The 56495-nt window shown below is 62.9% G+C and carries 53 protein-coding genes and 1 pseudogene (2 of these 54 cut by a window edge); 23 read left to right on the top strand and 31 right to left on the bottom strand.

Annotated features, from left to right (window positions below; genetic code table 11):
- The 3 genes in view from ABID19_RS27630 to cysG are tightly spaced (at most 45 nt apart) and all read right to left on the bottom strand, a layout consistent with a single transcriptional unit that may run on beyond the window.
- Positions 1–1401, bottom strand: the 5' portion of a protein-coding gene (locus ABID19_RS27630) for a nitrite/sulfite reductase (RefSeq protein WP_354494069.1). The gene continues 270 nt to the left of window position 1, outside the view; 1401 of the gene's 1671 nt are visible here — the first part of the coding sequence; it begins with the start codon at positions 1399–1401; its stop codon lies beyond the left edge, outside the window.
- A 45-nt stretch (positions 1402–1446) separates the two neighbouring features.
- A complete protein-coding gene (locus ABID19_RS27625) occupies positions 1447–1752 on the bottom strand; it encodes a DUF2849 domain-containing protein (protein ID WP_354494068.1) in 306 nt (101 codons plus the stop codon).
- On the bottom strand, positions 1749–3200 hold the full coding sequence (gene cysG / locus ABID19_RS27620; RefSeq protein WP_354494067.1) for a siroheme synthase CysG: 1452 nt from the start codon (positions 3198–3200) through the stop codon (positions 1749–1751). The genes ABID19_RS27625 and cysG overlap by 4 nt, the downstream gene beginning before the upstream one ends.
- A gap of 393 nt (positions 3201–3593) precedes the next feature.
- On the opposite strand from cysG, the gene ABID19_RS27615 reads away from it, so the two are divergent.
- Positions 3594–4043 carry a host attachment family protein gene (locus ABID19_RS27615; protein WP_354494066.1) on the top strand — a complete coding sequence of 150 codons (450 nt, stop codon included), beginning with the start codon at positions 3594–3596 and terminating at the stop codon, positions 4041–4043.
- Between the two features lie 182 nt (positions 4044–4225).
- Entirely contained in the window at positions 4226–5992 is a 1767-nt protein-coding gene (ybaL, locus tag ABID19_RS27610) for a YbaL family putative K(+) efflux transporter (protein ID WP_354494065.1), read from the top strand.
- A 99-nt stretch (positions 5993–6091) separates the two neighbouring features.
- Here the strand turns inward: ybaL and ABID19_RS27605 are convergent, their stop codons facing one another.
- Positions 6092–6901 (bottom strand): AraC family transcriptional regulator, encoded by an 810-nt coding sequence (locus ABID19_RS27605; RefSeq protein ID WP_354494064.1) that lies wholly within the window; start codon positions 6899–6901, stop codon positions 6092–6094.
- Positions 6902–7067: 166 nt separating this feature from the next.
- On the opposite strand from ABID19_RS27605, the gene ABID19_RS27600 reads away from it, so the two are divergent.
- A complete protein-coding gene (locus ABID19_RS27600) occupies positions 7068–7988 on the top strand; it encodes a zinc-binding dehydrogenase (protein ID WP_354494063.1) in 921 nt (306 codons plus the stop codon).
- Between the two features lie 21 nt (positions 7989–8009).
- Here ABID19_RS27600 and ABID19_RS27595 read toward each other — a convergent pair whose 3' ends face one another.
- The 7 genes from ABID19_RS27595 to ABID19_RS27565 form a co-directional block, all read right to left on the bottom strand.
- Complete coding sequence (locus ABID19_RS27595) at positions 8010–8762, bottom strand: SDR family NAD(P)-dependent oxidoreductase (RefSeq protein WP_095496876.1); 753 nt, start codon at positions 8760–8762, stop codon at positions 8010–8012.
- 135 nt (positions 8763–8897) lie between these two features.
- A complete protein-coding gene (locus ABID19_RS27590; RefSeq protein ID WP_354494062.1) occupies positions 8898–11147 on the bottom strand; it encodes a transglycosylase domain-containing protein in 2250 nt (749 codons plus the stop codon).
- 372 nt (positions 11148–11519) lie between these two features.
- The gene (locus ABID19_RS27585; RefSeq protein WP_354494061.1) at positions 11520–11666 is read right to left on the bottom strand and encodes a hypothetical protein; all 147 of its coding nucleotides are present in this window, start codon (positions 11664–11666) and stop codon (positions 11520–11522) included.
- A gap of 27 nt (positions 11667–11693) precedes the next feature.
- Entirely contained in the window at positions 11694–11948 is a 255-nt protein-coding gene (locus ABID19_RS27580; protein WP_126034717.1) for a GlsB/YeaQ/YmgE family stress response membrane protein, read from the bottom strand.
- A gap of 105 nt (positions 11949–12053) precedes the next feature.
- On the bottom strand, positions 12054–12302 hold the full coding sequence (locus tag ABID19_RS27575; protein WP_354494060.1) for a hypothetical protein: 249 nt from the start codon (positions 12300–12302) through the stop codon (positions 12054–12056).
- 197 nt (positions 12303–12499) lie between these two features.
- On the bottom strand, positions 12500–13120 hold the full coding sequence (locus ABID19_RS27570; protein WP_354494059.1) for a ribonuclease D: 621 nt from the start codon (positions 13118–13120) through the stop codon (positions 12500–12502).
- Between the two features lie 119 nt (positions 13121–13239).
- On the bottom strand, positions 13240–14625 hold the full coding sequence (locus ABID19_RS27565; protein ID WP_354494058.1) for a M20/M25/M40 family metallo-hydrolase: 1386 nt from the start codon (positions 14623–14625) through the stop codon (positions 13240–13242).
- A 432-nt stretch (positions 14626–15057) separates the two neighbouring features.
- Here ABID19_RS27565 and polA point away from each other — a divergent pair, with 432 nt between their 5' ends.
- Positions 15058–18024 (top strand): DNA polymerase I, encoded by a 2967-nt coding sequence (gene polA, locus ABID19_RS27560; RefSeq protein ID WP_354494057.1) that lies wholly within the window; start codon positions 15058–15060, stop codon positions 18022–18024.
- A 141-nt stretch (positions 18025–18165) separates the two neighbouring features.
- Positions 18166–18396, top strand: a complete 231-nt coding sequence (locus ABID19_RS27555) for a hypothetical protein (RefSeq protein ID WP_354494056.1) — start codon at positions 18166–18168, stop codon at positions 18394–18396.
- 316 nt (positions 18397–18712) lie between these two features.
- Here ABID19_RS27555 and ABID19_RS27550 read toward each other — a convergent pair whose 3' ends face one another.
- From ABID19_RS27550 to ABID19_RS27510, 9 genes are all read right to left on the bottom strand, one after another.
- On the bottom strand, positions 18713–19117 hold the full coding sequence (locus tag ABID19_RS27550; protein WP_126034730.1) for a Fur family transcriptional regulator: 405 nt from the start codon (positions 19115–19117) through the stop codon (positions 18713–18715).
- A 221-nt stretch (positions 19118–19338) separates the two neighbouring features.
- The gene (gene mgrA / locus ABID19_RS27545) at positions 19339–20385 is read right to left on the bottom strand and encodes an L-glyceraldehyde 3-phosphate reductase (protein WP_354494055.1); all 1047 of its coding nucleotides are present in this window, start codon (positions 20383–20385) and stop codon (positions 19339–19341) included.
- A 149-nt stretch (positions 20386–20534) separates the two neighbouring features.
- The gene (locus ABID19_RS27540) at positions 20535–21677 is read right to left on the bottom strand and encodes a Gfo/Idh/MocA family protein (protein ID WP_354494054.1); all 1143 of its coding nucleotides are present in this window, start codon (positions 21675–21677) and stop codon (positions 20535–20537) included.
- A 12-nt stretch (positions 21678–21689) separates the two neighbouring features.
- Entirely contained in the window at positions 21690–22436 is a 747-nt protein-coding gene (locus ABID19_RS27535; RefSeq protein ID WP_354494053.1) for a sugar phosphate isomerase/epimerase family protein, read from the bottom strand.
- 68 nt (positions 22437–22504) lie between these two features.
- Positions 22505–23614, bottom strand: a complete 1110-nt coding sequence (locus ABID19_RS27530; protein WP_354494052.1) for an ABC transporter ATP-binding protein — start codon at positions 23612–23614, stop codon at positions 22505–22507.
- 2 nt (positions 23615–23616) lie between these two features.
- Positions 23617–24543: a carbohydrate ABC transporter permease gene (locus ABID19_RS27525; RefSeq protein ID WP_354494051.1), complete on the bottom strand. Its 927-nt coding sequence runs from the start codon at positions 24541–24543 to the stop codon at positions 23617–23619.
- On the bottom strand, positions 24536–25429 hold the full coding sequence (locus ABID19_RS27520) for a carbohydrate ABC transporter permease (RefSeq protein WP_354494050.1): 894 nt from the start codon (positions 25427–25429) through the stop codon (positions 24536–24538). The genes ABID19_RS27525 and ABID19_RS27520 overlap by 8 nt, the downstream gene beginning before the upstream one ends.
- Before the next feature lie 107 nt (positions 25430–25536).
- The gene (locus ABID19_RS27515) at positions 25537–26775 is read right to left on the bottom strand and encodes an ABC transporter substrate-binding protein (protein ID WP_354494049.1); all 1239 of its coding nucleotides are present in this window, start codon (positions 26773–26775) and stop codon (positions 25537–25539) included.
- A gap of 69 nt (positions 26776–26844) precedes the next feature.
- Entirely contained in the window at positions 26845–27072 is a 228-nt protein-coding gene (locus ABID19_RS27510; protein WP_354494048.1) for a hypothetical protein, read from the bottom strand.
- Between the two features lie 120 nt (positions 27073–27192).
- Between ABID19_RS27510 and ABID19_RS27505 the strand changes: the two genes are divergently transcribed.
- Positions 27193–28242 carry a LacI family transcriptional regulator gene (locus tag ABID19_RS27505; protein WP_354494047.1) on the top strand — a complete coding sequence of 350 codons (1050 nt, stop codon included), beginning with the start codon at positions 27193–27195 and terminating at the stop codon, positions 28240–28242.
- A gap of 171 nt (positions 28243–28413) precedes the next feature.
- Here the strand turns inward: ABID19_RS27505 and ABID19_RS27500 are convergent, their stop codons facing one another.
- The 8 genes from ABID19_RS27500 to ABID19_RS27465 all read right to left on the bottom strand — a co-directional run bounded on the left by ABID19_RS27500 (position 28414) and on the right by ABID19_RS27465 (position 35584).
- Positions 28414–28998 (bottom strand): GNAT family N-acetyltransferase, encoded by a 585-nt coding sequence (locus ABID19_RS27500; RefSeq protein WP_354494046.1) that lies wholly within the window; start codon positions 28996–28998, stop codon positions 28414–28416.
- Positions 28999–29270: 272 nt separating this feature from the next.
- Complete coding sequence (locus ABID19_RS27495; RefSeq protein WP_354494158.1) at positions 29271–29513, bottom strand: hypothetical protein; 243 nt, start codon at positions 29511–29513, stop codon at positions 29271–29273.
- A 178-nt stretch (positions 29514–29691) separates the two neighbouring features.
- The gene (gene gndA / locus ABID19_RS27490; protein WP_354494045.1) at positions 29692–31119 is read right to left on the bottom strand and encodes an NADP-dependent phosphogluconate dehydrogenase; all 1428 of its coding nucleotides are present in this window, start codon (positions 31117–31119) and stop codon (positions 29692–29694) included.
- Positions 31120–31291: 172 nt separating this feature from the next.
- A complete protein-coding gene (locus ABID19_RS27485; RefSeq protein WP_435528778.1) occupies positions 31292–32920 on the bottom strand; it encodes a copper resistance CopC/CopD family protein in 1629 nt (542 codons plus the stop codon).
- Between the two features lie 65 nt (positions 32921–32985).
- Entirely contained in the window at positions 32986–33504 is a 519-nt protein-coding gene (locus tag ABID19_RS27480) for a YcnI family copper-binding membrane protein (RefSeq protein WP_354494043.1), read from the bottom strand.
- A gap of 61 nt (positions 33505–33565) precedes the next feature.
- Entirely contained in the window at positions 33566–34105 is a 540-nt protein-coding gene (locus tag ABID19_RS27475) for a copper chaperone PCu(A)C (protein WP_354494042.1), read from the bottom strand.
- A 104-nt stretch (positions 34106–34209) separates the two neighbouring features.
- Positions 34210–34566, bottom strand: a complete 357-nt coding sequence (locus ABID19_RS27470) for a DUF2946 family protein (RefSeq protein ID WP_354494041.1) — start codon at positions 34564–34566, stop codon at positions 34210–34212.
- A 118-nt stretch (positions 34567–34684) separates the two neighbouring features.
- Positions 34685–35584: a GntR family transcriptional regulator gene (locus ABID19_RS27465; protein WP_354494040.1), complete on the bottom strand. Its 900-nt coding sequence runs from the start codon at positions 35582–35584 to the stop codon at positions 34685–34687.
- 270 nt (positions 35585–35854) lie between these two features.
- On the opposite strand from ABID19_RS27465, the gene ABID19_RS27460 reads away from it, so the two are divergent.
- The 5 genes from ABID19_RS27460 (at position 35855) to ABID19_RS27440 (ending at position 42486) form a co-directional block, all read left to right on the top strand.
- Entirely contained in the window at positions 35855–37360 is a 1506-nt protein-coding gene (locus ABID19_RS27460; RefSeq protein WP_354494039.1) for a UxaA family hydrolase, read from the top strand.
- Between the two features lie 436 nt (positions 37361–37796).
- A complete protein-coding gene (locus ABID19_RS27455) occupies positions 37797–38792 on the top strand; it encodes an ABC transporter substrate-binding protein (protein WP_354494038.1) in 996 nt (331 codons plus the stop codon).
- Between the two features lie 90 nt (positions 38793–38882).
- Positions 38883–40436, top strand: coding sequence for a sugar ABC transporter ATP-binding protein (locus tag ABID19_RS27450; RefSeq protein ID WP_354494037.1), 1554 nt, complete (start codon positions 38883–38885; stop codon positions 40434–40436).
- Positions 40433–41398, top strand: a complete 966-nt coding sequence (locus ABID19_RS27445; protein WP_354494036.1) for an ABC transporter permease — start codon at positions 40433–40435, stop codon at positions 41396–41398. Before ABID19_RS27450 ends, ABID19_RS27445 begins: the two co-directional genes overlap by 4 nt.
- A 68-nt stretch (positions 41399–41466) precedes the next feature.
- Entirely contained in the window at positions 41467–42486 is a 1020-nt protein-coding gene (locus tag ABID19_RS27440; RefSeq protein WP_354494035.1) for a zinc-binding alcohol dehydrogenase family protein, read from the top strand.
- Positions 42487–42797: 311 nt separating this feature from the next.
- Here the strand turns inward: ABID19_RS27440 and phnF are convergent, their stop codons facing one another.
- Entirely contained in the window at positions 42798–43547 is a 750-nt protein-coding gene (gene phnF / locus ABID19_RS27435; protein ID WP_354494034.1) for a phosphonate metabolism transcriptional regulator PhnF, read from the bottom strand.
- Between the two features lie 119 nt (positions 43548–43666).
- Here phnF and phnG point away from each other — a divergent pair, with 119 nt between their 5' ends.
- The 12 genes and pseudogenes from phnG (at position 43667) to phnE (ABID19_RS27375) (ending at position 54527) form a co-directional block, all read left to right on the top strand.
- Complete coding sequence (gene phnG, locus ABID19_RS27430; RefSeq protein WP_354494033.1) at positions 43667–44128, top strand: phosphonate C-P lyase system protein PhnG; 462 nt, start codon at positions 43667–43669, stop codon at positions 44126–44128.
- The gene (phnH, locus tag ABID19_RS27425; protein WP_354494032.1) at positions 44128–44739 is read left to right on the top strand and encodes a phosphonate C-P lyase system protein PhnH; all 612 of its coding nucleotides are present in this window, start codon (positions 44128–44130) and stop codon (positions 44737–44739) included. The genes phnG and phnH overlap by 1 nt, the downstream gene beginning before the upstream one ends.
- 1 nt (position 44740) lies before the next feature.
- Complete coding sequence (locus ABID19_RS27420) at positions 44741–45850, top strand: carbon-phosphorus lyase complex subunit (protein WP_354494031.1); 1110 nt, start codon at positions 44741–44743, stop codon at positions 45848–45850.
- Complete coding sequence (locus ABID19_RS27415) at positions 45847–46758, top strand: alpha-D-ribose 1-methylphosphonate 5-phosphate C-P-lyase PhnJ (protein ID WP_354494030.1); 912 nt, start codon at positions 45847–45849, stop codon at positions 46756–46758. The genes ABID19_RS27420 and ABID19_RS27415 overlap by 4 nt, the downstream gene beginning before the upstream one ends.
- The gene (gene phnK, locus ABID19_RS27410; protein ID WP_354494029.1) at positions 46755–47531 is read left to right on the top strand and encodes a phosphonate C-P lyase system protein PhnK; all 777 of its coding nucleotides are present in this window, start codon (positions 46755–46757) and stop codon (positions 47529–47531) included. Before ABID19_RS27415 ends, phnK begins: the two co-directional genes overlap by 4 nt.
- 208 nt (positions 47532–47739) lie before the next feature.
- Positions 47740–48447, top strand: a complete 708-nt coding sequence (gene phnL / locus ABID19_RS27405; RefSeq protein WP_354494028.1) for a phosphonate C-P lyase system protein PhnL — start codon at positions 47740–47742, stop codon at positions 48445–48447.
- Positions 48444–49058 carry a DapH/DapD/GlmU-related protein gene (locus ABID19_RS27400; protein WP_354494027.1) on the top strand — a complete coding sequence of 205 codons (615 nt, stop codon included), beginning with the start codon at positions 48444–48446 and terminating at the stop codon, positions 49056–49058. Before phnL ends, ABID19_RS27400 begins: the two co-directional genes overlap by 4 nt.
- Before the next feature lie 73 nt (positions 49059–49131).
- Positions 49132–49841, top strand: a pseudogene (locus ABID19_RS27395) (DUF1868 domain-containing protein).
- 165 nt (positions 49842–50006) lie between these two features.
- Positions 50007–50864, top strand: a complete 858-nt coding sequence (gene phnC / locus ABID19_RS27390; protein WP_354494026.1) for a phosphonate ABC transporter ATP-binding protein — start codon at positions 50007–50009, stop codon at positions 50862–50864.
- A 143-nt stretch (positions 50865–51007) separates the two neighbouring features.
- On the top strand, positions 51008–51916 hold the full coding sequence (phnD, locus tag ABID19_RS27385) for a phosphonate ABC transporter substrate-binding protein (protein WP_354494025.1): 909 nt from the start codon (positions 51008–51010) through the stop codon (positions 51914–51916).
- A 73-nt stretch (positions 51917–51989) separates the two neighbouring features.
- Positions 51990–52964 carry a phosphonate ABC transporter, permease protein PhnE gene (gene phnE / locus ABID19_RS27380; protein WP_354494024.1) on the top strand — a complete coding sequence of 325 codons (975 nt, stop codon included), beginning with the start codon at positions 51990–51992 and terminating at the stop codon, positions 52962–52964.
- A 3-nt stretch (positions 52965–52967) separates the two neighbouring features.
- On the top strand, positions 52968–54527 hold the full coding sequence (gene phnE / locus ABID19_RS27375) for a phosphonate ABC transporter, permease protein PhnE (protein ID WP_354494023.1): 1560 nt from the start codon (positions 52968–52970) through the stop codon (positions 54525–54527).
- Between the two features lie 20 nt (positions 54528–54547).
- Here the strand turns inward: phnE (ABID19_RS27375) and ABID19_RS27370 are convergent, their stop codons facing one another.
- Positions 54548–55402, bottom strand: a complete 855-nt coding sequence (locus tag ABID19_RS27370) for a sugar phosphate isomerase/epimerase family protein (protein ID WP_354494022.1) — start codon at positions 55400–55402, stop codon at positions 54548–54550.
- A 31-nt stretch (positions 55403–55433) separates the two neighbouring features.
- Positions 55434–56495, bottom strand: partial view of a Gfo/Idh/MocA family protein gene (locus ABID19_RS27365; RefSeq protein ID WP_354494021.1) — the 3' portion only. 126 nt of this gene lie beyond the right edge of the window; only the last 1062 of its 1188 coding nucleotides appear in the window; its start codon lies off the right edge, out of view; it ends in the stop codon at positions 55434–55436.

Genomic DNA, 56495 nt, shown 5'->3' with positions numbered 1-56495 from the left:
GACATGGTGATGGCCGCAGGCATTGATGCAACCGGAAATCTTCAGCTTCAACTCGCCGATCTCGCGCTGCCGTTCAAGCGAAGCGAAACGAAGCGAGATTTCCTGTGCCACCGGAATGGAGCGCGCTGTGGCCAGCGCGCAATAATCAAGGCCTGGGCAGGAGATGATGTCTGATATCAGGTTGGAATTAGCCGTCGCCAGCCCGATGCCGACCAAAGCGTCGTAGACCGCCTTGAGGTCGGCGCGCGCGACATGCGGCAGGATCAGGTTCTGCTCGTGGCTGACGCGCAGTTCGTCGAAGGCATATTTTTCGGCAAGGTCGGCGACCGCTTCCATCTGGCTGTCGGAGGCGTCGCCCGGCGCTTCGCCGATGCCCTTGAGCGAAATCGTCACGGCGGCATAATCGGGATGGCGGTGAGTGACCACGTTCTGGTCGAGCCATTCCGAGAAGCTCTTGGAATCGAGGCGGGCGAGCTTGACCGCCTCGTCGCCTTCCGGCCGGTCGGCCAGAGCCGGCGGCGCGAAATAAGCATCGATGGCGCGGATGTCGGCTTCCGGCAGCTTCAGATCCGCATCCTTCAGTTCCTGCCATTCGGCCTCGACCTGGCGGGTTATCTCCTCGACACCGGTCTCGTGGACGAGGATCTTGATGCGCGCCTTGTATTTGTTGTCGCGGCGGCCGTAGAGGTTGTAAACGCGCAGGATCGCCGTGCAGTAGGACAGAAGGTCGGCCTCGGGCAGGAAGTCGCGGATCTTCTTGGCGATCATCGGCGTACGGCCCTGGCCACCGCCGACATAGACCGCGAAACCGAGTTCGCCGGCGGCGTTCTTCTTCAAATGCAGGCCGATGTCATGCGTCTGGATGGCGGCACGGTCGCGCTCGGCGCCGGTCACCGCGATCTTGAATTTCCTCGGCAGGAACGAGAATTCCGGATGAACCGACGACCACTGGCGCAGGATTTCCGCATAGGGGCGCGGATCGGCGACTTCATCGGCGGCGGCACCGGCGAAATGGTCGGCGGTGACGTTGCGGATGCAGTTGCCGCTGGTCTGGATTGCGTGCATCTCGACGCTCGCCAAGTCGGCCAGGATCGCCGGAATGTCCGACAGCGCCGGCCAGTTGAATTGGATGTTCTGGCGGGTCGTGAAGTGGCCATAGCCCTTGTCGTATTTGCGGGCGATATGGCCGAGCATGCGCAGCTGCTTGCTGTTCAGCGTACCGTAGGGCACCGCGATGCGCAGCATATAGGCGTGCAATTGCAGGTAGACGCCGTTCATCAGCCTCAGCGGCCGGAACTGATCCTCGGAGATCTCGCCGGCAAGCCGCCGCGCGACCTGGTCGCTGAACTCGGCGACACGGGCCTGGACGAAATCGTGATCGAACTCATCGTAACGGTACATGTCTGGTCTTTCCGGGCGCGTCCGCCCGTTCATCAATGTGGTCGGTTACGCCGCGCGGGCGGCTTCCGGGCGGGCCTGCTTGCCCAAATCGTTGCGGTTGGTGGGCCCGGCGGCGCGGATCTTTTCGCGCAGCCGGACGGGCTCGACCACTCCGCTGACGACGGTCACGTCGATCAGATTGACGTCGACCACTTCATTGTTGGCATAGGCCGCAGCGCCGATCGCCTCCAGCCGGTCTTCAGCCGCCTTGTCGTCGGCGACGTCGGCATTGTCGATGGTCTCAGCCCAGCCGCCATTGGCGTACCAGACGGCTTCGCCATCGGCGAGGCGGTTTGCGGTCAGAACTTTCATCGTCCAGCTCCTTCGGCTGCTGTTTGGGCCGCGCCTTCATGCCTGTGTGCCGCAAGCGGCTCGGAACGTTCAAAGTTGGCGCCGGCGACTGCATCGCCGATAATCGTCATGACCGGCCCGGTAAGGTCGGCGCGAACCTCCAGCGACGGCAGGTCGGCGAGGGTGCCGTGGAAACGGCGGCGGTTGGCAAGGCTGGCATTCTCGACCACGGCGACCGCCGTATCCGGCGACAAGCCCGCTTCGATCAGCCGGCCGGCAACCTCGGCTGCGACCGAGCGGCCCATATAGACGGCGACCGTAGCGCCGGAAATGGCGAGCTTTGCCCAGTCGGGCAGCGAATTTCCCTTGAGATCGTGGCCGGTGGTGAACACCATCGACGACGACACGCCGCGCAGCGTCAGCGGCAACTCGAAATCGGCGGCGGCGGCGAAGGCCGCGGTGACGCCCGGAACCACCTCATAGGCAATACCGGCATCGCGCAGTGCTGCCATTTCCTCGCCCGCCCGGCCGAACACCAGCGGATCACCGGACTTCAGCCGCACCACGCGCTTGCCGTCGCGGCCGAGTTCGATCAGCAGCGCATTGATATCGGCCTGGCTCTTGGTGTGGCAGCCCTTGCGCTTGCCCACCGGCAGGCGCTCGGCGTCGCGGCGACCCATGGCGACGATCGCCTCCGGCACCAGCGCGTCATGGACGATGACATCGGCTTCCATCAGCAGGCGGTGGGCGCGCAGGGTCAGCAGGTCCTCGGCGCCCGGACCGGCACCCACCAGGGCGATGTGGCCCGACGACGGCGCATTCGAAAGCAACAGGTCGACGGCGGCATCATGCGCCTGTGACAGCTGTCCGGCCGCCATGGCGCGGGCCGGTGCGCCGCCGAAAAAGTCGCTCCAGAAGCGCCGACGGGCATTGCCTTTCGGCAGCAATCTCTCGGCGTTGCCGCGCAACGAGGCGGCAAGCGAAGCAAGCGGCCCGAACGACGGCGACAGCATGCGGTCGATGCGGCTGCGCAGCATCTGGGCAAGCACTGGGCCGGCCCCTTCCGTGCCGATGGCAATGGCGACCGGCGCGCGGTTGACCAGCGCCGGGGTGAAGAAATCGCACAGCTCCGGCCGGTCGACGGCATTGACCGGAATGCCCAGCCGGCGCGCATCCTCGGCAACGCGGCGGTCGAGCGCCTCATCGCCGCTGGCGGCAAACACCATCACCGCGCCTTCGAGATGCGCGGCATCGTAGGCGGCAGCGATGTGGAAAGCGCCGTTCGCGGCGATGAAGGCCAGCAACTCGGTCTCCGCGGCATCGGTTATGATGCGCAGCACCGCGCTCGACTGGCCGATCAGCCGCGCCTTGGCCAGCGCCTCCTCGCCGCCCCCGACGATGGCCACGGCTTCGCCCTCGACCCGCATGAAGACGGGAAAGGCGTTGAGCTTGGGGGTGTCCTGCGGCATGGCGAGCGGAATCCTGAATACGCTGTCAGTTCTACGCGCAGGCGCGAAAAAGCAGAAGGAACGCACTCGCGCATCGCTTCATGCGAAGCAATCGCTTTTCCTCAAGCACCAGAGGCAGGAGAAAAAAATTCCACACCTACGAATGGAGGAGATCCAAGCCGCTGCTGTGAGCCCTGATCTGCGGCTGTTCTAGCCGCAAGTGAAGTATATCACAAAACACTTTTTTCTAAATTCTACTAATCTAGTAGATTAAAGCCGCGATGCGCTGACCACCGGAACATTCCTGGCTCGGCGCGCGTTTGCCTTGGGAATCCGAGCCTTGCTGTTCAGCTGCGGCGACGGCTCCAGAGGTGGGCCTGGAAGATCATGAAAATCAGAAATAAGGAGCGCTCCGTGAACAATCTCAAGCTGAAACGCGGACTGTGGGTTGTGGTGGCCGACGGCGAGAAGGCGCTGTTCCTCGAGAACCGTGGCGACACCCAATATCCCGATCTTCAGGTCGTGCAGGAGATGGAACAGACAAATCCGGCGACGCGAGAGCAAGGTTCGGACCGCCCCGGCCGCTACAGCGACGGTCCTTCCGTCCACCGCAGCGCAGTCGAGGATACTGACTGGCACCGCCTCGGCAAGGAGCGTTTCGCCGATGAAATTGCCGAGCAGTTGTATAGGCTCGCGCATCGCGGCGCCTTCAAGGAAATGGTGCTGATAGCACCGCCGCCGGTGCTGGGCGAGATGCGCCGAAAACTGCACAAGGAAGTTGCCGAGAAGATATCAGCGGAATTTCCAAAGACGCTGACCAACCACACCATCGTCGACATCGAGAACCTGCTGCAGGCGGCCTGATCGCGGGCGCCAGACGTGCGGCCCGTTTCTTTCCCGACAGCCATTACCTTTTGCCATCTTTGTCTCGATTTCATCGCATTGCGGGTTGCCTCGCGGCTACCTGAGCCCCCATATTGCCGGGGCGGCGGCTTTTTGGCGGCGCATGTCCGACATCGTGATTTTTGAAAGGCGCTCCATAGACCATGCCGCATGACACGCCCCTTATCGCCACTATCGTTGCAGGTCTGGGGCTAGCTTTCGTCTTCGGCGCAATTGCCAACCGCTTCCGCATCCCGCCGCTGGTTGGCTACCTCGTCGCCGGCGTTCTGGTCGGGCCGAATACGCCGGGCTTTGTCGCCGATGCCGGCCTCGCCAACGAACTCGCCGAAATCGGCGTGATCCTGTTGATGTTCGGCGTCGGCCTGCATTTCTCGCTGAAGGATCTGTTGTCGGTCCGCGCTATCGCCGTGCCCGGTGCGATCGTACAGATCGGCTTCGCGACTGCGCTCGGCGTCGCGCTTGCCTGGGTGCTCGGCTGGTCGCTAGGCGCGGGGCTGGTCTTCGGGCTGGCGCTTTCCGTCGCCTCGACCGTGGTGCTGTTGCGCGCGCTGCAGGAGCGGCGGCTGATCGAGACCGAGCGCGGCCGCATCGCCGTCGGCTGGCTGATCGTCGAGGATCTGGCCATGGTGCTGGCGCTGGTATTGCTGCCGGCGCTGGCCGGCGTGCTGGGCGGCCAGGAGCAGGTGGAGGTCCACAGCAGCGGTCTGCTGTCGCTGCCGCCGAGCTACGGCGTTTGGGGCGTCGTCGGCATCACGCTGGCCAAGGTCGCTGCCTTTGTCGTCGTCATGCTGGTGGTTGGCCGCCGGGTCATCCCCTGGGTCCTGCACTACGTCGCCCATACCGGGTCGCGTGAATTATTCCGGCTGGCGGTGCTGGCCATTGCGCTCGGCGTCGCCTTCGGCGCGGCCAAGCTGTTCGGCGTGTCGCTGGCGCTGGGCGCTTTCTTCGCCGGCATGATCATGAGCGAGTCCGAACTCAGCCACCGGGCGGCCGAGGAATCGCTGCCGCTGCGTGACGCCTTTTCCGTGCTGTTCTTCGTTTCGGTCGGCATGCTGTTCGACCCGTTCAGCCTGATCAGCAATGGCTGGCCGGTCCTGGCGACACTGGCCATCATCGTCATCGGCAAATCGCTGGCGGCCTTCGTCATCGTCGTCGCCTTCGGCTATCCGATCGCGACCGCGTTGATGATTTCGGCAAGCCTTGCCCAGATCGGCGAATTCTCGTTCATCCTGGCCGAGCTCGGCGTTGGGCTGAAGCTTCTGCCCGAACAGGGACGCGACCTCATTCTCGCCGGTGCTATCCTGTCGATCGTCCTCAACCCGCTGATGTTCCTCGCCATCGACTGGATGAAACCGTGGCTGGAAAGGCGCGCCGCCAAGACGGCGCCGCTCGACGAGGCAAAGCCGATCGGCCCCGCCACGGAGCCAGGCCAGTTGGCTTCGGTTGCGGCATCGGTGAAAGAGGACGGCCCGCCGCCCAAGACAGCGCTTACCGGCCATTCCATCCTGGTCGGCTATGGCCGTGTTGGCAGCCTCGTCGGCGCGTCATTGAAGGAGGCCGCCCTGCCCTTTCTCGTCATCGAGGATGCCGACAAGACGATGGCGAAGCTCAGGGACGACGGCATCGAAACCGTGTTCGGCAACGCCGCGAACAGCGAGGTGTTCGCGGCAGCCAATCCCGAGGGCGCGAGCCGCCTGATTCTCGCCGTCCCCAACGCCTTCGAGGCGGGACAGATCGTGCTGCGCGCCCGCGCCGCCAACCCGAAAATCAACGTCATCGCCCGCGCCCATTCCGATGCCGAGGTCGAGCATCTCAAAGGGCTCGGAGCCGACACCGTGATCATGGGTGAGCGCGAGATCGCTCGTGGGATCGTGGAAGAGGTGCTTGGTCACAAGCCAGAGGCGGCCTAACCGTCCGCTGCCTGAGCCGATCCTGCACGTGCTGGTCTGGCCGATGGCCAGCGAAAGATTGCAAAGTCGATCTGAACCGTCCGCCCGCGGGCGAATTGATCACGCCACGAATGCGGAGCCACCGTTTTGAGCGATACTGTCGAGGTATTTTGCCGGCGGCTTCCCAAGCGCCTTCTTGAACATGGTGATGAAAGCAGTGACGGAGCCATAGCCGAGATCACCCGAGACCTGCTGTACGCTCGCACCTGAGGCCAGTTCTCGAATTGCGACGATCAAATGCAATTGCTGGCGCCAGCGCCCGAAGCTCAGCCCTGTCTCCTTCACGACGAGGCGGGCGAGGCTGCTCTCGCTGAGCGCTACGCGGTTGGCCCATTCCGCCAATGTGCTGCGGTCGGCAGGGTCTTGCGCCAGCGCTTCGGCGATCCTCCTCAAGCGTGGCTCGGATGAAATCGGCAGGTATAGCCGCTGGACAGGCATGCGCGGCAGTTCGGTGAGCAGCGTCCTGATCAAAAGTCCGTCCCTCGCCTCGTCATCCCCCACGCCATCGGACAGCTCGATGATCAGTTCGCGTAGCAACGGCGAGATCGAAAGGGTGCAGCACCGGTGCGGCAGATCGGCGGCTCCCGGCTCAACATACACGAAAAAAATCCGGGCGTTGGCCGTCGCAACATTGCTGTGCTCCATGTCGCCGGGAATCCAGACCCCGCAATGAGGGGGTACCATCCATAGGCCGCTTGGGACGTGGCATGTGACGCCGCCTCCGAGCGCGAATACGAGTTGGCCTTTGCGATGCCGGTGGGCGGGGACCTCCGCTCTGGTTTCGGTGACGTCAACGCGCACCGCAATCGCCGGCGCGAGCACATCATCCACATCGAAATCCGGCCAGGGCCAGCGAAGAGGCTGTCTCATAATTGACGGCTTTTAGCGATTAAACGCCATGATAGCTAAATTCTTTGAACGGAAAAGTCGATAGGGTCCGGTTTACACCCTGGTCAAAAATTTGGTGGCCCAGTTGATCGCGACGAGGCTGCGCGCCCATCGCCTGCATGACACAAACCAGTAAGAAGGTACGACCATGCTCGCCCTGGTCACGTCTACCGACAGCGCCACCGGACTGAAGTTCGCCGAGTTCGAGGAACCTCAGCCCTTCGCCAACGAAGCGCTAATCTCGGTCCATGCAACCTCGTTGAACCGCGGCGAACTGCGCTTGCTCAGCATACGTCCGAACGGCTGGATACCCGGCCAGGACGTCGTCGGGGTTGTCGAACGGGCGGCAGCCGATGGCTCCGGGCCAGCCATGGGCACCCGGGTTGCGGCTTTGGTCGATCAGGCCGGCTGGGCCGAACGTGTCGCCATTCCAACCGACCGTCTCGCCGTCCTGCCGGATAACGTCAGCTTCGTTTCGGCAGCCACGCTTCCGGTGGCCGCCACGACGGCGCTAAGGACTTTGCGCCATGGCGGCGACCTGGCCGGCCAGCAGGTCCTGATCACCGGCGCAAGCGGCGCGGTCGGCCGCTTTCAGATCCAGATCGCCCGCCAGCAGGGCGGGCGCGTGACCGCAGTCGCCGCCTCCCGGCACGGCGAGGATCTGCGCCACCTAGGTGCCGAGCAAGTAGTCGAGTCGATCGAGCTGGCTGAGGGGCCTTTCTCGCTGATCACCGAGTCAGTCGGCGGTGAAAGCCTCGCACACGCAATCGAGCGTGTCGCACCCGGCGGGACCATCGTCATGTTCGGCTCGAGCAGCGGTGAACTCACGCCAGTTGGATTCCGCCAGTTCGTTCCGGGTCACGAGGGCGCGAGGCTTCAGACTTTCGCGTACTACGCCTCTGGTCCGAGCATAGGCGCGGACATCGCCTCGCTGCTCGCTCTGGTCTCGGCTGGGCTGCTGGAAACCCGCGTGGCCTTGACCGTGCAATGGACAGACATTGCCCAAGCCCTCAACGCACTGCGACAGCGCAGCATCAGCGGCAAGGCTGTTCTCACCATAAGCGGATGAGCAATTCCTTGGCCACCCGGCTCACACGTGCTGGCCGCCATTGATGTGGATTTCCGAGCCCGTCACATAGGAGGCCTGCTGCGAGCACAGGAAGAAGATGATGTCAGCGACTTCGGCCGTGGTGCCCAGTCGTCGCAGCGGAATGGTCTCGACGATCTTTTCGGTGCCCGGCGACAGGATCGCCGTGTCGATCTCGCCGGGTGCGATCGCATTGACGCGGATGCCGTGCGGGCCGAAGTCATGCGCCATTTCGCGCGTCAGTGAGCCGAGTGCTGCCTTCGACGTCGCATAGGCGGTGCCGGCGAAGGGATGCACGCGTGTGCCGGCGATCGAGGTGACGTTGACGATCGAGCCCTTGGCCGACGCCAATTCCCTAAACAATCCTCGCGCCAGCATGATCGGCGCGAAGAAATTGACCTGGAACACGTCGCGCCAGACATGCATCGGCGTGTCGATCGAATTCATGCGGCTGTTGCCGTCCTTGAGCTTCGGCGAGATGCCGGCATTGTTGACCAGCGCATGAAGCTGGCCGCCATGAGCCTCCAGCCGATGGCGGATTTCCGAGATCGCGATGCCGACGTCCTCCTGGTCGGCAAGATCGACCTTGATATGATCTTCCGGGCCGGCCGGCCACGGACAGTCCTCGGCAAACGCCTGGCGCGAGCAGGTGATGACGCGCCAGCCTTCGCGCGAAAAGCGCTTGACCGTAGCATGGCCGATGCCGCGGCTGGCGCCGGTCAGCACGATGGTCTTTCTGGGGTCGGTCTCGGCCATATCACGGTCTCTCTAGGGCGACCTACGCTCTAGCAATTTAAGCTATGCATCGTGCTTTCCGAAAATCGATCTCGACTTTCGGACCGATGCGTCACGTGGAGATGTAGCGGAACACTGCCGCGATGACGAGGGGGATCAGCCGCCGGTAAGGATGTCGAGGATCGAGGTCTGCCGCTTCTTGACCGGGCCGCCGACATCGCCGGGCGGCACCGGGCGTTTGATCGATGCGGTGGCGCTGTCACCGCCCGGCATGCCGAAGCCGCCGCTATCGACCGTTTCGGCCGGATGCACAGCGCGAGGCGATGAGGCTTTTTTGGCGGACGGCGCGGATTGGCCAACCGAAGCGGACGGCACCGGTTGCGCAGTGTTGGACGGTATTTCATCCTGCACGATTGTATCGGCAGGCGTCGACCTCCATGTTCCAGGCAGCGGCCGCACCGGTACGCCTTCATGCGCGGCGACCATGAATTCATGCCAGGCCTGCGCCGGCAGCGCGCCGCCGGTGACCTTCTTCATCGGGCTGCCATCGTCATTGCCGAACCAGACGCCGGTGGTGAGATTGGCTGTATAGCCGATGAACCAGGCGTCGCGCGAATTCTGGCTGGTGCCGGTCTTGCCGGCGGCCGGCCAGGCGAAGGCCGCCTTCCTGGCGGTGCCGATTTCGACCGTGCCCGTCATCATCGAGTTCATCATACCGACGATCTCGGGCTTGACGACGCGCGGGGCGCCGCCACCATTGTTGTCGTAGAGCACCTTGCCGCCGGCTGTCGTCACGCGGCGAATAAAGTGGACTTCCGGCCGGTAGCCGCCATTGGCGAAGGGGACGTAGGCCGACGTCAATTCCAGCGGCGTCACTTCAGAGGTGCCAAGCGCGATCGAGGTGTTGGCCGTGAGGTCGGACCCGATGCCCATCCGATGCGCCGCCTCGACGACCGCATCAGGTCCGACTTCCATGGTCAGCTGGGCGGCCACCGAGTTCAGCGACTTCGCCAGCGCCGTCGCCAGCGTCACCTTGCCGAAATACTTGCCGCCGTAATTGGTTGGCGTCCACTTGCCTATTTTGATTGGCGCGTCGTTGCGCACGCTGTCGGGCGTGCGGCCGGCCTCCAGCGCCGCCATGTAAACAAAGGGCTTGAACGCCGAGCCCGGCTGGCGGCGCGCTTCCGAGGCACGGTCGAACTGGCTGGTCGAATAATCATAGCCGCCGACCATGGCACGTACCGCGCCTGAATTGTCGATCGACACCAACACACCCTGGCTGGCATTGAGCTTCTTGCCGCTGCCGTCTATCAGTCGGCGGATCGATTGTTCAGCGAGCTTCTGCAGCGTGAGATCGACGGTGGTGTCGACGATGATGTCGCCGCGCACGTCGCCGATCAGGTCGGGCAGTTCTTCCATGATTGTATCGGCGACATAGTTTTCCGAGCCCGTCCAGTAGGACGCCACCCGCGCCGCCGGCGCGCTCATCGCCGTGGTCAGCTCCTTGGCGCTGATCTTGCCTTCATCGCGCATGGCGGCCAGCACGAGTTGCGAGCGCTGCTCGGCCGCCTTCGGGTCACGCGCCGGAGACAGTCGCGACGGCGCTTTCAACAGGCCGGCGAGGAGTGCGGCCTCAGGCAGCGTGACATCGCGCGCGCTCTTTCCGAAATAGCGGCGCGAGGCCGCTTCGACACCATAGGCTCCGGAGCCGAAATAGACCCGGTTGAGGTACATTTCGAGGATCTGGTCCTTGGTGTGCTTGTGCTCGAGCCACAGCGCCAATAGCACTTCCTGCACCTTGCGTTCCAGCGTGCGATCGGGGGTCAGGAACAGGTTCTTCGCCAGTTGCTGGGTCAGCGTCGAGCCGCCCTGCGAAAAACGCCCGCCGAGAATATTGGCCACCATGGCCCTGGTCAGGCCGATCGGATCGATGCCCAAATGCGAATAGAAGCGGCGATCTTCGATGGCGATGACGGCCTCGGGAATATAGGTCGACATTTCATGCAGGCCGACGGCCTCGCCGCCGCTCATGCCGCGATTGGCAAGCAGGTTTCCGTCGACGGAGACGATCCTGATATTTGGCGCGCGGTCGGGAATCGCCCAAGTGGTGGCCGCCGGCATTTTCGCGCCGTAATAGACGACGATGCCGGCAGTCGCGATCCCGCCCCAGATGGCCAGCACAAAGCACCAGTAAAACAACCGGCCGAACACGCCGAACAGGCCGCGCCGGCTTTTGCCGCGTCCGCGGCGCGACGATTTCGTCTTGGCCGATTGGCGCTTTGCAGAGGTCTTGCGGTTGCTCGGCACGACGCGATCCTCCTCGCTCACCGAAAAACCGGCCGAGGATGTCGCCCGTGGCGGTCCCTCGAAACTGGGTTCGATGCGGCTGTCTCTGCGGTTCGCCATGCGCTGTGCTGTCTGTCCCGATGCCTATGGCGTTCGGGGTGAAGAGTAGATGCGGCGGTTTAAAGGCGGGTTAAGTCGGGAAAAATTGAGGCTAAGTGTATTCAGTCGCTTCCGAGACGGCTGCGACCGGCAACCTGCGAAAGCTGGCGCACAAACAAAAAGCCCGCCTGGGCGGGCGGGGACGGATCATTGGCGCAAATCAACACCGTACTGGAATTACTAGCATAACTGACGGCACAAAGCAAGAACAAATATACTGTATCGAGGCAATCGCTTCAGGGTTGCGCTGATGGCCTGCGGGCACCTGGCGCCGCACCGACATCGACCCACAGGTCAGGCGGCGCTCTCGCATCTGCCGCCCAAACCCCGCACTCAGTTCTCCTGGATCGAAATACCGTTATCGTCGATCTTGAGTTCCACGCCCTTGGGTCTGGTTTGCTCGCGATAGACATAGATGCCGAGCGCGATGACCACGACAACGAGCGCGCCGATGACGAGATAGAGGGTGTTCTGTTTCATGGCGCGCCCTTGATGTGCTTGGAAGGATCAGGCCTGCTTCACCAGCTTGATCAGCACGAGCAGGATGACCGCGCCGATCGTAGCGTGGATGATGGAGGCAAATATACCGCCGCCTATGGCGAACCCCAGCCTTGGAAAGAGCCAGCCGGCAATCAAGGCACCGACGATGCCGACGACGATATTGCCGACCAGGCCGAGGCCGAAACCCTTGACGATCAGGCCGGCGAGCCAGCCGGCGATGGCGCCGATGATGATGAAGACGAGCAGGCTCTCAACACCCATTGCAGTTCCCTCCTGAGCGAACGGTCGCGGAGCAGAAAACTCCGAATCGACCACCGATTGCAATGGGTCCAAACTATTGGAAAGCAACCGCTCCCGCCAGCGGCATCATTCGTCGTCGTCATCCCCGGATGCAGGCCGCCAGCTGATCGGCTCGATCTTCCTTTGCGTATGACCGTCCGTATAGGCCCACCAGCCGGTGTCGTTCTCGTCCCAGTCGCCGCCGGCCGCTTTCAGCCGGTCGATCGACCGGTACTGGGCGATGGATTCGTTCATCACGCCGTCGCTGTCCTTCCAGTAGACGGTGACCTTGGAGCCGTCCTTAGGCGCCGTTTCGATTGGTTCCCGGGCAGCCATTTCATCCCCTCCATGGACCGACAGAACGTCGCGGCGAACATCTGGTTCCACCTAGAGACTGTTTCGAAATTCGCTCTGGCGAGTCATATGATGGTGGTTTCGAGAACCGGAGCGCAGCGGACATCTGGTCCGTGAGCACCGGAAGCGCAGGAAACGCCATCAGATGGCCGCCAGAGTAGAATTTCCAAACGGTTCTCTTAGCTGTGGGCGAAGATGTCCGTCTCATCCCAACCCATCAGGTCGAGCTTCGCACGCGTCGGCAGGAAGCGAAAGCAGGCCTCGGCCTCCTTGGTCCGGTTGTCGCGCGCCAGCCGCGCCGTCAGCACATCGCGCAGCTGGTGCAGATAGAGCACGTCGGAGGCTGCGTATTCGAGCTGTTCGGGCGACAGCGTCTCTGACGCCCAGTCCGACGATTGCTGCGCCTTAGACAGGCTGACGCCGAGAAGCTCGAAGCAAATGTCCTTCAGCCCGTGCCGGTCGGTGTAGGTTCGGGTAAGCCGCGAGGCGATCTTGGTGCAGAACACCGGCTCCGGCATGACGCCGAAGGCATTGTAGAGCACGGCGAGATCGAAACGGCCGAAATGGAAGAGCTTGGTTATGCTGCGGTTCCTGAGCAGGCTGACGAGGTTTGGCGCCTTCTTCTGGCCGGGCGCGATCTGGATGACGTCGGCGGAACCGTCGCCCGGCGAGATCTGCACCACGCAAAGCCGGTCGCGATGCGGATTGAGCCCCAGCGTCTCCGTGTCGATGGCGACCGCCCCGACGTCGTAGTGCAAGAGCCCCGGCAGGTCGTTCTTATGGAAGCGGATTTCGCTCATCGTCTTCTCCGGTCGCGGCCCATGCATACGTTGTGCGTCCAACTGGACGCACAACGCGATAGCCCGTCCTCGCCGCGATCCGATGAAAAATCAACAGAAAGTTGAATTCTCGGGTCCTGTCAGCGTGTCAGTGCATCGAGAATGCGTGCCCAGGAGCGTTGCCCCTTATGGAAGGAACTCATCTCGTATTTCTCGTTCGGCGAATGGATGCGATCATCGTCGAGCCCGAAACCAACCAGCAGGGATTCGATGCCGAGATAGGTCTGGAAATCGCCGACCACCGGGATCGAGCCGCCGCTTCCCGTCGTCACCGCAGGCTTCGGCCATTCGTCGGACAGCGCGTCCTTGGCCTTGGCGAGGAACGGCGAGTCGTAGGAAAGCTGGATCGCCGGCGAGCCGCCATGCGGGTGGAAATCGACTGAGCAGTCGGCCGGGACGCGCTCCCTGACGAAGGCCTGGAAAGCGGCGCGGATCTTCTCCGGATCCTGCTTGTGGACGAGGCGGAAGGACACCTTTGCCGAGGCTTCCGCCGCGATCACGGTCTTGAACCCTTTGCCGGTATAGCCGCCGATAATGCCGTTGAACTCGGCTGTCGGCCGCGCCCAGGTGAGTTCGAGCACCGAGCGGCCCGTTTCGCCGGATGGAATCGACAGGCCGACAGGTCCAAGGAATGTCTCGGCGGTCTCGCCGAGCGTCTCCCACGACTTCAGGACCTGCGAAGGCGTCTCCTCGACACCGTCATAGAACCCAGGAATGGTGACATGACCGTTCTCGTCGTGGATGTCGGCCAGGATCCTGGCCAGGATGCGGATCGGATTGGCGGCAGCACCGCCATAGAGGCCGGAATGCAGGTCGCGGTCGGCGGCTTTCACCGTGATCTCCTCGCCGACCAGCCCACGCAGCGCGACACAGATCGACGGCGTATCGCGGTCCCACATTCCGGTGTCGCAGACAAGCGCGAAGTCGGCCTTGAGCTCGGACGCGTTTGCCTCGAGGAACGGCTTCAGCGATGGCGAGCCGGACTCCTCCTCGCCCTCGAACAGGATCGTGATGCGGCACGGCAACCCGCCATGCACCTGCTTCCAGGCGCGGCAAGCCTCGACGAAGGTCATCAACTGCCCCTTGTCGTCGGCCGAACCACGCCCCGTGATCGCCCGGCGGCCGGGCTCGATCTCCTTTATCGAAGGCGCGAACGGGTCGTTGTCCCAGAGCTCGATCGGATCGATCGGCTGCACGTCGTAATGGCCATAGAAAAGGACATGCGGTGCGCCCGCCGGCCCGTCATGATGCGCCACCACCATCGGATGGCCCGGCGTGTCACGCATGCTGGCATCGAAGCCGATCAGCTTGAGCTCCGCCACCAGCCATTCCGCCGCTTTGCGGCAGTCTGCGGCGTAGGCTGGATCGGTCGAGATCGACTTGATCCTGAGCAGGCCGAACAGGCGCTCCAGGCTCTCGTCGAGGTTCTTGTCGAGGCGGTCGAGGACGGGGGAAACTGCGGACATTTTATCAGCCTTTCGATTCTGAGCGGCAACCCTAAAGCCGCGAGGCAGAAACGCAAAGCCGGTGGTCGTTGGACCACGGGCGCCCAAAGGCAAAAAAAATGCCGCCGTGGTGGAGGGGGAACCACGGCGGCCTTTTCTCGAAACGATGCGGCAGCCCGGAGAGGGGGGATAGGCTGCCGCAAGTGTCCGGGATAGGCGGGGGACGGGCCTTGCTCCGGACGTCGGCGAAAAATGCCGATGGCGTTTATCTGTGTCTCCGAACGTGGCGATTCAAGGGCACGAAGATTACACTTTCGTAACATGCCCGTGATCGCTCGACCCGTGATCGATCGACCCCGTGATCGATCGACTTGTCAGGGAGTTTGCAGGAACCGGTGGTGAGGCCGCCTTTGGCATGGACCACGGCGCTGCGCCGCGCTATCCCTTCGTCCCATGAAAAAAGGCGATCATCTCTTCCTTGTCGACGGCTCCGGCTACATCTTTCGTGCCTATCACGCACTGCCGCCACTGACCCGCAAATCCGACGGGCTGCCGACCAGTGCCGTGCTTGGCTTCTGCAATATGGTGTGGAAGCTGACGCAGGACGCCCGCAACACCGATGTCGGCGTGGTGCCGACGCATTTTGCCGTCATCTTCGACTATTCGTCGAAGACCTTCCGCAACGATCTCTACCCCGAATACAAGGCCAACCGCTCAGCGCCGCCGGAAGATCTGATCCCGCAGTTCGGCCTGATCCGCCAGGCGACCAGGGCCTTCAACCTGCCCTGCATCGAGATGGAGGGCTTCGAGGCCGACGACCTGATCGCCACCTATTGCCGGCTTGCCTGCGAGGCCGGCGCCGACACCACCATCATCTCTTCCGACAAGGACCTGATGCAGCTGGTCGGCGCAACGGTCGGCATGTACGACCCGATGAAGGATCGTCAGATCGGCATTCCTGAAGTCGTCGAGAAATGGGGCGTGCCGCCCGAAAAGATGATCGACCTGCAGGCGCTGACCGGCGATTCGGTCGACAATGTACCGGGCGTACCCGGCATCGGGCCGAAGACGGCGGCACAATTGCTCGAACAGTTCGGCGACCTCGACGGGCTGTTGGCGCGCGCCGGCGAGATCAAGCAGGACAAGCGTCGCGAATCGATCATCGCCAATGCCGACAAAGCGCGCATTTCGCGTGACCTGGTGACGCTTAAGAACGATGTGCCGGTGGTCGGCGGGCTCGATGATTTCGTGTTGCACCCGCCCGACGGACCAAAGCTGATCGGCTTCCTTAAGACCATGGAATTCTCCACGCTGACCCGCCGCGTGGCCGAAGCGACCGGAACGGAAGCGGCTGACGTCAAAGCCGTTCCCGTCATTGTCGAGCGCGCCGACACGGCGCATGGCCCCGATGTGGGGTTTGGAGTGCCGGCAGCCGCCGAAAGCGCGGCGGGCGCAGCGACAGACGAAGCCGGGGAAGCGGTGCCGGCCACCATCAAGGTGGAGCCCAAGGAAGGCGACACCCCTTCTCTTCTCTCGGCGCTTCGCTTCGAGGACGCCACCGCCAGGAAGATCGACACCAGCGCCTACGTCACCATCCGCGACACAGCAGCGCTGAGGGCGTGGGTGGCAGAGGCGGTGGAGACCGGCGTCGTCGCCTTCGACACCGAGACCACCTCAACCGACCCTATGCAGGCCGAACTGATCGGCCTCTCCATGGCCACCGCCCCCGGCCGCGCCGCCTATGTTCCGCTCGCCCATAAAAGCGGCAACGGTGACCTGCTCGGCGGCGGAGTGGTCGAAAACCAGATCCCGATCCGCGAGGCGCTTGGCATTCTGAAGCCGCTGCTGGAGGACAAGTCGGTTCTCAAGATCGTTCAGGAGCTCAAATACGATCTCGTCGTGATGAGCCGCCACGGCATAGACGTCGCCCCCTTCGACGACACCATGCTGATTTCCTACGTGCTCGACGCAGGCACCTCCGGCGGCCACAGCATGGCCGCCCTGTCGGAAAAGTGGCTCGGCCACTCGACCATTCCGCTCAAGGAACTGGCCGGCTCGGGAAGGAGCTTCGTTGGCTTCGACCAGGTCGATATCGAAAAGGCCACGGCCTATGCCGCCGAGCACGCCGATGTGACGCTCAGGCTCTGGCGGGTGCTCAAGCCACGGCTTGCCGCCAAGGGCCTCGTCTCGGTCTACGAGCGGCTGGAACGGCCGCTGGTGCCGGTGCTGGCGAGGATGGAGCAGCGCGGCATCTCCGTCGACCGGCAGATCCTGTCGCGGCTCTCCGGAGAACTGTCACAGGGCGCCGCGCGGCTGGAGGATGAAATCTACCAGCTCGTCGGCGAGCGCATCAATATCGGCTCGCCAAAACAGCTCGGCGACATCTTGTTCGGCAGGATGGGCCTGCCCGGCGGCTCCAAGACCAAGACCGGCCAGTGGTCGACCTCGGCGCAGCTCCTCGAAGACCTCGCCGCCGAAGGCCACGAGTTGCCGCGCAAGATCGTCGACTGGCGGCAGCTGACCAAATTGAAATCGACCTATACCGACGCGCTGCCCGGTTTCGTCCATCCCGATACGAAACGCGTTCACACTTCCTATGCCCTTGCCGCGACGACGACGGGCCGGCTGTCGTCCTCCGATCCCAATTTGCAGAACATTCCGGTCCGCACGATCGAGGGGCGAAAGATCAGGACGGCTTTCATCGCCGACAAGGGCAACAAGCTGGTTTCCGCCGACTACAGCCAGATCGAGCTGCGCGTGCTCGCCCATGTCGCCGAGATCCCGCAGCTCAAGCAGGCGTTTGCCGACGGCGCCGACATCCACGCCATCACCGCGTCGGAGATGTTCAACGTGCCGGTCGAGGGCATGCCCTCGGAGATACGCCGCCGCGCCAAGGCGATCAATTTTGGCATCATCTACGGCATTTCCGCTTTTGGCCTCGCCAATCAGCTGTCTATCCCGCGCGAAGAGGCCGGCGCCTACATCAAGAAATATTTCGAGCGCTTCCCCGGCATCCGCGACTATATCGACGCGACCAAGGCCTATGCCCGCGAGCACGGCTTCGTCGAAACGATCTTCGGTCGCCGCATCCACTATCCGGAAATACGGTCGTCAAACCCTTCAGTCCGCGCCTTCAACGAGCGCGCCTCGATCAATGCCCGGCTGCAGGGCACCGCGGCCGACATCATCCGCCGCGCAATGATCCGCATGGACGACGCGCTGGAAAAGGCGAAGCTGTCGGCCCGCATGCTGCTGCAAGTGCATGACGAGCTGGTTTTCGAGACGGTGGAGGCGGAGGTCGAGGCGACGATCCCCGTCGTGCGCCATGTGATGGAGAACGCCGCGATGCCGGCGGTGTCGATGTCGGTGCCGCTGCATGTCGACGCCCGCGCCGCCAACAATTGGGAAGAGGCGCATTAGTTCGGGGCCGCTATCGACTTCCCGTTTAGTCTAGGACGGCAAGTATCTGGTGTGGCTCACTTCCTCAGGTTGCGCGCCTGCCGTTGAGCCATATTTCGGTTCAAGGTTCACGAGAAGCAGCGGTGTGCTATATTGCCCCCCATGATCACCAAGACACTCGAAAATCTGGTAAAGCACGCGGAAGCTTGGCCTCGCGAAGACCAAGAAGAACTCGCCGACTATGCCCGCGTCATTGAAGCGCGCCGAACCGGTCTATATGCCACGTCGGAAACAGAGCGCCGCGCCGTAACAGCAGGACTCGCAGAGGCCGATCACGGCACCTTCGTAGATGAGGATACGGTTCGCGCTGCCGACATTCGCCGCAGGCTATGAAGGTCCGATTCACGCGGCAAGCCTTTGCCGAGCGAAGCGATTTTCAACTACCTCGAAGAGCGATCGCCTCAGGGTGCCTATTCAGTCATTTCCCGGATCCAAGCTGGGATTTCGCGACTTGCCGAATTTCCAGAAAGTGGTCACGCGACCGATATCCCTGACGTTCGCGTTCTCTTCATAGGTCACTATCCCTACAAAAGTTTTCTATCGCGCCCGTGCCGATGCAATCGAGATCCTGCACATCCGGCATACCTCAAGAAGACCCGTTTCCTAAGTGCCCATCGTTGGCAGTTCGAAGACCGATCCGCTTCCTGATCTAAGCTGCCTCGGCCCGGCATTTCGCACAGGTGCCGCGGAACTCGATCACTGCCTTCTTGGCGGCAAAGCCGGTCGAGCGCACCCATTCGTCGAGCCGGTGTCCGACATCATGGTCGGAGAACTCCGTCACCTGCCCGCATGTGTCGCAGATGGCGAAGGCGGTCATCGAATGGCTGTGGTCGTGCGGCTCGGCGCAGGCGACAAAGGAATTGAGGCTTTCGAGCCTGTGCACGAAACCGGACTTCACCAGCGTGTCGAGCGCGCGATAGACCTGCAGCGGTGCGCGGAAGCCCCGCTCGCGAAGCTGGTCGAGCAGTGTATAGGCGCTGAGCGGACCGCTGGCGGCCTCGAGTTTCTCGAGCACGCACAACTGGTTTTTCGTCAGCACATCCCTTGCCGCCATGATTCCGTATCCAACCCGTTCGCGCCGCTCGCACGTCATTTCCGCATGCAAGCGGCTTCAATCCTATCCAGATAGCGACGAACGGGCCTCTTTGCTACTGTTTCTGTGCCGGCATGCCCAGAAGCCGGCCAACTCCGAGCAGACCCAACGTCGAGCAGTTATTGGCGGCCGAGTAAATGAAAACGGCGGGAGCAGTTTCCGCCGCATCTATGCGTTTCCAGTCACTTCCGTGGCGGACCCTTGCGCTCGGCGGAGGCGGCCCACAGATTGATGTCGGCTTCGCGCGCATAGGTGTCGATTTCGGCGAGCTCGGCATCGCTGAAGTCGAGCGCCTTCAGCGCGCCGACGCAGTCCTCGACCTGCTCCGGCCGGCTGGCGCCGATCAACGCCGAGGTCACCCGGCCCTTGCGCAACACCCAGGCCAGCGCCATCTGCGCCAGCGTCTGCCCGCGGCGGCCGGCTATGACGTTCAGCGCCTTGATGTTGGCGATGGTTTTGTCGTTGATGAAAGCCGCCTTCAGCGACTTGCCTTGGCTGGCGCGGCTGCCCTCAGGGATGCCGCCGAGATATTTGTCGGTCAACATGCCTTGCGCCAGCGGCGTGAACACGATCGAGCCGACGCCGAGCCCCTCCAGCGTGTCGAGCAGACCGTCGTCCTCGACCCAGCGATTGAGCATCGAATAGCTCGGCTGGTGGATGACGCATGGCGTGCCGAGCTGCTTCAATATGTCGGCGGCCTCGCGCGTGCGCTGCGAATTGTAGGAGGAGATGCCGGCATAAAGCGCCTTGCCCGAGCGCACCGCGTGATCGAGCGCGCCCATCGTTTCTTCCAGCGGCGTTTCGGGGTCGAAGCGGTGCGAATAGAAGATGTCGACATAGTCGAGCCCCATCCGCTTCAGGCTCTGGTCGAGGCTGGCCAGCACATATTTGCGCCCGCCCCATTCGCCGTAGGGCCCGGCCCACATCTCATAGCCAGCCTTGGTCGAGATAATCAGCTCGTCGCGATAACCAGAGAAATCCGCCCGCAGGATTTCTCCGAAAGCCGTCTCCGCCGAACCGGGCGGTGGACCGTAATTGTTGGCGAGGTCGAAATGCGTGATGCCGAGATCGAAGGCCTTGCGCGCGATCGCCTGCTTGGTCCGGTGCGGCGTGTCGTCACCGAAATTGTGCCAGAGCCCGAGCGAGATCGCCGGCAATTTCAGGCCGGATCGCCCGCAGCGATTGTAGATCATCTTCTCGTAGCGGTTTTCGGCGGGCACATAGGGCATGGGAGATCCTCAAATTAAAAGCAAGCCCGGCAGTTCCCACCGCGAAAAGGGGGAGTCGGCTCTGCCTCTCACCCTTAGCCTCTCCCCGTTTCTATGGGGAGAGGGGTCGACGGTAAACTAGACGTGTCGCAATCACTGAAGCGCGCGTCTTATTTCTTCTTGGCCAACAGCTCTTTCGCCTCTTTGACGCCCAGTGCCGCAGGCCGTTCGCAGGTGGTCTGCATGGCGACGAACTTTCCGCTCGCGCCCGATCGCAGCATACCGGTCATCACATCGACGGCATGCAGCGCCAGTTCCATCGAGCACCGATGCGGCCGGCCTTCCGCAATCGCCAGCGCCATGTCGGCGAGACCGGCGGTGCGGTAGTTGGCCATCATGCCGTGCGAATGCATCTGGTTGGCCACGCCAAACGGATGCTTCCATTTCGGCAGCTTCTTGACCGGCTTGGCGGCGTCGGTGATGCGAACGTCGCCGCCGAAGAAATTCGGATCCGGCAAGAACACCGTGCCCAACTCGCCGTAGAGCTCCATCGGCGCATGGCCGTGGCTCCACACGTCCCAGCTCGTATTGAGCGTCACCACGGCGCCATTTTCGAACTCCATCACGCCGTGAATCGTCGTCGGCGTGGCGACCAGGATTTTTTCGCCCGCGCGAGGCTTGGACGAGATGGTGCGTTCTGTCGTCGGGATCGAAGCGAAGGCTGCCACCTGCTTCACCGGCCCGATCAGCTGGATTAAATTGGTGATGTAATAGGGTCCGATGTCGAGCACCGGCCCAGCGCCAGGCTGGAAGAAGAAGTCCGGATTGGGGTGCCAATGCTCCATCCCATGGCTCATCACGTGGCATGTGCCGCTGGTGATCTTGCCGAGCTTGCCGGTATCGATCAGGTTGCGGACAAGCTGGTGCGCGCCACCGAGGAAAGTGTCGGGCGCTGACCCGATGCGCAGTCCGTCTCTCTCCGCCAGCTTCTTCAGGTCGAGCCCCTCCTTGACCGACAGCACGAACGGCTTTTCAGAATAGACGTGCTTGCCGGCATCGAGGATTTGTTTCGACACTTCGTAGTGCACCGCCGGAACGGTGAGGTTGACGATGATGTCGATGTCGCCGGCCTTGAGCAGCCCTTCGACCGTCTCGGCCCGCAGCTTGAACTCCTTCGCCCGCGCCTTGGCCGCATCCATGTTGATATCTGCGCAGGCGCGCATCTCGATGCCGCGAAACAGCGGCGCAAACGAGAAATACGCCTGCGAGATGTTGCCGCAGCCGATGACGCCGACCCCGAGTTTTTTTGCCATGCTGATTTGCTCCTAATAGGTCTTGGCGGCTGCGATCGAGCGGCGCGCGAAGCGCTCGGCGTCGTTGGGATTGTCCTGTTCCATGACGTAGTATTTGGCGGCGCTTTTGGCGCGTAGTGCTTTGATCAGGCCGGTCCAGTCGATCGTGCCGTGACCGACATCCGACCAGCCGTCCTCGTCGAGGCCCTCGCCAGGCTTGGCGATGTCCTTGACATGAATGGCAGCGATGCGTTTGCCATATTTCTCGATCCAGGGCATCGGATCGTCGCCGCCGCGCACCACCCAGGCCACGTCCATCTCCCAGCCGATATCGGGCGCTGCCGCCAGGATATGCTCCTGCGGCACCGAGCCGTCGGCAAGCTTCTTGAACTCGAAATCATGATTGTGCCAGGCAAAGCCATAGCCGGCTTTGCCTGCCGTCTCGCCGATCTTGGCCAGGCGGGCGCCGAAATTGCGCCATCCTTCCGTGTCGGTCGGCCTGCTCTCGGCGACTAGATAGGGGCAGATCAGCAGTGTGATGCCGAGCGCGTCGGCGATTTTGCGCACACCGTCAAAATCCTTCTCGAGCGCATCGATCGAGAAATGGCCGGTCGGCATGGTGAGGCCGTTCTTGTCGAGTTCGGCACGAAATGCCTTGGGATCGTCATAGACGCCGCCGAACCCCTCGACTTGCGCATAGCCGAGCTCGCCCAGCATCTTCAGCACCCCGTCCCAAGGTTGGAAATTGCGGGCGCTGTAAAGTTGGAATGACCAATTCATCGTCTCTGTCCGTTCTCTGGGGGATGGATGTGCTTGAGGTGAAGTTCTTGGGAACGAGGTCTGGGGCGTTACAGGCGGTTACCAGTTGCGGCGTCGAACAGCGAAGCGCGCATCGGATCAAAACCGATGCTCACGGTGTCGGCGTTGGTTGGCGTCCGCTCGGATGTCACCCGCACCGTGAAATTCTGATTTGCGAGCTTCAGCCAGACCAGCGTGTCGGAACCCATGGGCTCGACGACCACGACATTTGACGTGGCTGTGAACGGCCATCCAGTGCCGCTGTTGAACGCGACATGCTCGGGCCGGATACCGAACACGGCAGCCCCCGGCACGGGCTCCTTTTCGAAAGCGTAGGTGGCAAGCGGGATCCGCACATCCTCGGCGGCGAAGTGCCAATTGCCGTTGTCCTTCTCCAGCCGGCCGTCGAGGAAATTCATCGCCGGCGAGCCGAGGAAGCCGGCGACGAAACGGTTGACCGGGCGATTGTAGATGGTCTGCGGTGCGTCGAGCTGCTGGATCACGCCGCCCTTCATCACCGCGATGCGGTCGGCCAGCGTCATCGCCTCGATCTGGTCGTGGGTGACATAGATCATGGTGTTCTGCAGCTTGCTGTGCAGCAGCTTGATTTCGACACGCAGTTCCGCACGCAGCTTGGCGTCGAGATTGGAAAGCGGCTCATCGAACAGGAAAACGTCGACGTCGCGCACCAGCGCCCGCCCGATGGCCACACGCTGGCGCTGGCCGCCCGACAGCGCCGACGGCTTGCGTTGCAGCAGCGGCTCGATCTGCAGGATTTCCGCGGCCCGCGCGATGCGCTTGGCGATCTCGTCCTTGGCGATGCCGGCGACGCGCAGTCCGAACGACAGGTTCTTCTCCACCGTCATCTGCGGGTAGAGCGCATAGGACTGGAACACCATGCCGATGCCGCGGTCCTTGGGCTCCTCCCAGGTGACGTTCTTGCCTTTGATGAAGATGCGGCCGTCCGAAACGTCGAGCAGGCCGGCGATGCAGTTGAGCAAGGTCGACTTGCCGCAGCCGGACGGACCGAGCAGCACGATGAACTCGCCCTCGGCGACATCGATGTTGAGCGTCTCCAGCACCGAAATCGCGCCGAAATTCAGCGACAGGTCCTGGATCGAGACACTGGGATTCTGGATGGGATTTTCGAGTCTTGTCATCATCATCCTTTCACCGCGCCGGCGGCGATGCCACGCACGAAGAGCTTGCCGGAAATGAAGTAGACGATGAGCGGTACCAGGCCGGTCAGGATGGTGGCAGCCATGTTGACGTTGTATTCCTTCACGCCTTGCACCGAGTTGACGATGTTGTTGAGCTGCACTGTCATCGGATAGGTGTCGGGACGGGTGTAGACGACGCCGAACAGGAAGTCGTTCCAGATGCCGGTCACCTGCAGGATGATGGCGACGACGAAGATCGGCAGCGACATCGGCAGCATGATACGCAAATAAATGCCCCAGAAGCCGGCGCCGTCGACGCGCGCCGCCCGGAACAACTCCTCCGGCATCGAAGAAAAATAGTTGCGGAACAACAGTGTCAGGATCGGCATGCCGAAGATGGAATGGACGATCACCAGGCCGCTCAGGCTGCCGTAGAGGCCGATTTCGCGCAGGATGATGACGATCGGATAGATCATCACCTGATAGGGAATGAAGGCGCCGACGATCAGGATGACGAAGAAAGTGTCGGCCCCCTTGAAGCGCCAGTTGGCAAGCGCATAGCCGTTCACCGAAGCGATCGCGATCGACAGGATAACCGAAGGAACGGTGATGCGCACCGAATTCCAGAAACCGCGCGACAGCCCGTCGCAGTTGAGGCCGGTGCAGGCGCTGGACCAGGCCTTCACCCAAGGCTCAAAGGTGATCTCGAGCGGCGGCGAGAAGATGTTGCCGAGACGTATCTCCGGCATCCCCTTGAGCGACGTCACCACCATCACATAGAGCGGCAGCACATAGTACAGCGCCACGACGATGAGCGTGCCATACAGGAAGATGTTGCGGCGCGAGAACACATGCCGCGGCTTCGGCCCTCGCGGCCCAAACCCGATAGAGCCCGTACCGGCGGGCAGGGAAACGGCAAGGTCAGACACGCTTCTTGCCTCCGAATTCGAGATAGGCCCACGGCACGATGACGACCACCACCGACAGCAGCATCATCGTCGAGGCGGCGAAGCCCTGGCCCAGATTCTGGGCGAAGAACATATAGTCGTAGACATATTTGGCCGGCACTTCGGAGGCGATGCCGGGACCGCCGCTGGTCTGGGCGACGACGAGGTCATAAACCTTGACGATACCGGCAGCGATGATGACAAGCGCGGTGATGAAGACCGGCCGCATCATCGGGATGATGATGAAGAGATAGGTCTTCAAGGTGGGTATCCCATCCACCCGCGCGGCCTTCCAGATATCCTCGTCGATGCCGCGCAGGCCCGCCAGCATCAGGCACATGATGAGCCCGGTGCCTTGCCATAGCGCGGCGATCAATATGCCGTAGATGACGATGTCGGAGTTGTAGAGCGGATCGAAATTGAAGCTCTCCCAGCCGAGCCCGCGCACCACCCCCTGGATTCCGAACTCCGGATTGAGCAGCCACTGCCAGACAAGACCGGTGACGATGAAGGAGAGCGCGAAGGGGTAGAGGAAGATCGTGCGGAACGTATCCTCGAAGCGGATCTTCTGGTCGAGCAGCGCCGCCAGCACGAAGCCGATGACGAGAGAAAACACCAGCGACAGCACGCCGTAAATCAGGAGGTTCTCAATCGAGACCAGCCAGCGCTGCGTCGACCACAGCCGATAATACTGGTCGAGCCCGACGAAGTTCAGCCGCGGCAGGAGCTTCGAATTGGTGAAGGAATAGAGGACCGTCCACGCGCTGCCGCCGACGAAGATCACCAGTGCGGTGAGGACCATCGGAATAGAGGCAATCTTGGCGTTAAGATTGCGGAAGAGTTGGTTGGGGCGTTCGCTCTTGCTCATCTGCACAGCCGGGCTGGATCGGGTAAGGCCGAAGGGTCAAGGCCGAAGGGTCAGGGCCTTGAGCTCCCGGCCCCGCGGCGGGTCGGGAGCGAGCGGTTCGTCGATCGTCAGTCCGCTGAGGCGACGATGTCGGCGAAGCGCTTTTGCGCCTCTTCCACGGTCATGTCAGGCTTGGCGAAGAACTCGGAGAAAAGGTCCTCCTTCTGCTTTTGGGTGTCCTGCGTCAGCAGTTGGTCGGTCCAGGGCATGACGCTGCCCTTGGCCAGGATGGCGAGCCCTTTCTTCATGCAGTCGTTCGCCGCCTGGAGGTCGATATCGCCGCGCACCGGCAGCGAACCCTTCTTGAGGTTGAAGGCGACCTGCGTCTTGGGGTCGAGCAGCGTTTCGGCCAGCGCTTCCTGCGCCTTGGACTTTTCAGCGTCCTGCAGCAGCGGGAAGTAAAAGGCGTCACCGCCGGTGGCGATGACCTCGTTCAGGCCAAGGCCAGGAAGACACGTATAGTCCTTGCCGGCGGTCTGGCCGGCTACCTGGAATTCGCCCTGCGCCCAGTCGCCCATGATCTGGCCGCCGGCCTTGCCGGCAATGACGAGATTTGTGGCCTGGTTCCAGTCCTGCACATTGGTGTTCTTCGCCATCTTGCGGGCATCGTCGGCGGCCTTGAACACCTTGGCGACCTCGGGCCCGGCAGCGAATTCCGCGTCCTTGTCGCGATAGACCTTCAAGAAAGTATCCGTGCCGCCGACCGCCGTAAGCAGCACGTCGAAGGTCCCGGAGGATTGCCAGGGCTGCCCGCCGACCGCGAGCGGTATGATGCCTGCCTTTTCCAGTGCAGGGGCGGCTGCGACATACTCGTTCCAATCCTTCGGCACCGGCACACCGGCCTTTTCGAAGGCAGCGTTCGACAGCCACAGCCACTGCCAGGAGTGAATATTGACCGGCACGCAATAGATCTTGCCGTCGAGGGTACAGCCGTCGAGCAGGCTCTTGGGCTGTACGATTTCCGCCCACTTGTCCTTGGTGGCGAGATCGGTCAAGTCGCGCATCAGACCGGCCTGCACCAGTTCTTCCGCTTGCCGGCCGTGGTTGAACTGGGTCGCGCCCATCGGATCGCCGCCAGTGATGCGGCTGATCATGATCGGCCGCGCCGTGCCGCCGGAGCCGGCGATAGCGCCATCGATCCAATGATTGCCTGTCGCGTCGAACGCCTTGGCGAGTTCGGCGACCGCTGCCGCCTCGCCGCCCGAAGTCCACCAATGGGTGACTTCCAGATCCGTCGCTGCCGCCGGGCCGGCGATTGGCAGCACAGTTGTCACTGCCAACGCAGCGGTGATGAATTGGTATCGCATTTCGGCTCCTCCCAGAATCTGAAACGTTACAGATTTTCGATACGGCAATTGCGTTAGGGGTGCAACCCCTCAATAGGAGAGGTTGGCCATTTTTTCGAGCCGCGAATAAATCCGCTCCTGCAATTGCCGGCCGCTGCACCGCAGAAAGACAGGTTGCATTGCAAAAAGGATGCTGCAATGCCTGAAAATAGGCGAAAATTGCTTCGTGAGGCAGATCTTGCCGACGCCCAGCGACTTCGCCTCAACTGGAATGTCGCTCGTGCAGAGCACCTGCCCCAAACCGCTGGGCGATGGCAAGTGACAATCTGTAACGTTTCAGTGTATAGGATGCTCATCAGGCGGAGAGTCGCGGGCGAGCCACAGTCCGCCGATTGCCGGTCTGCACGGCAACTGCTATGCGCCTGACGGGCGGGATGAATGGACAGACATCAGACGGAGAAGGACGACGAGGCGTCGGGACAGGGCCGGCCGACGCTGAAGACGCTTGCCTTCATGACCGGGCTGGGCGTCACCACCGTGTCGCGGGCGCTGAAGGACGCGCCCGAAATCGGCGCCGAGACCAGGCGGCGCGTCCAGCTCGTCGCCAGGCAGATCGGCTACCGCCCCAACCGTGCCGGCGTGCGCCTGCGGACCGGCAAGACCAACGTCATCAGCCTCGTGCTCAACACCGAGCACGAGATCATGAGCTTTGTCTCTGACATCATCTACGGCGTCTCGGAAGTCATCGCCGACACGCCCTATCACCTGATCGTCACACCCTATTCACGCTCGCAGGATCCCCTCGACCCGATACGTTATCTCGTTGAGACCGGCTCCGCCGACGGCGTCATCATTTCGCGCACCCAGCCCAATGACCCCAGGGCCCGCTACATGCTGGAGCGGGGAATCCCGTTTGCCACGCACGGCCGCACCGATATGGGGCTGATCCACCCCTATCATGATTTCGACAACTACGCGTTCGCAACCGAAGCTGTGCGCCACCTGGCCGGCATCGGCCGCCGCAGGCTGGCCCTGCTGGCACCGCCAGTCGAGCTGACCTATCACCGCCATGCGCTGAATGGCTTCACCGATGCGCTGAGCGAGGTCGGCGCCAGCGAGATCCCGTTCAACACCGTTTCGATCGACCACTCGATTGAGCAGATCAGGATGAGGACCGCGCAGCTGATGCGCCGCGACGTCAGGCCGGATGGCTTCGTCAGCAGCGCCGCCGCCGCGACGCTCGCCATCGTTGCCGGCATCGAGGACGCCGGCCTCAAGCTCGGCCGGGACGTCGACGTGGTGTCCAAGCAGTCGTCGGACCTGCTGCATCTGTTTCGCAGGGAATTGCTGGTCGTCAACGAGGACTTCCGGCTGGCCGGCGCCGAGCTCGCCCGTTCCGTGCTGGGCTGGATCGGCGGCGCGGCACCTGGCTCACTGCAGAGCCTGAGCGTGCCGACCGAAGTTCTGGCCTATCGCCGTCCCGACTAGAGCTGGTGTGTTCAAATTGAACTGGGCTCCACATGGGGGCGGACAAGAAATTCGGAAACCGAGCTTCCGGAATTGATCTCGGATCTCGTGCGCGGCTTCGACGGCGTGCTCGACCGCTCCGTGGCCGCCCTGAACGTCCCACAGGGTCAAACTATCTGATCAAACTGACGCTCAACGAGGTCGCCGCAGCATCGGAATGAGCGTCGGCGACGAACCGACCTGGATCGCGCCGAGCGATTCGAAGCCATGCCGCTGGTAGAATGATATGTTGCGCGGGTTCGAGGATTCCAAATAGGCCGGCGCGTGATCGCGGTCGCACTGCGCGAGCGCGTACGCCATCAGGGCATCGCCGTGACCTTCGCCTTGATGCGCCGGGTCGACGCCGATCAGGGGCAGGTACCAATGCGGTTCGGTCGGGTGGTACGTGGCCATCTGCTCGAATATGGCCGCGGTTTCAGGGGCGAGAGAGGATTCAACCGTGCTCTCGAGCACGGCGCCAAGCTCTTCCTCGTCGGAATGCACGCCGGGCGGCAGCCACAGCGCCGTCCCGGCGTAGCCGTCGGTGCAAAAGGCGCTTCCGTTAGAGAATGCCTTGCGCCCGAACGCGCGGGCCATTCGCGGCATGGCTGCAAGGTACGGGTGTGCATGCGGCCAGGTCCATCGCGCCATAGGGTCCGCTGCAAACGCCAGCACGATTATCTCGACCGCTGAATCTTCATCGGCTGCGGCCATAACTCTCACCGTCGGCGATTTCATGCTGCCCTCCTGACGTAGGTGGTTCGACGAGGCGCCCGCGCCCGTTCTCAGCCACGCATCGTAACCCGGATGGAGTGGGAGCGATACCGGTTGCTGTCGGCTCAGCGGTTATCGAAAAACTGAAGCGTCCTCCTGGTCACTAGCGATGTCCGCTTCTGGAGGACGGCAGGGGCCAGCGGAATGACCGGGATTGTGCGCAGTCCCGAGGCCCGGATGGCGAACCGCCGGACCGGCCCGAGAAACGGCACGCTTGAGATCACCCGCGCGCGGCTCTACTGGTCCGAAAACCTCACGCTCACGCCGCGCTGCCGAAAATAGGCCTGCATCAACTTGCGCCCCGAGCGGTTGTTCTGCGCCAACTTGGTAGGATCGAACACCGCCTGTTTTAACCCTTCTCGTATCAGCGCCGCTTTAAGCGTCGCGATATGTGCGTCGATGTCGGCATTGTCCGCCCGCAGCGAGGCATAGATATTTTCAGTTGCCTGGGCCACGGTCGGTTCGCTCACAGATGTCATCCTTTGGTTGATTGAGCGGCGGCTTACCACAGATTCGCGGCTCCGCCGATACCGATGAGACCGTCAATCGTCTCTACCGGCATAGCAGGTTCCTGGCGCGACCCGACACCCAGTTGTTGGCTGGAGATGTCTGCTTTCTGGCAACCGCAAAATTGGGCTCTAGGTCCAAGTCGCGGCGCTAACCCGCCGCTCCGCTGCCCCATGGGCCATGGAATGCGCCCGGCCCGTCGATGCGTTCGAAGCCGTGCGCGCCGAAGAAATCGCGTTGTGCCTGGATCAGGTTCGAGGTGCCGCGGCCTTGGCGGTAGCTGTCGAAATAGGCAAGCGCCGACGACAGCGCCGGCACCGGCGAGCCAGCCTCCGACGCCCTTGCCACGATGCGCCTGAGCGACGGATGCGCCTCCTGCATCATCGTGATGAAGGCCGGCGCCATCAGGAGATTGGTCGTGCCGCCACTCGCGCCGAAGGCTTCCGCCATCGTGTCGAGCATTTGCGAGCGGATGATGCAGCCGGCGCGCCAGATTTTGGCGATGGTCGGCATCGGCAGGTTCCAGTTGAATTCCTTCGACGCGCCGCTCATCACCGCGAAGCCTTGCGCATAGGCAGCGATCTTGCCGGCGAACAGCGCCAGTTCCAGATCCCTCAGGAACGCGTCCTTGTCTCCGGAAATCTTGGTCACGCCGCCATTGCCGTAGGCCTTTTCGGCGGCCAGCCGCTCGTCCTTGATCGATGACAGCACACGCGCCGCCACCGCGGCCTCGATCGCGGTGGCCGGAATGCCGAGCTGCTGCGCCTCGATGACCGACCATTTACCCGTGCCTTTCTGGCCGGCGCGGTCGAGAATGATGTCGACCATCGGCTTGCCGGTCTTCGGATCGTCGGCGGCCAGCACCTTTGCGGTGATCTCGATCAGGTACGAGCTGAGCCTGCCCTTGTTCCAGTCGGCGAAGACTTGTGCGATCTCCTTCGGCCCCATGCCTAAGCCGTCACGCAAGATGCCGTAGATCTCGGCGATCATCTGCATGTCGGCGTATTCGATGCCGTTATGGATGGTCTTGACGAAATGCCCGGCGCCATCGGTGCCAAGCCATGCCGCGCAGGGCTCATCCGTGAACTTGGCCGAAATGGCGGTCAGCACCTTTTCGACGCGCTTCCAGGACTCTTCCGTGCCGCCGACCATGATCGACGGTCCATGGCGAGCCCCCTCCTCGCCGCCGGACACGCCCATGCCGATGAAGGTGAGGCCCGAATCGGCAAGCTCGGAGAAGCGCCGCATCGTGTCACGGAAATTGGCGTTGCCGGCATCGATGACGATGTCGTTGTCCGAGAGCACGCCGCGCAGCGCCGCGATCTGCTCGTCGACCGGCTTGCCGGCCAGCACCATGATGATGATCGGACGCGGCGGCCGGATGGCGGCGGCGAGTTCCTCCAGGCTGTAGCAGGGCACGACCATGTCCTTCAGCGCGCCGGCATTCTCGACAAAGGCGTCGGTGCGGGCGGCGGTGCGGTTGAAGACGGCTATGCGGTGCCCCTTCTCGGCGATGTTGAGCGCCAGGTTGGAACCCATCGTGCCAAGGCCGATCAGGCCGATTTCGGCTTTTTCCATCGTTTCTTCCCTGCTTTCGGATCTTTTGTTGAGGCGACGAGTTGTGGCGACGCCCATTTTTCTCGGGATGCCATTCTTGTCGAAATGCCAATCTTGCCGAAATGAATGACGGGCCTTCAAGCCTGCGTCAACCGCCTCGCCGAAATGTGTTGCGCAGACTGCCGGCTGGTCCTCACCGCCTGATATCGATCGGCGCCTCGATCTTCACGATCTCGAAATCCGAGACGAGAATATCGAGCCGCGCCGTCCACCGGCCGGGGACCGGGACGACGAGATCGACGACACGCCAGGTACCATCGTCGCGCTTTGTCGCCGCGCGTTTGATCGGCTCGATGCCGGTATCGGGTTTTGACAGCACCAACGTCACTTGCTTAGCGTCGAGCGGGCCGAAATCGCCGGTCATGATGACGATAGACGCGGCAACCGGCCCAACATGGCCGGGCGTGATGCTGAGGTCGGCCATCGCCTTCGGCGTGTGGATATGGACCGATGCCGGCTGCGCTGCTGCGATCGCCAGGGCGCGTGGCGGCGGCGTGAAGCGCCAGCCGGCGGCAACACCGAAAATCGCCAGAACGATCAGCATCTCAATGCCGATCGAGCGGACCAGCCTCCTCTGTACTTCCGTCTCCCCCGCTTCGGCCGGACCGGTCAGCTTCCAACGGTTGGTCGCGGCCAGCGTGAACAGGAAGAACAACAGCCCCAGCTTGATCAGCAGCAGCCGGCCATAGGCGGTGTCGAGCAAAGCTGCGGGCGCTTCCACCTGGATGATGGCCAGCACGATGCCGGTGGCCGCAAGCACGGCCACGACAGGCAGTATCCCCAGGGAAAACCGGCGCAGGAAAGGCGTGGCCTCGACCGGCTTCCGCCACATGGCCAGGCCAAGCGGCGCCAGCGCCCCGGCCCAGAAGGCAATGCCGGCACCGTGCAGGAACACCATCGGCCGTGTCAGCCATTGCGGTTCGGCGGCACTTGCGTGCCCGCTGGCGGCAAGGGCGGCACCGACACCGGCCAAGCCGGCAAGGGCAAACAGTCTTGCACTGCCGCGCGGCACGATCAGCGACAGCAGGCCAAGCCCGAGCGCCACCAGCGCGACCAGCACCGTCCGGCCGAAGCTTGTGCCGAGCCCGGCCTGCCAGACGCCGGGCTGCGTCAGCCGGACGAGCGGCGCACCGAGCGCGTCCAGTCCCTGCAAGCCGAGAGACACCGACGCCGCGACAAGGCCGCCCAGGATTGCGGCGATGACGAAGCGCTGGCCGGAACGCCCGCCCTTTGCCAGCCAGGCGATGGCAAAGGCGCCGCCGACGCCGAGAAAGAGGCCGACATAGAGAAAGACCTTGCCGATCCATATCGCCGACCTCAGGCCCCGGTCGGCAGCTTCGGAGACGGCCGGCGCAGCACTCGGCGCGCCGATGGAAAACAGCACCGAGCCGCCGACTGGATGACCATCGGCGGAAATCACCCGCCAGCTCAGCACATGCGTGCCGGATCCGAGCGTTTGCGGATTGTCGATCTCGACCGTCTGGTCATTAAGGCGGAACGCTGTCAGCGGGAGCGGCGTGCCATCGGGCCGCACCAGAGTGAGCACCAGTGGGGAAACCGGCTCGCTGAAAGTCAGCGAAAATTGCGTCGGGCTTTGTCCCAGCACCGTGCCGTCGACCGGATCGGTTGTGACCATTGCCGCATGGGCAAAGGCCTGATTTGGCACGGCAATGACGGCGAGCATGATCGCGGCCAGAAGGCCAATGGCAGGCCAACCGGCGCGCTTGCCGACCCTGTAGATCGCCCTCCGAAAAGATACCATGGTCATATATCGCTGTCACGAAAACGGCGGCGCGCTCTTTCGAACGGAGCGCGCCGCAAGAAGGATTATTTCTTCGGCAGCAGCTTGAGGCCAGGCGCGGGATATTCCAGCGCATCCCCATCCTGGCCGGCCGCCGGAATCTCGATCCAGCGTTCGGCGGCGCCGTCGCATTCCTGCACCACCGGGAAGTGGAGCGTTTGGCCGGCCGGCAGTTCCGCCGCCAGTGTGCCGCGGAAGACGAATTCGTCGTAGAATTCGTCGGGCAGGCTGCCGCCGCTCCAGTCGACTTCCCTAACGCCTGACGTCACCGTCTCGCCATAGAGCCGGTAGGACTTCTCGTATTTGCCCTTCTTGACCTGCAGCGTCCAGCCGGGCTTCGGCATCGGCTTTACCGAAATCACCCCTTCCGGAACTTGCACGCGCACGGCGGTCGTCGCCTTGCCCTCGCAGCCATGCGGCACGCGCAGGATCGCCTTGTAGGTCGAACCGACCGCCGCCTCCTGCGTTTCGAGCGTGACATGAGCGAAAGCCGCGCCAGTCCCGAGAGCGAAAAGCGCGCAGGCCGACAAAAGATACTTGTTCATGATGGTCCCTCTGACGTCCATGATGGTGCTTCTGATTTCGGATGTTAAGATTTTGGCCGGATCAATTGGCATGGTCGTCCATGCCGCCCATTTCGCCCATGCTCTCGACGGCGAACTCGACGGTGACGGTGCCAGCCTTTTCGAAGGTCAGCGCAGCGGAAAACGCCTCGCCCTGTTTGGGCTGACGCTTGAGGCCGATAAACATCAAATGATAGCCGCCGGGCGCCAGCGCGACCTTGCCGCCGGCCGGAATCTCGAGGCCACCGGTGACCGGCCGCATGGTCATGACGCCGTCCTTGACGCCCATTTCGTGCAATTCGGCCTTGTCCGATACATCGGAGGAGATCGACAGCAGCCGATCCGGCGAACTGCCGGTGTTGGTGATGGTGAAGTAACCGCCGGCCACTTTGGCGCCCGGCGGCGTGGCGCGCGACCAGGGATGCACGATCTCAAGGTCGCCAACCCTGAACTCATGTGCGAAAACGGCCTGGGCGCTGACGAACAGAAGGGCGAAGAGGAACATGGCGATGCCGAGTCGTTCCTCGAAGCTGCGCTGGAAAAGCCTGTTGCGGCCGAACCGCGCGCGGAAAGAGTGAGACATGATAGCTCCAAGAATTGCGAGATAGCGCCGGTGGCCCGTCGCGAACAATTTCAATTGTCGACGGACGCACCCGCGAAAGGTTCTGCGAGTCTAACCGAAAATGATCAGGCTGACGCCGGCGGCGCGCGCGGATTCGACGGCGAGCGGTCGCGGCTGAAGTCGAGGTGCCTGAACGCCGGCAGCACAAACGCGACGGTTTCGGCGGAAAAAATACCGGGCACTGCGGCGTTAGCGGGCGGCGGTGCGTAAGCCACCGAGGCCATGCTGCAGCCAAGCGCACAGCAGGCCGGCACGTGCTGCTGGTGCGGATCGCCGCCTGGAAGCTCGGCCGCGCCCTCTTGGGTGCAGATGACATTGCCGAAGGCGTCGAGTTGCGAAGCAGCTGGGCTTAAGCCGGAGGCGAATGCGCCAAGCACCGACTGGAGCACGAGCAAATAGGCCGCAGCGAAAGCGGCCGGCATGCTCCATCGTCTCCGCCGGATATTCAAAGACCTGCCTCATTGCGCAGCAACGGCAATACCTAGCACGCGGCGAGCGAGCGGAAAATCGCCAAATCACGGCTGCGGCAACGCGGCACGCTTAGGCTTGCGGCTGCTGGCCTTCCGGAATCGATGTCAGCAGCGTGTGCCGCGCCGACTTCAGATGCTTGCGGCAGGCGATGTCGACCTTGCCGAGATCGCGCGATTTGAGCGCGGCGATATAGGCCAAATGTTCCGCCACCGCCACTTCGTTGCGCTCGCGCTCCTGTGCCTTGTTCCACTGGTAGTGGTAGTGAAAGATCATGGCGATGACGTCGTAGAAATCGACGATGAAGCGATTGTGCGACGCGCGGTGGATCAGCCGGTGAAAGCGCTCGTCGAGCTCCGAGAATTCGTTGAAGCGCGTGGCGATTTCGCGCGCCAGCAAGCGATGCTCGTCTTCCAGGAGGTCGAGGTCGGCCCAAACCGCACTGTCTTGCGGCAGAGCGGCAAAGGCGGCGGCCGAGCGCAATTCGAACATCTCGCGGATCTCGGTCAATTCCAGCGCGAAAGCGCGGGTAAAACCTTTCAGCACCCAATGACTGTTGCGGCGTTTCTCGATCAGCCCGAAGCGGGAAAAGCGGATCAGGAACTCGCGCACGCTGGTGGTGCCAACGCCGATCTCGCGCGCCAGCTCGAGCTCGTTGATCTGCATTCCGGCCTCGGCGCCGCCCGCGAGAAGCCGCCGCATGAAGGAGCGCTCGATGATCTGCGACAGCGTGTCGGTCTCTTCCTCGGGAAAAAAATCGTCCGGCCGCGGGGCGCGCAATACCGTCTTGCTGCGTTTGTTCCAGGCGATCAGCCCCGTCTCTTCCATGCGCGCCAGGATGGTGCGGATGGTCGTGCGGCTGACGCCGAGCAGCGCGCCGAGTTCCGGCTCCGACGGCAGGCTTTTCGTTTCGTCAAGCAGCCTGAGACCGCGATTATAGGCGTCCTTGTAGACGTTATTGCTCTTCGACATCCCCTGCCCCGTTGCGCGCCGACGCTTGCAGCGGCTGGCTTGAAGCGCGATATGACAGATGCTCCTAACGCATGCCCTCGAAAAGCGGAATCGCTTTCCAAAAGGAATACGCAGTTCCGATGCCGGAGCGTCCTTGAAGACCCAAGACGCCCCGCGCATCCATGAAAAAACGATTGACGCAAAAATGTTTTTTCACGATAAAAGACATTATATGTTAAGTGGCGCGTGTCAATCCGCGCCCATCCCAGGACCATACCCAGGAAACCGCCCGTGAACGCCGCAAACAGCATTCTTCTGTCTCCCGCCGACAATGTCGCGGTCGCTAATGGCCGCATCGAGATCGGTACGCCATTGCCGGGCGGTGCCGTCGCCGCCGCGCTGATCGAGCCCGGCCACAAGGTGGCGATCAGGCCGATTGCGGCCGGGGAGGCCGTGGTGAAATACGCCCAGGCGATCGGCCGAGCCACTGAAGCCATCGCACCCGGCGAGCATGTTCATTCGCACAATCTGGTCTTTGAGTCTGGCCGGCTGCCGGTGGTGCCGCCAAGCGAGGCCGTGCACGCGACCGAAGCCGACCGTATCAGAACCTTCATGGGTTACCGTCGCGCCGACGGTCGTGCCGGCACGCGCAACTTCGTCGGCATTCTCGCCAGCGTCAATTGCTCGGCCACCGTTTGCCATGCCATCGCCGACGAGGCGAACCGCACGCTTCTGCCAAGATACCCCGGCATCGACGGCTTCGTTCCAATCGTCCACGGCCAGGGCTGCGGCATGAGCGCCACCGGCGACGGCATGATGGTGCTGCACCGCACGCTTGCCGGCTATGCCCGCCATCCGAATTTCGGCGGCGTGCTGATGGTCGGGCTCGGCTGCGAGGTCAACCAGCTCACCCTCTATGGCCAGAAGGGCGTCGCCGCCGGAAAACGCCATTTCAACATCCAGGAAGCCGGCGGCTCGCGCAAATCCGTCGAGAAGGCGATGGCCGTGCTGGCCGAGATCGCTGAGGAGATCGGCAAGCTTGAGCGTGAGCCGATCCCGGTCAGCGAAATCGTCGTCGGCCTGCAGTGCGGCGGCTCCGACGGCATGTCCGGCATAACAGCCAATCCGGCGCTGGGCGCCGCCGTTGACATCCTGGCCGGCGTCGGCGGCATCGGCATCCTCTCCGAAACGACGGAAATCTACGGCGCCGAGCATTTGCTCGCCTATCGCGCGGCGACCCCCGAGATCGCTGCCAAGCTCGACGGCTATGTCAAGTGGTGGGAAGACCATGTCGCCAAGCACGGCGCCTCCATCGACAACAATCCCTCGCCCGGCAACAAGCGCGGTGGTCTCACCACCATTCTTGAGAAGTCGCTCGGCGCGGTCGCCAAGGGCGGCCAGACGCCGCTCAACGGCGTTTTCGGTTACGCGGAAAAAGTCAGCGGACACGGCTTGGTGTTCATGGATACGCCCGGCTACGACCCGGTCTCTGCCACCGGCCAGGTTGCGGGCGGCGCCAACGTCATCGTCTTCACCACCGGCCGTGGCTCCTGCTTCGGCTGCCGGCCGACGCCGTCGATCAAGGTCGCCACCAACTCGACCATGTATCATCAGATGGAGGAGGACATGGACGTGAATTGCGGAGTCATCGCCTCGGGCGAAAAGACCATCGCCGGCATGGGCCGCGAGATCTTCGAACTGATCGTCGAGACGGCTTCCGGCCGCAAGACCAAGAGCGAGGCGTTCGGCTACGGCGACAACGAATTCGTCCCCTGGCACCTCGGCGCGACCCTTTAGCAAGTGTGAAACGGTTTTCCCGGGAAAACCGCGTGGCGCTCTCCCTGCGGAATTGCGCAAAAACAAAGATCCAGGGCGTCGCCGACCTAGCACCGCCGACAAGACGCCGACAGGCGGCGAGCGTGCGATCAATGACTGGCATGCCATCACAGTCTCACGATTTTTAGAAAGAATATACATTCCATATTGACTATAAAGTGGAATTAATATTCCGTACCGAGCGGGAAGCCCTGAAGCGTGGCGACGGGATCAGGAAGGAGACTTTCTTTCTCATCAAGCCATCCGGAGGCCGGTTCGAAACACAGCTTGCGTCGCGCCAATCGATGCATTATCAAAACACTGCAAATGTTTTTTATTGATAAAGTTCTATTTGGCCAGCGCCTATCCGAGTGGAGCTTTCCTTAACGTTCACCGGGCGACTTAGGGAGGAAACCTAATGAAATTCGTGACCAGCATTCTCAACCGCCGCGCATTCGTGGCGTTCGCCGCCGCCTCGATGCTTGCCGGCGTGATGCATTCGGCGCCGGCTTCGGCGGCGGACGTGACCATTCCGATCATCGTCAAGGACACGACCTCTTTCTACTGGCAGATCGTTCTGGCGGGCGCCCGCAAAGCCGGCAAGGACCTCGGTGTCAACGTACCGGAGCTCGGCGCCCAGGCCGAGACCGACGTCAACGGCCAGATCTCGATCCTTGAAAACGCCGTCGCCGGCAATCCGGCCGCGGTCGTCATCGCGCCGACCGAAGCCAAGGCGCTCGGCAAGCCGATCGACGAGGCTGCCACCAAGGTCAAAATCATCGGCATCGACTCCGGCGCCGACTCCAAGGCCTTCACCTCCTTCCTGACCACCGACAACATCCAGGGTGGACGCGTCGCCGCCGACGGCCTGGCGGCCGCGATCGGCGAGGCCAATGGCGGCAAAGTCGAGGGCGACGTCGCCCTGATCACCGCTCTTCCGGGTGCCGGTTCGCTCGAACAGCGCGCCCAGGGCTTCAAGGAGCAGCTTGCCGCTAAATATCCCGGCCTCAAGCTCGTCGCCGACAAATATGCCGACGGCCAGGCCACGACCGGCCTCAACATCGCGACCGACCTGATCACCGCCAATCCGAACCTCAAGGGCATCTTCGCCTCCAACCTGATCATGGCGCAGGGCGTCGGTCAGGCGATCGCCGAGAACAGCCTGGCCGGCAAGGTCGGGCTCGTCGGCTTCGACAGCGACGAGAAGCTGATCAAGTTCCTCAACGACGGCGTCATTTCGGCGCTCGTCGTGCAGGACCCGTACCGGATGGGCTATGACGGCATCAAGACGGCGCTCGCCGCCTCGAAAGGCGAGAAGGTCGAAGCCAATGTCGACACCGGCGCCAATCTGGTGACCAAGGCCAATATGAAGGATCCGAAGATCGACGCGCTGCTCAACCCGAAGCTCGACTGAGCATCGCCACAAGCGCACTGTTTCCGGGGCTTTTGCCCCGGAAACGACCTACACTCGCGTCAATCGTGAGGCCAATCTGGGAGGATTGTCATGACGTCCACGGCGCAGGAATTGCACCCGGCCCCAACGCTGGAGCCCGGCAGGACGATCCTCGAACTCAAGGGGCTGGAAAAGCGCTATCCCGGCACGCACGCGCTAAAGCCGGTGAACCTCGCCTTCAAGGCCGGAGAGATCCACGCCATTGTCGGTGAAAACGGCGCCGGCAAATCGACCCTGATCAAGCTTCTGACCGGCGTCATGCCGCGCACATCAGGCGACGTCATGTGGGAGGGCCAACCGGCGGCGTTGGCGACTCCGCATGAAGCCATGGCGCTCGGCATCAATGCCGTGCACCAGGAGGTCGTGCTGTGCCGCCACCTCACCGTTGCGGCCAACATGTTCCTCGGCGAGGAGGATTCCCGCTTCGGTATCCTGCAGCAGCGGGCCATGGTCAGGCAGGCGCAGAACATCATCGACGATCTCGGCTTCGACCTGCCGGCGCATGTAGTGCTCGGCGATCTCACTATAGGCCAGCAGCAACTGATCGCCGCCGCCCGCGCCACGGTGCGCGGCACCAAGTTCCTCATCTTCGATGAACCGACCGCCTACCTCACGCGCAAGGAGGCAGACCAGCTGTTCACGCTGATCCGCCGGCTGAAGGGCGAAGGCGTCACCATCATCTACATCAGCCACCGCATGGAAGAAGTGTTCGAGCTTGCCGACCGTGTCTCGGTGCTGCGCGATGGCACGCTTGTCGGTACCAGGAACATCGCCGAGACCAACGACGCCGAACTGGTCAAGATGATGATCAACCGCTCGATCGAGCAAGTCTACCACAAAGAGCATTTTACGCCGGGCGCGACGCTTCTCGAAGCCAGGAATCTCTCCGGCAAGGGCTTCGAAAATGTCTCGATGACGGTCCGTGCCGGCGAAATCGTCGGGCTCTACGGCCTTATCGGTGCCGGGCGCAGCGAGTTCGTCACCACGCTCTATGGCCGCCATCGCAAGTCGGCAGGCCAGGTCCTCTGGGAGGGCAAGGAGGTTCAGGTCAACTCCGAGCATGACGCTATCAGGCTCGGCATGGCGCTGGCGCCGGAAAGCCGCCGCGACCAGGGCCTCTGCCTCAATTTGCCGGTCGGCCTCAATCTCAATCTGCCGATCTACAAGCGCATCTCCAGCAATCTGCTGATCTCCAGCGCACAGGAGAAGACCGAGGCGGATCGCCAGATCGCCAATCTCAGGATCAAGACGCCGACGCGCAACGCGCTCGCCTCCAGCCTGTCCGGCGGCAACCAGCAGAAGATCGTCATCGGCAGATGGCTGGCGCACGGCGCCAAGCTGTTCATCTTCGACGAGCCGACAGTTGGCGTCGATGTCGGCACCAAGGCGGAGATCTACCGCCTATTCGGCGAACTGTTGTCCAAGGGCGCCGGCATCATCCTGATCTCGTCCTACCTGCCCGAGGTCTATGAACTCGCCGACACGCTCCATGTGTTCCGGCGCGGCAAGCTGGTGGCCACGCATGGGTTCCGCACCGCCGATCACGAGGAAATTCTCACACAGGCGCTCGCCGAGAAGCAAGAAAAACCGGGAGGACAGATATGAGCACGGAGGCTATTCCGGCCGAAAAACCGAAGCGCAACTACAACGCCCTGTTCGGGCTGACGCTGCTGGCCCTGCTGGTGCTGTTGTGGATTATCCTGTCGGTGGCGACGCCGAGTTTCGCCTCGGCCAACAATATCTCGAACCTGTTGCGGCAGGGTTCGATGATCGCCATCCTGGCGGTCGGCCAGACCTTCGTCATCATCACCGGAGGCATCGACCTTTCCGTCGGCGCCGTGGTCGGCTTCGCCACCGTCATCGTGGCGATGCTGATCAATGCCGGAGTACCGCTCTTCCTCGCCATCCTGATCACCTTGCTGGTCGGCGTCGCCATCGGCATGTTCCATGGCTTCGGCATCGTCAGGATGGGTCTGCCGCCCTTCATCATCACGCTGGCGACGCTGACCTCCTTGCGCGGCATCGGCCTGTTGATGACCAACGGCAACTCGATCTCGATCAACAACGACGCCTTCCAGTTGTTTTCGCGCAGCTCGTTTCTCGGCGTCCCCAATCTGTTCTGGATGGTGATCCTGGTCGGCATCCCGGCCTACATCTTCCTGCATCACAGCCGCTGGGGCCGATATCTGTTTTCGGTCGGCTCCAACGCCGAGGCCTCGCGTCTGTCCGGCGTCAATGTCCAGCGCACCATCTACATGGCCTATACGCTCTCAGGCCTCTGCGCGGCTTTCGTTGGCGTGCTGCTCGCGTCGCGCATCGGCATCGGCAATCCGACGCAGGCCGAGGGCTGGGAATTGCAGGCGATCGCCTCGTCGGTGATCGGCGGCACCTCGCTGTTCGGCGCCGTCGGCTCCGTGCACGGACCGCTGCTCGGCGCCTTCATCCTGGCCACCATCAACAACGGCGCCAATCTGCTCAACGTCAACGCCTTCTGGCAACGCATCATCACCGGGGCGCTGATCATCGTCATCGTCTATTTCGACGGCCTGCGCCGCCGCGGCAAGTAGGCCATATTAGCAACCGCCGGCCCGGCGCTAGCGGGGACGGCGGTTCCATGAACAGACTGGATTGAAGCATGAAAGCCGTCGTCTGCCGGTCGCCCGGCGAGCTTGTTCTGGAAGACCGTCCGGCGCCGAGCACACCACCGCCGGGCTGGGCGCTGGTCGCGGTCAGTCATGTCGGCATCTGCGGCACCGATTACCACATCTTCGAGGGCAAGCATCCGTTCCTGGCCTACCCGCGCATCATGGGCCACGAGGTTTCCGGCACTGTGATCGAGGCGGGCGACGGCGTCGATCTGGCCGTCGGCGAACCGGTGGTCATCAACCCCTATCTCGCTTGCGGCAAATGCATCGCCTGCCGGCAAGGCAAGCCGAATTGCTGCGTCAGGATCGAGGTGCTCGGCGTGCATCGCGACGGCGCCATGTGCGAACGCATCCTGGTGCCGGCGCAAAATCTCTATCCGGCAAACGGCCTGTCGCTGGCGGATGCCGCCGCCGTCGAATTCCTGGCGATCGGAGCGCATGCCGTGCGGCGCTCGCTGGCGCAGCCAGGCGCGCGCACCCTGGTCATCGGCGCCGGGCCGATCGGGCTCGGCACGGCGCTGTTTGCCCGCATCGCCGGTCACGACGTGACGCTGCTCGACATGAGCGCGGAGAGGCTGGATTTCGCCGCAAGCGAACTCGGTTTCGCGACCCTCGACGGTTCGCAGGCGTCTGCGACCGATCTGGTGCGGGAGGCAACCGGCGGCGAAGGTTTTGACGTGGTTTTCGACGCCACCGGCAACACCCAGTCCGTCCAGTCGGCCTTCGCCCATATTGCGCATGGCGGAACGCTGGTCTTGGTCAGTGTCGTCAAGGACGACATCCTCTTTTCCGATCCCGAATTCCACAAGCGCGAAATGACGCTGATCGGCAGCCGCAATGCGCTGCGTGCCGATTTCGACCATGTCGCTGCCTCGATTCGCGACGGTGCTGTGCCGCTGGCAAAGCTCGTCACCCATCGCACGACGCTTGACGAGACGCCGCGCGACCTCGCCCGCTGGGCGCACGAGAAGTCCGGCCTGATCAAGGCTGTGATCGAAGTCGGGTCATAACACGGCAGGCGGTGAACCCGGCCCGAATTGACAACGCCCCCGCGCAGGTCGACCCCCACTCCGTCTCGGCTTCGCCGAGCCACCTCTCCCCCGATCGACGGGGTAGAGGAAGGGTGCGAGCCTATTGCAGCCAACGCTCCTCAACCAGACTCCCTCCTTCTCTCGCCGTCAGCGGGCTCCCTTCCTCTCCCTCCGGAGGGGGGAGAGGTGGCTCGGCGAAGCCGAGACGGAGTGGGGGAAGGCGGTCCTCAAACGCCAAACCGCTGACAAGTAAGCGCGACCGAGCTGGTATGAAATCAGCGTGAGTCACCTTAAAGCGCCGACAGTTTAAGCTCGACACGCTCAGCCGGAAACCGCGTTTCGGCGAACTGGATCGGCTGGCCGTCCAGCGTGACATTGACGGCGACCGTGACCAGGATGATGGAGCCGGGCTGCAGATCGAGATCGGCAAGATCGGCGGCATCGGCGTGGCGCGCCGACAAGACCGTCGATTGCCTGAGATAGTCACTGACCCCGAAACGCTCGAGAGAAGCGGTGACCGATCCGGTTTCAGCCATGGCGGCATCGATGCCGGCGAAGCGTCCCGCGTCGAACCAGCCGGTGGCACGCGAGACCGGCCGCCCATCGGCTTCGCCGCGTGTCTCAAGGCGTATGACATTCGAACCCTTGGCAAGCCCCAGCCCTTCTGCGACGCGCCGGCTGGCCGGCTCGACCGCCGATTCGAGCAACACACTGCGGCGCTCCGACGTCTGCCCTTGCAAGCCCTCCGAAAAACGGGTGCGGGCGCCGATCGGATAGGACAGGCGCTTGCGCGACAGCACGAAAGTGCCGCGCCCCTGCTCGGCCCTGAGCACGCCATCCTGCACAAGTGCTGCGATGGCGCTGCGCACCGTATGGCGGTTGACGCCATAGCGCTCGGCCAGTGCGACTTCCGGCGGCAGCGCGGCATTCTCGGCAAAGTCGCCGACGGCGATCGAACGCAGGATTTGATCGGCGATCTGCCGCCACAGCGAGACGCCGCTGCGCCGCTCTATGCTGCTGGCAATCTGCTGCCCGCTCATTTCTTGCCCCGATCTTTTTTGCCCTGTCATCCATCCGTCATGGACACGCTTTAGAGAATAGGTATAATTTGTATAATTGTCTAAATCAATAGACAAATTTGCGAGAAGGAATGGCGGTCATGCGAGGACAGGAAGCGCGCGATCAGGCCGAGCGCAAGGCCATCATGGCGACGCTGGCGCAATCGACCGGCGACGATATCGTCCGCCTCTGGAACGAGGCCGGCCTGCCTTCGCAAGCGGAACTCCTGCGCGGTCCCGAAACCGGCCTCGTCACCGTGCGTGGCCGCATCGGCGGCGGCGGCGCGCCGTTCAATGTCGGCGAGGCAACGGTCACCCGCGCGACGGTGCGGCTTGCCTCGGGAGAAGTCGGCCATTGCTACGCGCTGGGCCGTGACAAGCAGAAAGCAAAACTGGCGGCAATCGCCGACGCGCTCTGGCAGGACCCCGCCCGCCGCAACGAGGTCGAGACCAAGCTCATCGCGCCCTTACAAACCGCACTGGCCAGCGCACGTGAACGGCGGCGCGCCGAGACGGCGGCAACGAAGGTCGATTTCTTCACCATGGTACGCGGAGAAGACTGATGGACATCGCAACGCAGGCGATCGAGGGCGGCTTTGCCGATCCGGTGTTCAATGCCCAGACGGTGTTCCGCGCCGTGATGGATGCGATGGCGCGGCCGGGCACTCTGCAGCCCCTGCCGGTCTTTGCCCGCCCGCCGGCCCCGCTGTCGGCCACCGCGGGCGCTATCGCGCTGGCGCTGTGCGACAACGACACGCCGCTTTGGCTCGACCCCGTTTTGCAAGCCCCAGCAGCGGTGAAATCCTGGCTGGGCTTCCACACCGGCGCGCCGCTGGCCAACACGCCGGCTGACGCGCATTTCGCGCTGATCGCCACGCCGGCCGAGATGATGGCGCTCGACGGCTTTTCGCAAGGTACTCAGGACTACCCCGACCGCTCCACGACGCTGATCCTGCAAGTCAGCGATCTCGTTTCAGGCGCCCCTCTGCTGCTCGAAGGTCCTGGCATCGAAGAGACTGCAACCATCGCGCCGGCGCAGATGCCGCGCCACTTCGTCGAACAGTGGAAGCAGAATATCAAGCGCTTTCCGCGTGGCGTCGACATGATCCTTGCCACCCCCGACGGCGTTACCTGCCTGCCGCGCACGACGCGCATCAAGACGATGGAGGCGTGATATGTATGTCGCAGTAAAAGGCGGCGAAGCGGCCATTGCCAACGCCCACGCCCTGCTCGCCGACCGCCGCCGCGGCGACCGTTCGGTGCCGGCGCTTCGCCTCGACCAGATCGTCGAGCAGTTGGCGCTCGGCGTCGACCGGGTGATGAGCGAAGGTTCGCTCTACGACAGGGAATTGGCGGCACTGGCCATCGTTCAGGCGCGCGGCGACATGATCGAGGCGATTTTCCTGGTTCGCGCCTATCGCACCACGCTGCCGCGCTTCGGCTACACCAAGGCGATCGACACCGGCGCGATGCTGGTCGAGCGGCGCGTTTCGGCGACCTACAAGGACCTGCCCGGTGGTCAGCTCCTCGGCCCGACCTTCGACTACACCCACCGGCTGCTCGATCCCGAACTCGCAGCAGGCGGCGACGTCGCCGAGCCGCTGCAGCGCGCCGGCGAGGCGGAAGCCATGCCGCGCGTCTCGGCGATCCTCGCCCGCGAAGGCCTGATCGAGCCTGATGGCGACATGCCTGGGGATCATGTCCCCGGCGACATTACCCGCGAGCCGCTGGAATTTCCGATGGCGCGCGACATCCGCCTGCAGGCCCTGTCACGCGGCGATGAAGGGTTTCTGCTGGCACTCGGCTACTCCACGCAGCGCGGCTATGCCCGCAACCATCCCTTCGTCGGCGAGGTTCGCATCGGCGAGGTCGAGCTGGAACTCGACGTGCCGGAGCTGCCCTTCGCAGTACCGCTCGGCTCCGTTCGCGTCACCGAGTGCCAGATGGTCAACCAATTCAAGGGCTCGGCCAAGGCGCCGCCGCAGTTCACCCGGGGCTACGGCCTCGTCTTCGGCCAGAGCGAGCGCAAGGCGATGGCCATGGCGCTGTGCGACCGAGCATTACGCGCTTCGGAATTCGGCGAAGATGTCGTCGCCGCCGCCCAGGACGAAGAGTTCGTCATCTCGCATTCCGACAATGTCCAGGCGACCGGCTTCGTCGAGCATCTGAAGCTGCCGCACTATGTCGATTTTCAAGCCGAGCTCGACCTGGTGCGCCGCATGCGCGCCGAGCACGACGCCCGCGAAAACGCCGGCAAGGAAGAGAAAAGGGAGGCCGCGGAATGACCGCACAACCGACCGACATCGCCACCTACAACTTCGCCTATCTCGATGAGCAGACCAAGCGGATGATCCGCCGGGCGATCCTCAAGGGCATAGCCATTCCCGGCTATCAGGTGCCGTTCGCCTCGCGCGAAATGCCAATGCCCTATGGCTGGGGCACTGGCGGCGTCCAGGTCACCGCTTCGATCATCGGCCCGGACGACGTGTTGAAGGTCATCGACCAGGGCGCCGACGACACCACCAATGCGGTCTCGATCCGTGCTTTTTTCAAGAAGGTCGCCAATGTCTCCGTCACCACCGAGACGGCGAAGGCGACTATCATCCAGACCCGCCACCGCATCCCCGAACATCCGCTGAGTGCGGGCCAGGTGCTGGTCTATCAGGTACCGATCCCCGAACCGTTGCGCTTCCTCGAGCCGCGCGAGACCGAAACGCGCAAGATGCATGCGCTGGAGGAATACGGCCTCATGCATGTGAAGCTCTATGAGGACATTGCCAGGCACGGTCGCATCGCCACCACCTATGCCTACCCGGTCAAGGTCGAGGGCCGCTATGTGATGGACCCGTCGCCCACGCCGAAGTTCGATAACCCGAAAATGCACCGTTCGCCGGCTTTGCAACTGTTCGGCGCCGGCCGCGAAAAGCGTATCTATGCAGTGCCGCCCTTCACCGAGGTGGTCAGTCTCGACTTCGAGGACCATCCGTTCGAGGTGCAGACCTTCGACCAGCCCTGCGCGCTATGCGCGGCTGAGAACGTCTATCTAGACGAGGTCATCCTCGACGACCATGGCGGCCACATGTTCGTCTGCTCCGACACCGATCATTGCGAGAAGCGGCGCGAACAAGGCCATCGCGGCCATCTTGCGCCCGAAGCCCCTCTTGCCCTGGAAAAAACGGAGCCGGCGCAATGACCGACGAACCGCTGCTGCGTGCTTCAGCGCTGTCAAAATTCTACGGGTCGCGTGTCGGCTGCGAAAACGTCACCTTCGACCTGTGGCCGGGCGAGGTGCTGGCGGTGGTCGGCGAATCCGGTTCCGGAAAAACGACGCTGCTGAACTGCCTCTCGACCAGATTGTTGCCGAGCTCCGGCACCGCCAGCTACCGCATGCGCGACGGTCAGTTCCGCGAACTCTACCGCATGAGCGAGGCCGAGCGCCGCTTCCTCATGCGCACCGACTGGGGCTTTGTCCACCAGAACCCCGCCGATGGCCTGCGCATGACGGTGTCCGCAGGCGCCAATGTCGGCGAGCGGCTGATGGCGGTCGGCGACCGCCATTACGGCAGGATCCGCGCTACAGCGGTCGACTGGCTGTCGCGTGTCGAGATCGATGAGGACCGCATCGACGACGAGCCGCGCGCTTTTTCCGGCGGCATGCGCCAGCGCCTGCAGATCGCTCGCAATCTCGTCACCGGGCCGCGGCTGGTGTTCATGGACGAGCCGACTGGCGGCCTCGACGTCTCGGTGCAGGCGCGCCTGCTCGATCTGTTGCGCGGCCTGGTCACCGATCTCGGCCTTGCGGCCATCGTCGTCACCCACGACCTCGCCGTGGCGCGATTGCTGTCGCAACGCATGATGGTGATGAAGGACGGCCGCGTCGTTGAAAGCGGCCTCACCGACCGCGTGCTCGACGATCCGCGCGCGCCTTATACGCAATTGCTGGTTTCCTCGATTTTGCAGGTTTGACGATGGCGCCAAGTCACCCCCCTCTGGCCTGCCGGCCATCTCCCCCTCAAGGGGGGAGATTAGCAGCTTTCATGCCTCGCCCCTTCTGCAACGCAGGAGAATGGCGAAACCGAATACGACAGCCGATCTCCCCCCTTGAGGGGGAGATGGCCGGCAGGCCAGAGGGGGGTGCTGTCCCGCCAACGAACGACGATTGGAGCACCTTCTGATGGCAACCCCGCTCGTCGTCTCCGACGTCGCCAAGAGCTTCACCATGCATCTGCGCGACGGCATCAAACTGCCTGTCGTCGCCGGCGTGTCGTTCTCGATCAGGAGCGGCGAATGCGCAGTGCTCGGCGGCCCGTCCGGCGCCGGCAAGAGCTCGATCCTGAAGATGCTCTACGGCAACTATGCCGTCGACGAAGGCCAGATCATCGTCCAGCACGAAGACGGGCTCATCGATCTCGCGACGGCTAGCCCGCGCACCGTGCTTGCCGTGCGCCGGCTCACGATTGGCTATGTCAGCCAGTTCCTGCGCACCGTACCGCGCGTTTCTGCCCTCGATGTCGTCGCCGAGCCGCTGGTCGAGCGCGGCGCCGACCGTGAGGTCGCGCGCAATAAGGCGCGCGCCTTGCTGGCGCAGCTCAACTTGCCGGAAAAACTCTGGATGCTGCCGCCGGCGACCTTCTCAGGCGGCGAGCAGCAGCGCGTCAACATCGCGCGCGGCTTCATCACCGAGCACCCGATCCTGCTGCTCGACGAGCCGACCGCCTCGCTCGATGCCAGGAACCGCGATGTGGTGATTGCGCTGATCGCGGCCAAGAAAGCGGCCGGCGTCGCCCTGCTTGGCATCTTCCACGATCACGACGTGCGCGAGGCGGTCGCCGATCGCGTCATCGATGTGACCGCTTTCGCCGCCGGGAAAATCGCCGCATGACAAGAAAGCTGTCGGAAGCGCCGCTCGTCCACGAGACGGCGGAAGTCGAGAACTCGACGCTTGGCCGCTGGACCGAGATCGCCGACCGCTGCCGGGTTTCGGAGAGCACGATTGGCGACTATTCCTACATGATGCAGGACTGCGGTGTCTGGTGCGCGACGGTCGGCAAATTCGCCAACATCGCCGCCAGCGTCCGCATCAACGCCACCAACCACCCGACCTGGCGGCCGACGCTGCACCACTTCACCTATCGCGCGTCGGACTATTGGGACGACGCCGAACACGAGAGCGAGTTCTTCGCCCAGCGCCGCGCCAAGCGCGTCACCATCGGCCATGACACCTGGCTTGGCCACGGCTCGACCATCCTGCCCGGCGTCACCGTCGGCGATGGCGCAGCGGTTGGTGCCGGCGCCGTGGTGTCGAAGGACGTCGCGCCCTACACCATCGTCGGCGGCGTGCCGGCGAAACCGATCCGCGAACGCTTCGACCGCCGCACGGCGGAACGCTATCAGGCACTTGCCTGGTGGAATTGGGACCATGTCCGCCTGCGCGCCGCACTTGAGGATTTTCGCGCGCTTTCGGCGGAAGCCTTTCTGGAAAAATACGGCTGACGGAGGGCGACCCGCCGTTTCACATCCCTGACACATGACTCGGACAGGAGACGGTCTTCCCCTGGAGATCGCCATGCTTCAATCCATCAAACCATCGCTCGCCGGATTCTTCGCCGGCTCGAACCTGAACCCTCCCGTGCATCTCGGCACGCGCTACGACACGTCAGGCAATTTTCTCATCGAGCCCGGCAACACGGTCGTCTGCCATCTCGCCAGTGGTTCAGCTTCCGAAGCGGCGGTCATCGAAGTGCGGGAACGGATGCGTGCCATGCCCGATGCCGACCGGCTGGCTTTCACGCCGATCTCAAGCCTGCATATGACGCTGTTCCAGGGCATCATCGAATATCGCCGCCGTCTTGCCTACTGGCCTGAGGATGTGCCTCTCGATACCAGCATCGACGACATGACCCGGCTCTATCTCGAGCGCCTAAGGGCCGTCGAGGACCATGGCGCGTTCAAGGTCAGGGCTGTCGACATCGTGCCAACCGGCCTGACCGTTGCCGGCGCCTCCGACGAGGATGAGCGCATCATGCGCGCGTGGCGCGATGCCCTGTCGGTGCCGTTCGGATACCGGCATCCCGATCACGATAGCTACACGTTCCACATAACCTTCGCCTATCAGATCCGCCGTCTCGACGACGAAGGGCATCACAATGGCAACAGCTATTCGATGACTGCCTCTCGCTGCTCGCCCGTCAGGCTCCGGTGATCGAGCTGCGGTCTCCGGCATTTTGCCGCTTCAAGGACATGAAGCATTTCGAGGAGCTGCTGGTTCTCGGCTGATCCCATGCAGGCTGTCCAGGCGATAGCGATTTGGGTGGACTCGCCTTCCTACTCGACGCGCCTGTGGGCAGTAACAAAACTGACATCAATCCGACACCGCAGGTTCATGGCGTTGCGCTAGCGAAGGTTAACAGACCTTCACTGCGACCGGACTGGAACTAGCCTATGTCAGCAACCACAGCCACGCTGGAAATCCGCGGCGTCACCCGCCGGTTTGGCAAGAACACCGCCGTCAGCAATGTCGATATCTCGATCCCGCACGGTCAGATGGTCGGCATCATCGGCCGTTCCGGTGCCGGCAAGTCGACCCTTTTGCGCATGATCAACCGCCTCATCGATCCCAGCCAAGGGTCGATTTTCTTTGACGGCGCCGAAGTCTCCAGCCTGCGCGGCTCGCTGCTCAGGCGCTGGCAGCGCGATTGCGCCATGATCTTCCAGCAGTTCAACCTGGTGCCGCGTCTCGACGTGCTGACCAATGTGCTGCTCGGCCGGCTCAATCACCGCTCGACCCTTGTCAATCTGCTCGGTGTCTTCTCTCGCGAAGAACGGGCCGAGGCGATTGCGGCGCTCGAGCGTCTCGACATTGCCCGCACGGCGATGCAGCCGGCAGGCACCTTGTCCGGCGGCCAGCAGCAGCGCGTTGCGATTGCCCGCGCCATGATGCAGCAGCCGAAGGTCATCCTCGCCGACGAGCCGATCGCCTCGCTCGACCCGCTCAATGCCAAGGTGGTGATGGATTCGCTGCAGGACATCAATCTGCGCGAGGGCATCACCGTCGTCACCAATCTGCACACGCTGGACACCGCGCGCACCTATTGCAACCGGATCATCGGCATGGCCGCCGGCAAGGTCGTGTTCGACGGCCCGCCCGAAGACCTCAACCGCGAGGCGGTGCGCATGGTCTATGGCGCCGACAGCAATGGCGGCGAGATCTCCGAGGCCATCACCTCGACCAGCGTGACCATCAAGCAAAAAATCGCCGCATCCGCCGGACCGCTCGAGCCCGCTTTTCCCGGCTATTAGTTCCATGGCCCCGACAAGTGGATACCGGTATCCGGAAAACCATGGGCAGCAAAAGAGCGCCTGGATCGCCAGCCCGCGTCAAAGGCGCCGTCAAAATTCGAACGCTACCGGCGCGATGCCGGAACCAACAGGAGAGACGCGACATGTTTAGAAAGATGCTTTTCGGTGCTGTTTCCATCGTCGCCATGGCGATGGGCGCGGTTCAGGCACAGGACCTGAAGGAATTCCGCGTCGGCATTCTGGGTGGCGAGAACGAAGCCGACCGTCTGCGCAACTACCAGTGCTTCGCCGACCACATCAAGGATGTCCTCGGTGTCGAGAAAGTCTCGCTGTTCCCGGCCGCCGACTACGACGGCGTCATTCAGGGCTTGCTCGGCGGCACGCTTGACTATGCCGAACTCGGCGCTTCCGCCTATGCCAAGATCTATCTCGAAAACAAGGACGCGGTTGAACCGATCCTGACGACGGTCCAGACCGACGGTTCGACCGGCTATCATTCGGTCATGGTCGCCCGTGCCGATTCCGGCATCAAGACGCTCGCCGACATGAAGGGCAAGAAACTCGGTTTCGCCGATCCCGATTCGACTTCGGGTTACCTGATCCCGGTCACTTCACTGCCCAAGGACATCGGCATGGATGTGAAGAGCTACTTCGCGTCGACCGGTTTTGGTGGCGGCCATGAACAGCTTGTCCTCGAAGTCCTGAAGGGCACCTTCGATGCCGGCACCACCTGGGCTTCCGGCGTCGGCGACTTCAAGGACGGCTACAGCTCGGGCAATCTGCGCAAGATGGTCGACAAGGGCGTGCTCAAGATGGACGACCTCGTCGAATTGTGGCAGTCGCCGATGATCCCGAACGGCCCGCTGGTGCTGCGTGCGTCGATCGACGCCGGCGCCAAGCAGAAGATCACCGAGTTCCTGACCAAGCTTCCGGAAACCGATCCGGCCTGTTTCTCGGCGATCCAAGGCGGCGATTACAAGGGCTATTCACCGGTCACCCCAGAGTTCTATCAGCCGATCATCGACGCCCGTAAGGCGAAGATCGGCTCGTAAGCAAACTGCCACAACGCCGCCGGGGCCATGCGCCGCCGGCGGCGTTGCCGCATCAGGGGCCGGGGATCTATCGATGAGTGCGACCGACGTATACCGAGCACCTGCGCTTTCACCGGAGGGAGCCACTGTCGAGCGGCACTGGCGCGACCTCGCAGCCCGCCGGCGCCTTTACACGATCGGCGGCCTGGTTTTCCTGCTCCTTGCACTCTCTGGCTCGCTCTGGTTCGCCAACGAGACCAACGCCGGAAAGTTCTTCGACCGCCTTCCCCACGTCGCCGACTTTTTCGGCGAGTTGAAGCCGCGCGACTGGTTCGACCCGGTGCGCGCGCTGTTCGACCTGCCATCCCCTTACGACGATGGCAGCCTCAAGTTCGACTATCCAGAAGGCCGGGTCTACCTGACCCAAAGCATCTACATTCCGGAGTATTTCCACCGGATGATCGAGACGCTGAACATCGCCCTGTTTTCGACGCTGGTGGGCGCCACATTCGGCTTCCTGCTCTGCTTCTTCGCCGCAGGCAATATCACGGCCAGTCGTTGGCTGCGGTTTGCCACGCGCCGCTTCCTTGAGATTGTCCGCGCCTTTCCGGAAATCGTCATTGCCGGCTTTTTCCTGGCGATTTTCTCGCTGGGGCCCATCCCTGCGATCATTGCGGTCAGCATCCATACTATCGGCGCGCTTGGAAAAATGTTCTTCGAAGTGGTCGAGAATGCCGACATGAAGCCTGAAGAAGGTTTACGTGCCGTCGGCGCCAACTGGGTCGAGCGGGTGTGGTTCGGCATCGTGCCTCAGGTTCTGCCCAACTTCATGAGCTATTTCCTGCTTCGTTTCGAGATCAATGTGCGCGCTTCGACCATACTTGGCGCCGTCGGCGCCGGCGGGATCGGCGAATCCCTGCGCCTTTCGATCGGCCGAGGCCATGAGGCCAAGACAATCGCCATCGTCTTCCTGCTGTTCTGTACGATTGTCGCCGTCGATCAGTTTTCGGCGTGGCTGAGGCACCGTCTTGTCGGCCGGCAAGCGTTCGCATATGGGCGCGGGGAGTAAGGCATGAACGCCGACGCTATCGACGACATCGCCACTCGCCATCCGGATGCGTTCCGGCGATCCCTATGGAAGCGCTACGCCACCCCGCTCGCTATCGTTCTCTGCATCCTCTACACATTCTATTGCGCGTGGTTCTTCTCGATCGTCACCGTTCTCGAAAAAGCGAACTGGAACCTTGCCGGCGCGTATCTCGCCGACTGGGTGTCTTACGAAATCCGGCCCGACATCGAATTCAAAGACAACCATCTGACGATCGACTACTCCCGCTTTTCCAAACTGGGATCCAATCCAAATCCCGACTGGGTGGCCAAGCAGACGGCGGTGATCGAGCGGCGGGTCGACGCCGCACCTGCACCGGCGGCCGCGACGAACAAGTCGTCGCAGGATTCGTTTATGGCGCCTGGTGCGCCAACTGCCGAGAACCCGGCCGCCCCGTCAAACCAATCCGCTCCGGCTGTGCCTGAAACGGTGCGCGAAAACGCAGTTGTGGCGGCGACTGTCACTCTTGGCAGTGGCCAGATCGCCATCACGCCAAACCTTGTCACCGTGACGCGCGGCGGCGAAAGCGTCATTTTCGACATTGCCAAGGACAGCTCTGTGACGCCACGCACACCGCTGCCTGACTGGATCGAGCAACGCAGGCCAGGCTCGACGGCCTATGTCTCGTTTGGTTTTCTCGGCCGCGCTGAAGTCCAAAACGACGAAGTCGTCGCCTGGAGACGTTTCTTTGGCTGGGCCAATTTTGTGTTCGACACGAACTCGCCATTCTGGGGAAAGCCGTTCGGCGAGGTCGCGTCACTGATTATATCAGGGGCACGCATCGATCCGTCGCGGTCAAACGCAGCGCTCGCCTGGGACAACATCCTCAACAACGCCGAGTGGCAGCACGGCGACGTCTGGCTGAAGCTTTTGCAAACCATCGTCATGGCTTTCGTCGGCACGGTGCTGGCCTCGATCGTCGCCTTCCCACTCGCCTTCCTGGCTGCGCGCAACGTCACGCCGAGCTGGATTGCCAATCAGGCAACAAAACGCTTCTTCGATTTCCTCCGCTCGGTCGACATGCTGATCTGGGCGCTGTTTTTCACGCGCGGATTCGGTCCGGGGCCGCTGGCCGGCATGTCGGCGATCTTCTTCACCGACACCGGTACCCTGGGCAAACTCTACTCCGAGGCGCTGGAAAACATCGATGACAAGCAGCGCGAGGGTATCCGCTCGGTTGGCGCCGCGCCGGCAATGGTGCAGCGCTATGGCGTGCTGCCCCAGGTTCTGCCGGTATTCCTTAGCCAATCCCTCTATTTCTGGGAATCGAACACGCGGTCGGCGACGATCATAGGCGCTGTCGGCGCCGGCGGCATCGGCCTGAAATTATGGGAAGCCATGCGCACCAACACCAACTGGGCCAATGTCTTCTACATGGTTCTGCTGATCCTGGTTGTCGTCTTTATCTTCGACAACATTTCCAGCCTTCTCCGCCGCAAACTGATGGGGACAGCTGGAAACGCCAATGACGAACGGCCCGGACGCGCGCCCGCCGGCCCGCTGCCGGCGGCTCAGATCGCCTGAGAGGAAGACTTGGCTGCGTCTTAAGGACCAGCCTTCTTCCAACCGCTTTTGATGTGCTTGTAGCCGTCGCGATAGACGGCTTCCGGGCTTTCCGAAAAATCGCGCCAGACCTTGGTTGCCGCCGCCAAGTCCTTCAGCGAGCGGCCAAAGGCCTCGATCGTTAGCCAGTCGTCATAGCCGCTCTTGCGGATGGCCGAAAACGTCTCTTTCCACGGAATGTGGCCGCGCCCCGGCACGCCGCGATCGTTCTCCGAGATGTGGATATGGACGACATTTTTGCGGTTGCGCGTATAGGCGCCGATCGGGTCGGCCTCCTCGATATTGGCGTGGAACGTGTCGTACATCGCCTTGATATGCGGCCGGTCGATTGCGTCGACATGCTCCGACAGATCGTCCATCGTGTTGAGCAGATAGCATTCGAAGCGGTTGAGCGCTTCCAGCCCGATGGTGACGTTTTTCTTGCCGGCGTGGTCACCGATGGCGCGTTGCGAGGCGACCGAGCGCTTCTTCTCCGCCGCCGTCGGCCCGCTGCCGGAAAATGCGCCGAGTGTCGAATGCAGCGGGCCGCTCAACGTCTTGGCGCCGAGCGCGGCCGAGCAGTCGATCGCCCATTTCATATAGTCGATGCCGGCCTTGCGCGTTGCGCCATCGGCCGAGATCAGATTCATCGACGGATCGCCCATCGCCGACACCGCCGTGCGCTCCAGTCCGATGCGGTCGAGCAGCGCGCCGAGCTTTTTGTAATCGTCCGGTGTGCCTGAAAAGATCGGTATCTCGACGCCATCGAAACCGGTCGCCTTGATGTCCCTGAGCAGTGGCTCGTGTTTCTTCGACACGGCCGTCGTCCACAAGAACATACACATGCCGATTTTCATCGACGCCCCTCCCCATGAGTTCCGGTGTTTTTTAGAGCTTCGTCCAAGCTCCGTTCTTCTTCGACGACTTCACGCAGGCTTCGATGAACGCCATGCCTTCGACACCGTCCTGGATGGTCGGGAAGATGACGTCCTTAGCCGGCTTGCCGCCTTTGCGGCGCGCCGCGCGGATGGCGCGGGCGGCCTCCTGGTAGATGTTGGCGAAACCTTCGAGATAGCCTTCCGGATGGCCCGACGGAACCCGGCTGACGCGCCCGGCGACGGGCAGCGCGCCGGCACCATTTCGGGTGAGCAACTGCTTCGGCTGGCCGAACGGCGTGTACCAGAGATAGTTCGGGTCGGCCTGCACCCATTCAAGCCCGCCCTTTGAGCCATAGATGCGCAGCTTCAGCCCGTTCTCGTGGCCGGGCGCCACCTGGCTCGCCCAGATCATGCCCTTGGCCGGGTGCGCCTTGCCGACCGGTTTGAAGCGCAGCATCACGTTGACGTTGTCGTCGAGCTGCCGCCCCGGCACGAAGGCGTCGAGATCGGCTGAAAGCGAATCGAGTTCCAGCCCGCAGACGAAACGCGCGAGATTATAGGCATGCGTGCCGATGTCGCCCAGCGCACCGCCCGCACCCGCCTGCTTGGGATCTGAGCGCCAGGCCGCCTGCTTCTGACCGGTGGCAGCGAGGTCTTCGGTCAGCCAGTCCTGCGGATATTCCGACTGCACGATGCGGATGTCGCCGAGCTGGCCCTTGGCCACCATTTCGCGCGCCTGCCGTATCATCGGATAGGCGGTGTAATTATGGGTGAGCACAAAGACCTTGCCGGTCTTTTCGACCAGTGCCGCCAGTCTCTTCGCCTCGGCCAGCGTCGTCGCGAGCGGCTTGTCGCAGATGACGTGGATGCCGGCTTCGAGAAAAGCCTTCGCCGCCGGCACGTGCACATTGTTGGGCGTGACGATGGCCACCGCCTCGATGCCGTCGGGCCGTTTCGCCTCGGCCTTTGCCATCTCGGCGAAGGAGCCATAGCTGCGCGTGGGATCGAGCCCGAGTTCCGCGGCCGACGCTTTTGCGCGCGCGGGATCGGACGACAGGGCACCGGCGACCAG

It is taken from the genome of Mesorhizobium robiniae (assembly GCF_040545535.1).
GTDB lineage: Bacteria > Pseudomonadota > Alphaproteobacteria > Rhizobiales > Rhizobiaceae > Mesorhizobium > Mesorhizobium robiniae.
This window is presented reverse-complemented; position numbering and strand designations above follow the sequence as displayed.

Excerpts from the sequence above, each read along its gene's own strand:
- ABID19_RS27470 (WP_354494041.1), bottom strand. The coding sequence starts at position 34,566 with ATGCCGGCCGCTTTCGCTGCGGCCTATTTGCTCGTGCTCCAGTCGGTG.
- ABID19_RS27420 (WP_354494031.1), top strand. The coding sequence starts at position 44,741 with ATGTATGTCGCAGTAAAAGGCGGCGAAGCGGCCATTGCCAACGCCCAC.
- ABID19_RS27550 (WP_126034730.1), bottom strand. The coding sequence starts at position 19,117 with ATGGCGGCAAGGGATGTGCTGACGAAAAACCAGTTGTGCGTGCTCGAG.
- ABID19_RS27570 (WP_354494059.1), bottom strand. The coding sequence starts at position 13,120 with ATGAGCGAAATCCGCTTCCATAAGAACGACCTGCCGGGGCTCTTGCAC.
- ybaL (WP_354494065.1), top strand. The coding sequence starts at position 4,226 with ATGCCGCATGACACGCCCCTTATCGCCACTATCGTTGCAGGTCTGGGG.
- ABID19_RS27505 (WP_354494047.1), top strand. The coding sequence starts at position 27,193 with ATGGACAGACATCAGACGGAGAAGGACGACGAGGCGTCGGGACAGGGC.
- phnL (WP_354494028.1), top strand. The coding sequence starts at position 47,740 with ATGGCAACCCCGCTCGTCGTCTCCGACGTCGCCAAGAGCTTCACCATG.
- ABID19_RS27485 (WP_435528778.1), bottom strand. The coding sequence starts at position 32,920 with ATGGTATCTTTTCGGAGGGCGATCTACAGGGTCGGCAAGCGCGCCGGT.
- phnG (WP_354494033.1), top strand. The coding sequence starts at position 43,667 with ATGCGAGGACAGGAAGCGCGCGATCAGGCCGAGCGCAAGGCCATCATG.
- ABID19_RS27555 (WP_354494056.1), top strand. The coding sequence starts at position 18,166 with ATGATCACCAAGACACTCGAAAATCTGGTAAAGCACGCGGAAGCTTGG.
- ABID19_RS27400 (WP_354494027.1), top strand. The coding sequence starts at position 48,444 with ATGACAAGAAAGCTGTCGGAAGCGCCGCTCGTCCACGAGACGGCGGAA.
- ABID19_RS27535 (WP_354494053.1), bottom strand. The coding sequence starts at position 22,436 with ATGAATTGGTCATTCCAACTTTACAGCGCCCGCAATTTCCAACCTTGG.
- ABID19_RS27465 (WP_354494040.1), bottom strand. The coding sequence starts at position 35,584 with ATGTCGAAGAGCAATAACGTCTACAAGGACGCCTATAATCGCGGTCTC.
- ABID19_RS27370 (WP_354494022.1), bottom strand. The coding sequence starts at position 55,402 with ATGAAAATCGGCATGTGTATGTTCTTGTGGACGACGGCCGTGTCGAAG.
- ABID19_RS27520 (WP_354494050.1), bottom strand. The coding sequence starts at position 25,429 with ATGAGCAAGAGCGAACGCCCCAACCAACTCTTCCGCAATCTTAACGCC.
- ABID19_RS27585 (WP_354494061.1), bottom strand. The coding sequence starts at position 11,666 with ATGAAACAGAACACCCTCTATCTCGTCATCGGCGCGCTCGTTGTCGTG.
- ABID19_RS27625 (WP_354494068.1), bottom strand. The coding sequence starts at position 1,752 with ATGAAAGTTCTGACCGCAAACCGCCTCGCCGATGGCGAAGCCGTCTGG.
- ABID19_RS27590 (WP_354494062.1), bottom strand. The coding sequence starts at position 11,147 with ATGGCGAACCGCAGAGACAGCCGCATCGAACCCAGTTTCGAGGGACCG.
- ABID19_RS27595 (WP_095496876.1), bottom strand. The coding sequence starts at position 8,762 with ATGGCCGAGACCGACCCCAGAAAGACCATCGTGCTGACCGGCGCCAGC.
- ABID19_RS27580 (WP_126034717.1), bottom strand. The coding sequence starts at position 11,948 with ATGGGTGTTGAGAGCCTGCTCGTCTTCATCATCATCGGCGCCATCGCC.
- phnE (WP_354494024.1), top strand. The coding sequence starts at position 51,990 with ATGAGTGCGACCGACGTATACCGAGCACCTGCGCTTTCACCGGAGGGA.
- phnE (WP_354494023.1), top strand. The coding sequence starts at position 52,968 with ATGAACGCCGACGCTATCGACGACATCGCCACTCGCCATCCGGATGCG.
- ABID19_RS27450 (WP_354494037.1), top strand. The coding sequence starts at position 38,883 with ATGACGTCCACGGCGCAGGAATTGCACCCGGCCCCAACGCTGGAGCCC.
- mgrA (WP_354494055.1), bottom strand. The coding sequence starts at position 20,385 with ATGCCCTATGTGCCCGCCGAAAACCGCTACGAGAAGATGATCTACAAT.
- ABID19_RS27515 (WP_354494049.1), bottom strand. The coding sequence starts at position 26,775 with ATGCGATACCAATTCATCACCGCTGCGTTGGCAGTGACAACTGTGCTG.
- ABID19_RS27540 (WP_354494054.1), bottom strand. The coding sequence starts at position 21,677 with ATGGCAAAAAAACTCGGGGTCGGCGTCATCGGCTGCGGCAACATCTCG.
- ABID19_RS27455 (WP_354494038.1), top strand. The coding sequence starts at position 37,797 with ATGAAATTCGTGACCAGCATTCTCAACCGCCGCGCATTCGTGGCGTTC.
- phnC (WP_354494026.1), top strand. The coding sequence starts at position 50,007 with ATGTCAGCAACCACAGCCACGCTGGAAATCCGCGGCGTCACCCGCCGG.
- cysG (WP_354494067.1), bottom strand. The coding sequence starts at position 3,200 with ATGCCGCAGGACACCCCCAAGCTCAACGCCTTTCCCGTCTTCATGCGG.
- gndA (WP_354494045.1), bottom strand. The coding sequence starts at position 31,119 with ATGGAAAAAGCCGAAATCGGCCTGATCGGCCTTGGCACGATGGGTTCC.
- ABID19_RS27605 (WP_354494064.1), bottom strand. The coding sequence starts at position 6,901 with ATGAGACAGCCTCTTCGCTGGCCCTGGCCGGATTTCGATGTGGATGAT.
- ABID19_RS27475 (WP_354494042.1), bottom strand. The coding sequence starts at position 34,105 with ATGTCTCACTCTTTCCGCGCGCGGTTCGGCCGCAACAGGCTTTTCCAG.
- phnD (WP_354494025.1), top strand. The coding sequence starts at position 51,008 with ATGTTTAGAAAGATGCTTTTCGGTGCTGTTTCCATCGTCGCCATGGCG.
- phnK (WP_354494029.1), top strand. The coding sequence starts at position 46,755 with ATGACCGACGAACCGCTGCTGCGTGCTTCAGCGCTGTCAAAATTCTAC.
- ABID19_RS27495 (WP_354494158.1), bottom strand. The coding sequence starts at position 29,513 with ATGACATCTGTGAGCGAACCGACCGTGGCCCAGGCAACTGAAAATATC.
- ABID19_RS27445 (WP_354494036.1), top strand. The coding sequence starts at position 40,433 with ATGAGCACGGAGGCTATTCCGGCCGAAAAACCGAAGCGCAACTACAAC.
- phnF (WP_354494034.1), bottom strand. The coding sequence starts at position 43,547 with ATGAGCGGGCAGCAGATTGCCAGCAGCATAGAGCGGCGCAGCGGCGTC.
- ABID19_RS27440 (WP_354494035.1), top strand. The coding sequence starts at position 41,467 with ATGAAAGCCGTCGTCTGCCGGTCGCCCGGCGAGCTTGTTCTGGAAGAC.
- ABID19_RS27480 (WP_354494043.1), bottom strand. The coding sequence starts at position 33,504 with ATGAACAAGTATCTTTTGTCGGCCTGCGCGCTTTTCGCTCTCGGGACT.
- ABID19_RS27575 (WP_354494060.1), bottom strand. The coding sequence starts at position 12,302 with ATGGCTGCCCGGGAACCAATCGAAACGGCGCCTAAGGACGGCTCCAAG.
- ABID19_RS27565 (WP_354494058.1), bottom strand. The coding sequence starts at position 14,625 with ATGTCCGCAGTTTCCCCCGTCCTCGACCGCCTCGACAAGAACCTCGAC.
- ABID19_RS27415 (WP_354494030.1), top strand. The coding sequence starts at position 45,847 with ATGACCGCACAACCGACCGACATCGCCACCTACAACTTCGCCTATCTC.
- ABID19_RS27600 (WP_354494063.1), top strand. The coding sequence starts at position 7,068 with ATGCTCGCCCTGGTCACGTCTACCGACAGCGCCACCGGACTGAAGTTC.
- ABID19_RS27530 (WP_354494052.1), bottom strand. The coding sequence starts at position 23,614 with ATGACAAGACTCGAAAATCCCATCCAGAATCCCAGTGTCTCGATCCAG.
- phnH (WP_354494032.1), top strand. The coding sequence starts at position 44,128 with ATGGACATCGCAACGCAGGCGATCGAGGGCGGCTTTGCCGATCCGGTG.
- polA (WP_354494057.1), top strand. The coding sequence starts at position 15,058 with ATGAAAAAAGGCGATCATCTCTTCCTTGTCGACGGCTCCGGCTACATC.
- ABID19_RS27500 (WP_354494046.1), bottom strand. The coding sequence starts at position 28,998 with ATGAAATCGCCGACGGTGAGAGTTATGGCCGCAGCCGATGAAGATTCA.